The following is a 51,332-nucleotide window of genomic DNA, read 5'->3' as shown; positions in this document are numbered from 1 at the left end:
GAGTACGGCGAGGATTCGTTCACGGCGATGATCGGCGCCGAGGCGATCCGGCGCATCCTGCAGGAGCTCGACCTCGACGGCATCGCCGACTCGCTGCGCGAGGAGATCGCCACCACGACCTCCGAGCTGAAGCCGAAGAAGCTCCTGAAGCGCCTCAAGATCATCGAGGCGTTCCAGATGTCGGGCAACAAGCCCGAGTGGATGATCCTGACCGTCGTCCCCGTGATCCCGCCGGACCTGCGCCCGCTGGTTCCGCTCGACGGCGGCCGCTTCGCCACGTCGGACCTGAACGACCTCTACCGTCGCGTGATCAACCGCAACAACCGCCTCAAGCGTCTCATCGAGCTGCGCGCGCCCGACATCATCATCCGCAACGAGAAGCGGATGCTGCAGGAGGCGGTCGACGCGCTGTTCGACAACGGCCGCCGCGGCCGCGTCATCACCGGCGCCAACAAGCGCCCGCTGAAGTCGCTCGCCGACATGCTCAAGGGCAAGCAGGGCCGTTTCCGCCAGAACCTGCTCGGCAAGCGCGTCGACTATTCGGGCCGCTCGGTCATCGTGGTCGGCCCCGAGCTGAAGCTGCACCAGTGCGGCCTGCCGAAGAAGATGGCGCTCGAGCTGTTCAAGCCGTTCATCTACGCGCGCCTCGACGCCAAGGGCTTCTCGGCCACCGTCAAGCAGGCCAAGAAGCTCGTCGAGAAGGAGAAGCCCGAAGTCTGGGACATCCTCGACGAGGTGATCCGCGAGCACCCGGTGATGCTCAACCGCGCGCCGACGCTCCACCGCCTCGGCATCCAGGCGTTCGAGCCGAAGCTAATCGAGGGCAAGGCGATCCAGCTGCACCCGCTGGTCTGCGCCGCGTTCAACGCCGACTTCGACGGCGACCAGATGGCCGTGCACGTCCCCCTGAGCCTCGAGGCTCAGCTGGAGGCGCGCGTCCTGATGATGTCGACCAACAACATCCTGCACCCGGCCAACGGCCAGCCGATCATCGTGCCCTCGCAGGACATCGTGCTCGGCCTGTACTACCTCTCCATCGTCGGCGAGGGCCTGGTCGGCGCGTTCCAGCCCGACCACAAGACCAACCCGATGCAGGGCGTCTACGGCGACATGGGCGAGCTCGAGCACGCCCTGGCCGCCAAGTCGGTGAAGCTGCACTCGAAGATCAAGTGGCGCTGGAAGGGCATCGGCCCCGACGGCGAGCCGCTGACCAAGACCTACGACACCACGCCCGGCCGGGTGATCCTGTCCGGCGCGCTGCCGCTGCACGCCAAGGTGCCCTTCGACGTCGTCAACAAGCTGATGACCAAGAAGGAGATCTCGTCGATGATCGACACCGTCTACCGCCACTGCGGTCAGAAGGAGTCGGTGATCTTCTGCGACCGCATCATGGCGCTTGGCTTCAACCACGCGTTCAAGGCCGGCATCTCGTTCGGCAAGGACGACATGGTCGTGCCGGAGAACAAGTGGACCATCGTCGACACCACGCGCACGCTGGTGAAGGACTACGAGCAGCAGTACAACGACGGCCTGATCACCCAGGGCGAGAAGTACAACAAGGTCGTCGACGCCTGGGCCAAGTGCTCAGACAAGCTCGCCGCCGAGATGATGCTCCGGATCTCGACCGTCCAGAAGGACGACCAGGGCGCCGACAAGCAGATCAACTCGATCTACATGATGAGCCATTCCGGTGCGCGCGGCTCGCCGGCGCAGATGAAGCAGCTCGCGGCGATGCGCGGCCTGATGGCCAAGCCCTCGGGCGAGATCATCGAGACGCCGATCATCTCGAACTTCAAGGAAGGCCTCGACGTGCTCGAGTACTTCAACTCCACCCACGGCGCCCGCAAGGGCCTCGCGGACACGGCGTTGAAGACCGCCAACTCCGGCTACCTGACCCGCCGCCTCGTCGACGTGGCGCAGGACGCGGTCATCCGCGAGGTCGATTGCGGCACCACCAACGGCATCAAGATGCGCGCCATCATCGATGCCGGCCAGGTCGTCGCGACGCTGGCGATCCGCATCCTCGGCCGCGCCACGGCGGAGGATCTCGTTGCCCAGGACGGCACGGTCATCGTCAAGACGGGCGAGACCATCGAGGAGCGCCACCTGCCCGCCATCCAGGCGGCCGGGATCCAGGAGGTGAAGATCCGCTCGGTGCTGGTCTGCCAGACCCGCCAGGGCGTCTGCGCCACCTGCTACGGGCGCGACCTCGCCCGTGGCACGCCCGTCAACATGGGCGAGGCCGTCGGCGTCATCGCGGCGCAGTCGATCGGCGAGCCGGGCACCCAGCTCACCATGCGCACCTTCCACATCGGCGGCGCGGCGCAGATCGCGGATTCGTCCTTCATCGAGTCGAGCTTCGAGGGCACGATCAAGATCCGCAACCGCGCGATCGCCAAGAACTCGGACGGCGACCTGATCGCCACCGGCCGCAACGTGGCGGTGGTGATCGTCGGCGCCGACGGCACGGAGCGGGCGGTGCACCGCCTCCAATACGGCGCGCGCCTGCGGGTCGACGACGGCGACAAGGTCAAGCGCGGCCAGCGCATCGCCGAGTGGGACCCCTACACCCGCCCGATCATCACCGAGACGGACGGCGTGGTGATGTACGAGGACATGGTCGACGGCCAGTCGATCACCGAGACCACCGACGAGTCGACCGGCATCGCCAAGCGCGTCGTCATCGACTGGCGCGGCTCGGCGCGCACCTCGGACCTCAAGCCGGCGATGGTGGTCGTCGATGCCGAGGGCAAGCCGGTCAAGCTGCCGCGCGGCTCGGACGCCCGCTACTTCCTGCCGGTCGACGCCATCATCGGCTACGACCCGGGCGGCTCGGTGAAGGCCGGCGACATCCTCGCCCGCGTCTCCACCGACTCGGCCAAGACCCGCGACATCACCGGCGGTCTGCCGCGGGTGGCGGAGCTGTTCGAGGCGCGGCGCCCGAAGGACGCCGCGATCATCGCCGAGAAGTCGGGCACCATCGCCTTCGGGCGCGACTACAAGAACAAGCGCCGCCTGTCGCTGACGCCGCACGACGGCTCGGAGACGGTCGAGTACCTGATCCCGAAGGGCAAGCACATCCACCTTCAGGACGGGGACGTGGTCGAGCTCGGCGACTACATCGTCGACGGCAACCCGGCGCCGCACGACATCCTGGCGATCAAGGGCGTGGAGGAGCTGGCCGCCTACCTCGTCAACGAGATCCAGGAGGTCTACCGGCTCCAGGGCGTGTCGATCAACGACAAGCACATCGAGGTCATCGTCCGGCAGATGCTGCAGAAGGTCGAGATCACCGACGGCGGCGACTCGGACATCCTGGCGGGCGACCAGATCGACCGCACGGAGCTGACCGAGGTCAACGAGAAGCTCCTCGCCGAGGGCAAAAAGCCGGTCCAGGGCGTCCCCGTCCTGCTCGGCATCACCAAGGCGTCGCTGCAGACGAAGTCGTTTATCTCGGCGGCCTCGTTCCAGGAGACCACCCGCGTCCTCACGGAAGCCGCGGTCAACGGCAAGATCGACCACCTGGAAGGCCTCAAGGAGAACGTCATCGTCGGCTCCCTCATCCCCGCGGGCACCGGCTCGATGGTGGCCGACATCCGCGCGGTGGCACGCCGCCGCGACAGCATGATCCTCCAGCAGAAGGCGTCCGACAGCGGCGCCCGGCCGCTGGGCGAGCTGCCCTCGGCCGCGGCCGAGTAGGCCGCGAAGCGATCCACGACCTGCGAAAGGGCGGCCCGGCGGGCCGCCCTTTTCGTTTCGGGGGCTGGGCGATGCCGGCCGAAGGCCGGGTCCGCGGCAAGCGGAACCATGACCTTGGCCGTTCGTTCTGAGATCATGGAACACGTCAAGTCCACAATCCTCACGACCGCCGTGCTCGTTACGGGATTGATCACCGCCGCGCATGTTCTGCATCCGCGCGATCCGGCCTTCGAAACGCACCGCGGACACTCCGTCGTCGCGTCCGCCGAAGCCGCGACGGCCTGGAGCGATCCGCCGGCGCGCGCGTCGCAGGCCGAGACGGCGGAAGCGACGCTGGCGCGTCCCGCCTCCTTCACCCTCCTGCCCGTCGCGATGACGGCGAGCCTGTCGGGGCTCGAGGATCAGCCGCAGGCGCGTCCGGTGCGGAAGGCCGATCACGTCCATGCCCGCAGGGTGGCGCAGCCCAATGCGAGCGGCCGGCCGGCCACGGCCCGGATCGAGCAGCAGGCTCCGAGCCCGGTCGCCTCGGCGACGCAGCCGGGCAAGCCGGTGGAGGGCGATCCGATCGGCGACCTGATGAAGGCCCTCGGCCTCAATCGCGACAGCGAGGGCTGACGCACACCCTCACGGCCGGCCCTCGGGCGGCCATGGGGATCTCCGGCGGCTTCGGTCGATCCCGCCCCCCGGTGGATCCATTCGCAACGGCGTCGGCCGGTTTGTCGTGCGGCCACAGGCAGCGCGGACCTGCGACGGGGTCGTCCGATCCGGCTCGCTCAGCGCTTCTTGCCGAGCTCGGCGGCGATGTCCTTGATCATGCGCCCGGCCTTGCGGTGCGCCGTGGTCAGCTGGTCCTGCGTCACGCCCCAGCGCTTCATCCAGTACTCGACCGCCTTCCGTTCGGAGAGATCGAGCCGGTCCTTGTCGATGAATCCGCGCTTGTCCTTGAGGCCTGGCATGGTCGCTTTCGAGAAGAGGGTCGCCGCCGGGATCTTATCCGCCCGGCATAAGCGACGCAGGCCGGCACGGCGCCGGGGCACGATCCGTCGCGGATGGATCGGGACGACCGGTCGGTCGATGGCGATGTTTCGGCGGTGAGGCGGGACCGGTCAAGGGTTTCAGCCTCGACGGGGCATCCCTGACTTCGCCGAAGCCCCGCCCGGGTGCTGGAGCCCGAGGCCTGCGCCTCGCGATGTGCCGAGCGGTGCAAGCGGGCTGCCCGCGCCCCTCGGGCGGCCCTGGCGCCTCTTCGGCTACCAGCCGCCGTAGCCGTGCGGCCGGTCGCAGTGCCAGCGGTCGCCGTATCCGGCGGCACGATAGCCGTAACCTTCCGGATCCGTCGCGTCGGAGCGCACGACCCGCGTCGTCCGGTAAACGACCTCGTCGTCGTACGCGCGGACGACGCGAGCGGGCCGATAGCGCACCACGGGGGGCGCATCTGCGTAGCCGTAGGCGGGCGCCGCGTGCGCCTCCGCGGCGGCGGCACCGAGGAGTGCGCCCGCGGCGAGCCCGCCGATCAGGCCGGCCGCGAGGGCACCGCCGCCCCGAGCCTTGGCTGCGGTGGTTCCGAGCCCGCTCGCCGCGAAGAGCACGGCGGCTGTGACGGCAGCAATCTTCTTCATCGCCCATCTCCTGACACGTCGCGCGGCCGGCATCGTGCCGAAGCCCCGGTCTCGGCTGTCGAGGAGAAGATTGGCAGGGTATCGCTGGACCGACGCTGAAGCCCGTCGGCAGCAAGCGTTCAGCTTCCTCGACCGCGGTGGGCGAACGCCGCCCGGCGGCGCCGAAATGCCGGCGGACAAGACCGCAGGATAGACGACGTCAGCAGGACGCCGCGACGCATCGGCCGCGCACGAGATCTATCGATCATCGGCGTTTCAGGAGCGCTTATCAGTCAGCCGTGATGTCCGTGCGGAGAATCAGGGCCCGGCGTTCGGGCGCTTTCGAATGCGGCTCGTGTGAGCGGCGAAGGGCGCCGTCGTCGAAGAGCGCGGCCGCCCACAACCCGTTTTCATGCACCGACGCTTCGACGTACGACATCGAAACGTTGGTGCGGCCAAGAGGACTCGAACCTCCACCCCTTGCAGGACTAGCACCTCAAGCTATGCGTAACCGCTGAAATTGCGCGATCTTTTTGCCAAAACCGCGATCCGGCTCGGTATATAGATCAATGGGTTACAGGGCGTTTGCCAAAGGCTTTTCGCCGCTGACCGCCCCGTGGCACGATAGGCCGAGCGGCTCTAAAAAAGTCGAGTTGGGCGGATTGAATCGGGCTTCAAGCGCCCCGACACCTCGTTGAGGTGATGACACTCGATCCTGCGCGCAGTGCCATTCGATTTAGCGCGCTACACTACCAAAAGCCCGCCTTCCATTCGAACGGCTCAAATCTGTGGACCTTCGCCTGATGCGCGTACCCTGCCTCCTTGTCGCCGCTACCGCACTGTCACTCGCGACTGTGCCGGCAGGCGCAGACCAGATCCTGGGTCCAGGCAGGATTGATGGAGCCGGGACAGTCCTGCTCCCCGGTGGTCCCGCGCTCGGCCGCTGGCAGGGCGGCAAGTTCTTCTCCCAGCCTGATGCACTGAACCTCCCATCCACCGACCAGGGTTCGACCGGCTCGGTCGATGGGTTTTCCGTTGGAGGCCGGAAGCTTCCGAAAATCCTGAACGATATCCCGGCCACCCTGCAGAGCTTCGGCGCGGTCGGCGACGGGATCGCCGACGATACAGCCGCCGTGCAGGCCGCCCTGAACAGCGGCCGAGCGCTGACGTGCCAGGGCCGGTTCAAGATCACCGGCCTCGTGACCGTGCAGGGTACGAAAGACATTCACTTCAAGGGAACGCGCCGCATGTGCACGTTCCTTTACGCGACCTCCCAATCAATGATTTACATCAATGAGCAGACATCGCGGGGGCCGCTATACAAAATCACAATCCATGATCTGAGTATCATCGTACAAGCCGCAATCATATCGGTGGTGGGGCCCGACAAAACGGCTGCAATCTACATCAAATACGATGGTGGTGGCGTCTATAATGGGCCCGAAGCGTCCGTGGACATGGATCACGTCACGATCTCAACGGATGCCCCGGGTCACTACGTCAACGGGATCTATCTTTATCAGACCAACGTCTCGCACCTGAACCACATCGTCGTTCAAGGCGATCCTACTACGCTTCGGGGGGGCGTAAACGCAATCACCTACGATGGGGCCAACTCTCCCACTACCCTTTATGTTACGAACTCTCAGTTTGGCAACGTCGATAACGGAGTGCTCTTTCCTCCCGTGACCGCTTCCGGCTGGCAGGGCGCCCGCCTTCACAATATCGACTGCACTCCCTGCAACATCATGATCAACGCCATCGGCGGGTCAGATGGATTGGCAGACTACATCGATATTCGGGGACTCGAAGGCACCTTCTACACGGTCGGGGTTCAGGTTTCTAACGTTTCGCACGTATTCATCAATCAGAACTACATTTTTCAGACCCCCGTTCCTGTGGGTCAGGTGGCCATTCCCGCCTTCCCGATGTGCATAAATCTTAGTCAGACCCTGCCTATGAACCGGAACGGGGGATCCGCGTCTGTCACAGATAATGTCTGCGATGGGTTCTTCAACTCGAAGCAGACTCACACGGCCCGCATCGGCATCAACCTCGCAGGGTACTCCCGCCAGAATCTCCAGTGGGTCATTGGCAGCAACCGCCTCGCGAACCTCGACAAGGGGATTAACGTAAACATTGGCGTAGCTGGAGTTCTGTTCTATCCGCAGTCTTTCAAGAATGTGACGACTGGGATAAGCAACGGCGCGACGGCTGGTGACAATGCTACAGTCGCATCTACCGCATTCTAAGATCGCCCCATGGCAGACCCGATGACCGGCGACCTTATTAAGGCCAAGACGATCGCGTCCGACGAGGTGAACACCGCGGTGGACGTGTTCATGCGCGACCCGACGGTGAGCCTGTTCCGGTTCGCGAGCGGCCACACGGTCGATCCATCTGCCGCGGTGAAGGATCACGAGCCGTCGCGGAAGGCGGTGGCCGAGCCCGGCGCATTCGAGACTTTCCGGCGCGGCATGGTGCGGACCGCGATCCTGCTGGCGCGGCCGGCGGCGTCGTGAGCGATCCGGCGAACAGCAACATACCAGCCCAGGCCTTCGACATGCGGCCGAACGGCGAGGCCTGGACGTTCTACGACATCGCGACTGGCGAGCCGGCGCGCGTCAACGGCGTGCCGCAGACCGGCCTGGACATGGAGATCGCCGACGACCTCGTAGACCTGCTGACCCTCCTCGCTCGGCAGAAGAACACGAGCACCGGGCATTGAGCGAGGCGCTCTGGTTCGCCCTACCGCTTCGCATCAAGGCCACGGAGGAATCGGTGCAGGTGGTCGACCGGGCCGGGCAAAGATCTTCTACGTTTACGTGTGCGCTGAGCCCGAGCGCCGGATGAACACCAAGCGCCCGTCGCCTGAGGAAGGCGTTGCGGTCGCTCAGATCGCCGCGCGGGCGCTGACGGACCGGGTCGAGCGTGGCGAATAAGCCAGCCGTCCGCAGGCGTGCTCTTGGAGCTCTGCGCGCCGCCGCGATAACCCCCCTCGGCCTGCGATCCTCAGCCCACTTGAAGTCGATGCGCGCCCTGGTCGAGCTCGGCTACGTCGCTGTCCGGCCGGCGTAGTACCCCGGGCGGAGGCGCTAGCGATCCCATAATTTAGGCGCTTTCGATGCGGATGACGGCGGACGAAAACCAGGAGACGTCATGTCCACGACCGACCGGGGAGTGGTTCCCATATTGCCCGAGAAAAGCCAGATGGAGTCCTACCTCCACGTTCTGCATGCGCTGATACTGCGTGACATGCGCACGCGCTTCGGCGGCTCGCATTGGGGTTACATGATCGTCGTACTCTGGCCGGTGGCGCACGTCTTCATGCTCGTGCTCGTCTATGTCCTGCGCCACGTGCCTGCGCCGATCGGCGACAGTCGAGCCTTGTTCTTTGCGACTGGCGCAGTGCCCGCCCTCATCTTCCAGTACGTCTCGCGCGAGGTCATGAAGGCCGTCAACACGAACAGACCATTGACCTACTATCCTCAGGTCAAGCTGTTCGACGTCATCTTCTCCCGTATCCTCGTTGAGATCGTGACGGGATTCCTCGGTTTGCTCACGGTGTCTGCGATCCTGGTGATAGCTGGCATCAATCCTGTGCCCATCGATCCGTTCACATCGATGTGCGGCTATCTTGCAGCCATCCTGCTCGGCATCGGGTTCGGGACGATCAACGTCAGCATCATGGCTTTTTTCCCGGCCTGGATGATGGGAAGCATCCTGTTCACCGTTGTGATTTACATCACGAGCGGCGTCATGTTCCTGCCGAATTTTCTGCCGGATCAGATTTACAACGTTCTTAAATATAACCCTGTCGTCGGCATTATCGAATGGGTTAGGCTCGGATATTATCCCGATATGCCGGTAACAATCGATTATTCATACATTATGCTGTTTTCACTTGCGCTCCTAATGATCGGACTACTGTTGGAAAAGCACGTCGTTCGAAAGATAATCTAGCTCTGAAGTCAGGTCGTTCACATAAAATGGGCCTATTTATATTGCAACATCTGCATATTTGTAGCCTTTGGCGTACGGGGCGTTATCCGTATCCGCCGGTCGGATACCTCGATGAACCAATTACGTCGCCATGCCTCGGCATGACCGGGCCGCGCTGGGAGAAGATGCGCGAGGCGGCGTCGAGGGCTGGCGCAGTTAAGCCGCAACCTAGTCTGAGAGGCTGAAGTCCTCCGCGCAATCAGCTGGAAGGCTAGTCGTTAGTTGAGCCGCCCTCTCGGTTTCAGCCGAAATGCCAATCGTTAAAGGATGGTCGACCCTCGATGCCCCCGTACTGCAGGTAGTGCAGCATCGGATCCATACCGGCCTTGGCTACATCCGTGTAGTGGCTTTCGTAGGCTTTAGTATCGAAGCTAGCCGAGGGGTCTCGACCTTCACGCCAGCCGTAGAGGTCATAGTGAGTGAGCGGATCAATGTTGGCTGCCTTCACGTCCCCGTACGCCGCTAGGTAACCCTTCACGTCGAACACCGCGTTTGGGTTGCGCCCCTCGTGCCATCCGTAAGTCTCATAATGCTGATAGGCGAAGGCGAAGCTGTCGCCGCCTGCTGCAATCGCTGCCTTCGCCACATCTACGTTCGACAATAGGTAGTACTCTGCGTCAAAGCCGGGATGGGTGCCAAGATCAGAGACTTTTCCGATTGCAGTATAAGCTTGTCGGCCCTCCGCCTGTCCATACTGAAGGTAATGCTGCAGCGGATCCGTCCCAGCCGCCTTCACGTCCGGATTTCGCGCCAGGTACAACTCGTTGTCAAAGTCAGCTGCCGGATCACGCCCTTCTTTCCAGCCGTTGCCGTCGTAATGAGTTAACGGGTTAATTCCAGCAGCACGCACGTCGGCGTTAGCAGCAAGGTAACCAATGGTCGAGAAAAACGGGTTCGGATCTCGGCCTTCATGCCATCCATTGTTGTTGTAATGAACGTTTGCATCAACATGTGCATTCCAAATATCTTTGTTATTAGCAAGATAGAATATGTCGTTTACCAAACTATATACTGTGCTTTTAATTATGCTACCATCCGTAAAATTGATTTGATGAACATTTGATAGGTCATTCACCGTTCCATCGGGTGCTATCATCGAGCTAAGCCCTTGACTGAAGTCAAAACGAGCATTTGAGAAGAAAAAATCAAAATTCATACCCGCGGATTGATTTGTAAAGTATTTAAGATACGCCGCCGCTGTGTTAGGACTGGCGCCGGAATCGAGCTGCCCGGCGAAGCCGGCATCGTTGGAATCCCAGTAATTTCCGTAGACCATGTGGTGGCTGGACATCCAGTCGGCCATCGCCTTGACGAAGGGCGCGGAATCGTCGGTTTGAACGCCCCATTCGGAGATGGCGGTCGGTTTGCCGTGCGCCGCGGCGAAGTCCTGCTGCCATTGAAGGCCGTAGGGTTCCACAACTTTGTCCTGAAAGGCCTTCGCGGGATCCGCCGAATTGTAGGCCTTGTTGTAGTAGGTATCCATGCCGACCACGTCGACATAGTGGTCGCCTGGATAGGCCTTGGCCGGGTCGATCGTGCTCCCACCTTCGTTCACGTCCCAGACGAACTTGAACTTGTCCGAGACGCCGCGGAAGACGTCGACGACGTCCTGGAAGGACTTGATGAACGCGGCCTCGTGGCCCTGTGCCGCCCATGGCATCCAGCCGCCATTGAACTCCCATCCCAGACGGATGTAGATGTTCCCGTCCTTGCTCGGCATCGTCTGGGCGAGCGCCTGCGCGGCTGCGTGGAAGTAATTGTCGTAAGCCCCGGTCGCGACCTGCTCCAGCGATGTGCCCCAAACGGTGAGGGGAACCGACCAGATGCTTGAGATGCCAACGTGCTGCCACCGCTGAACCTGCCACGGCACGGAACTGGCAAACGCCGCCCAGCTGTCGTTGTTGAGGTAGTTTAGTACGTTGTCCGGCTGCTGCCCGGCCCACTGTGTATAGGCTACAACCTTGGTGGGATCTTGACTTTGGTAAATACCGATCTGAGTCATAGGACGCGCTCAAAACTTCTGCATCTTACAGCCATCACTGAATTATTAATTTATACTTTCCGTCCACAGAAACGAGCAGTTGGCTTGTGACACATTGGGCTAAGGCGCGGACCTCATTCGGATGCAGGACCATGCTGGTTCGAGCTTGGTTGAGGCGGCACGGATCGATCTCTGCGGGCGGCTTGATGATCAACGCCCGTCGCGTCGAGGCGATCGGCGACACCTGGATCCGGTACGGAAACCAGACCTATCGGCGGGACTGGCTGGGGCGGCCGGTGGGCGTGCCGGTGTGGGAGGCTGCGCGGTAGGCCGTAGCTGCAGAAAAGGCGCCCCAGCCGAAGCCAGGGCGCCGAGGGTGTTGACAGATGTCAACGTGAGGTCAGGTCGCGACGTGGGCCGCCGCCAGGATCACCTTCACCAGCAGGCCCACGGCGCCGAGCAGCACGGCGGACGTCAGGCCCCATCCGATCTTGCGCAGGCCACCGACCTCCACCTTCACCTCACCGACGGACTGCTCGATTTTTCGCTCGATCTCCTCGCGCGACATGAACGACGCGATGTCCTTCTGGTAGGCCACGCCGTCCAGACGGCGGCTGATCGCCTCGAGCTTCTCGTCCATGCGGCTCACCTGCGCTCGCGTTTCGTCGATCCGGTCGCCGTTGGCCTCGCTCCGGGCGAGGAGCTGTCCAAGCAGGGCTGCGATGTGGCGGTCCTGCATGGAGCCCTCGTGCGCTGCCCGCTCGAGCAGGCCTTCGCCGAGCCCGGACGGCACCGGCGGTTGGATCGCGGCTCCGAGCTCGGAGCCGATGTGCTCCAGCGCCGAACGGCGTAGGGCGGCGGGATCGTGGCGGCGCGAGCGACGTGCCCGCTTCGGTTCGGCGGTGTCGGACATCGTGCAGCCCCGAGGGAGGCGCGCCGGTGTTCCGGTCGCGCAGTGATCCCTCCCCCTCCTGCGGGGGAGGGTGAAGCGCTACCGCTTCGAGAAGATGCAGCCGACCGTGGCCTGGACACCGGCGACGCCGATCACCGACGCGACGATCGTGCTCTCCATCACGTCGTAGGGCGCCGGCAGCTTCGCGACCTGCCAGTTGAACCGGAAGGTCGAGTCGAGGACGATCGCGCCGAAGTGCAGCATGCAGAGCCCGAATGCCGTCGGGATCATCCAGGCGGACCAGGGCGAGAGACGCTGCGCGGCGCGCTCGGCACCGATCACTTTCCGCTCCTCGACGTAGGCGACGAGCTGCGCCTGCGCGACGGTCGTGTCGCCGGTTACATTCTGGCCGTTGGTCAGGACTGTGTTGTCGGACCGCTTGCCGAGATAGTCGAGCAGCTTCCCGGCGATGCCGGGCAGGCCGAGGATGAGCGACGAGAGGATCGTCCACATCAGCGCGGCCCTCCGTCCGGACCGTCACCCGGGCGCGGGCCTGCCGGGCGCGCGGCGTCGCGGATGCTCTTCAACGCGGGGATGAGGATCAGCCGAGCGAGCGCCAGGCAGCCGCCGATCCGGGCACCGTAGCCCTCGTACCCGGCCGGCAGGACCACGGACCAGTCGAACCCGACGAGCGCGTTCAGGATGTCCGGCAGCGAGAACAGGGCGGCGAGCAGGTAGATCCGCACGCCGACCAGCCGCGCGTTGATGCGCTGGAGCATGTTCATGGTCAGGCAGCCTTCGGGCGGGAGAGCAGGGCATGCACCCGCGACCAGAAGCCCGGCGCGGGGGTCGGCGCAGAAGAAAGCCCGCCGGTGAGGGCGGGCTGGGATGGGGCAGAAGCCTTCGATGCTGTAGCGGGCGCCTTGGGTATCGCAGCGAGCGGCGGCGGTTCCTCGACGGTCACCTTGTCACTCCGGCGGGCCCGCGGCAGGCTTTTGTCGTAAGGCGTTGCGGCCTGGTCGCGCTCGGCCTGACGCCGGGAGATGATCGCGGCCGGCTTGTTCCACATTAAGAACGCCTCGATCGCCGCCGGCAGGTTGCCGGCATTGGCGAGCCGCACCACGCTCGAATGCGTGAACGCGACCGGCCCGATGTTGTAGGCGAGTGAACAGCAGGCGTCGAAGAACTCCTGCGGTACCTCGCGCGAGAGGGCGACCCGCACCGGCGCGACGTACTTTTCGACGGCCGTCGCGAACAGCGCGTCGCTTTGCGCCTGCGTAATAGTCAGCCCGGGCGTGACGGTGATCAAACCCGACGCCGTCGTCACGCCGACGCTGATCGTTAGGACGCCTACCGAATCCCGGTAGGCGACGAGGCGGTCGCCCTCACGCATCCGCAGGGCCGCGCGGCCGGTCCGCGAGATATCTTGGTAGGGCTTGAACGAGGCGAGCATCGTCGCCCGCGCAATAGGTGCAGTCATGGTCAGTCCTCGCGATGAGGAAAAGCGGGAAGCGCGGCGCTGCTTTGCCTGCCGGCAAGCCAGGACTTAGCCGCGGCCAAGCGAAGACAGGAGGCGCGACGCCACGGGCAAGCGTCAACGCAAGCACGCCGCCGAGGATTGAGTGCGGCTGAGTACCGCGCTAACAATGCTGCCTAACTGCGGATGATCCGAGGAACCAAATGGACAGCGCCGATAAACGCACGACAGCCCTTAAGGGCCTAGATTTGTCGGGCAAGTGTATTCTAGAATTTGGGCCCCTTAATCGGCCTTTGGTTCCGAAGGCCGCAGGCGTATATTATGCGGATCATTGCTCGACCGAGGACTTGCGGAACAAGTACGCCAACGACCCAAATGTAAACGTAGCTGATATTGCTGAGGTCGATGTTGATCTTACGCAAATGAAATTTCGCGATTTCGCGTCCACGCATGGACCTTTAGATGCGGTCGTCGCATCCCATGTCATTGAGCATATTCCCGACCTCATTTCTTGGTTGAAGGATATTCACGACGCCCTCGTACCCGGTGGGGTTCTCGCGCTCGTCGTGCCGGACAAGCGTTTCACTTTCGATCTGCACAGACGGGAGACGCCGCTGTGGCGCATCGAGGACGACTACGAGCAGAGGCGCACGCGCCCCGGTCTGCCGGTGGTTTTAGATCACTTCTGCAATGTCGCGAACGTGCATCAACACACGCTGTGGCTCGAATACCGGCTCGGCGCCGAAATCTTGCCAGCGCATGGCAATCCGTCCGCGTTTGACCCAAGCCATCTTATCCAGGCTTGGCACGCGGGTCACTATATCGATACGCACTGTTTAGTCGTCACGCCATGGCGATTTGTCGAGATTATTGGCGCACTATCCGCCAAATACGATATGCCCTGGCATCTTAAGTTTATTCAGCCGACGGCACATAACGAATTGGAATTCTACGTTCAACTTCAGAAAGGCGGAGAGCCGACCGATTGGTCGGCTCGCGCTGCTGATGTTCGGCGTTATGCTCTACGCCCCGAACTGGTCTAAGCGACGCTGGATGGGTCGAGCGCGAGATCCGGGCTGCCGGGAAGATGCTCGTCGCTGCGGCCGTCGCCGACCGGTCTCGTGGAACGAGATCGCGAGGATGTAAGCGAGGTGGCGCCGGTCCAGCACCAGGGCGTGCAGCAGGAAGGCGTCGAGCAGGCGGCCGACGCCGTCGACCCCCGCCTGTGTCATCGACCCGAACAGTGGGCGGATCGCGGCGAAGAACAGGCGCGGTCCAGGCGCGCGAACGCCCCCGCGTCGGTGGACGAGGCCATAATGGTCTCCTGCGCGCATGAAGAAGCCTCTCGCACCGTGGAGCGATGCGAGGTGGTCGCCGACTGAGGGGCGAGCGTGACGACCGCCCAACGCAGGGCGGGTCAGACGTTACGGGCCGCTGTCAGGGCGTGCCCGTCTCCTTCGTCAGCGGCAGCGTCGCTCGATACACCCCATCGGCGAACCGGACGCGGATGTAGACGGCGCTGGTGTCGGCCGCGATCGTGTAGGTGCCGACCGCCGCCGGCGTGCGCGGAACGTTCGTGAACTCGGCCGCGCCCTGCACTTGGGTCAGGCCTGCGACCAGGGCGAGATTGCCGGAGCCTGCCGTTGCCGAACCGCCCGAGGCGGCGATCCGGACATCGAACGGGCTGGCCGTGCCGCTGGTCCGGAAGTCGTACTGGACTTGCCCCGCCGTGCTCGCCAGCCCGGCCGAGACCGACCCGTTGGCGGCGATCTTCATGCCGCCCGCCTTGAGGATGGAATCGGAGAATCCGAACGCGGTCAGGTCGATGCCGACTGCGGCGGGGAACAGGGCCCCCTGCGAGGTGTACGAGCCGATGAGCGTGCCGTTGGCGTCGATGGGGGCGATGCCATAGCTGTTCTGATCGCCGAACGTGATGCCGTTCCTGGTCCCGCCTCCGGTGCCGCCGGCCGAGATGCCGATCGCGGTATCGACGGTGCCGCGCACCGCGCCGCGGGAGACGACCTGGATGCCCTGCCGGAGGAACATCGACGAGCCGGGAAGCGTGTTCAGATTGAACTCGTGCGACGTGACGTTGGCGAGGTTCGTGTACCCGTTCTGCGTCTCCACGTAGCTGTTGCCCGCAAAGAGCGAGCCGCGCGGATTGGCGAGAGACTGGCCGCCGAAGCCCCCCTGGGACGTTCCGTAGACTGATCCGGTAAGACCGACGAACTCGGAAAGCGTGTTGGCCGGGCTGTCGGGCGCGTTGTGAATGAGAGAGAACTCACCTGCGATCCGGCCGCCTTTCAGGTTGGGGCCGCCGACGGTGTGCGCGACACGAAAGGCCCGACCGGCGATGCCGCCGAGCCCGGCGGCCGGCATGTCGATGTTGTCGCCCGTGATGATGATGTAGCGCTGGGACATGCCGTCCCCCGCGTATCCGTAGCTCGAGCCTGCCTGCGCCGGTCGCCGGATGCTGCCCACGTCCGCGAGCCACCCGCCCAACGTCTTCGTTTGCGCCGCGTCTCCAGGCTGGGCGGTGACGCTCGTGCCGGAGACGTCGCCCGTGGACCCCGGCCCCTGGATCTGAAGGGCGTCCGGCGTCGCGACGTACGTGCTCCCGACCTTGCGACCGATCCTCAGGTCGTCGGAGAGCCGGATATCGCCATTGTCCCTGATGCGCGGCGCCGAAAGCACGCGGTCGAGGGATAGGGCGGGCGCGACGGAAGAGAGCGTCAGGACGGCGGCGATAAGGATGGAAGGCTGCTTCATCGGGCGATGATCCACACGTTGGCAGCACCTCGGCGAAAGCCAAGGCCCTGGTAGGCATCGGTAAGCTGGATGGCAGGTTGGCCCGCGATGCTATCGCCGGTACCGACACCCGCCGCAATCGTGATGGGTCGATCCACCGAACACTGCCCGCTCTCGTCGGCGATGAACAACACCTGGCCGAGCGGGTAGCTATCCACGTCGGGCAAGGTGACGGTGCGCGGCACCGTCAGGTTCGCGAAACCGATCTGAGTGTCCGTGGTTTGGGCCACGTAATTCTGATCGAATACCGGCGTATGCCCGAGGACGGGGATGCCCTCGAGCGCCAGAGCGACGCCCGCCATGATGCCCCGGGCAGACCCCGTGAAGGTGCGCGCCGAAGCGCCGTCCTGGACGGGAATACCCGGGTCGGCGAACGCGTTGTCGTCCGGGTTCGTGGACCAGTTTCGTGCGCTCATCCCGTCATCCTCACGCTTTGATGGCCCAGACGACGACGGCGCCCGGCGGCATGTTCGGGTGCGCCGCACCGGATCCGGCCGCGGCAATGCTCAGACCGTGCACGTGATCGCCGACGGCATTGATGGTGTGGGCATGCTGGCCGTCCGCGTTGATGCCGTGGGCGTGGTCGCCAACGCCGGCGACGGTGACGCCATGGCTGTGGTCGCCAGCCGCGGCCGTCGCGAAATCATGCGTGTGATCGCCGGCTGCGGAGACCGCGCCGCCTGCGTTGTTCGCACCGTTCGGCTGAAGATCGGTGACGACGCGGTTCGTCGTTCCGGAGCCTGCCGTGCCGATGCTGTAGGTGACGGCGTGGCCATGGTTGCCGGCGGTGTTCGTCGTGCCGCTATGTGCGTGCGAACCCGCAGTCGTCGTCGAGGCGCCGTGCGTGTGATTCCCGGCGGCGGCCGTTGCCCCGCCATGGCTATGCTGACCCGCCGCAACTACGGACCCGCCGTGGTCGTGTCCGCCAGCACTACCCGTCGAGCCGCCGTGCGTATGGAGACCGTTCTGATCGGCCGTCAGCGCAACAGCCTCGACGCCGCCCGTACTGCCCACGGCCCCGCCGAGGCCACCAGCCCCCGTGATGCGGCCGACCCCGGCATCTGCTCCAAAAAGCGCACGTCCACGCAGGTCCGGGATGTTGAAGTTCGTCGAGCCGTCGCCCGTACCCCATGCGGTGCCGATCGCCGTCAGAAGCGCCGCGTAGGCGGTTCGCGAGACCGCACGGCCGTCGCAGGACAGCCAGCCGGCGGGCACTGCCCCGAGGCTGGCGAACGCCTTGATCGTCCCGGGCGCCTCGATGAAGGGCGAAACGACGGTGACTTGCCCCGTGCCGGGGTGCCAGCGAACTCGGTAGACCTGGCCGACCTGGATGTCGCCCGGGGCGAGCTCGGTACCGCCCGCGCGGCGCATAGGCTTGAACCCGGCCCCGTCCGGCTGAAACGTGCTTGGGCCGGGATTGCCCGCGTCGGGCGTGAAGGCCAGATCGAACGCCACGCTGTAGTCGTCCGCTGTGAAGCCCTGCTCGGTCGCCAGCGTGTAGGCGCCGCTCGCACCCCCCGTCGCACCGAGAATGCCGGAGTTGTCATCGCGCCAGCAGGCGAGCGCGGCCATCATCGCTCGAGCGCTGTTGTTGTACGTGTTTGATGCCTGTCCCTCGCCCCAGAAGATCGGTGGGGCGGCGACGTCGTTCGACGGTGCGTCGGTCGAGAAGTCTTTCAGGCCCGTCATGGCGGCTCCTGGCAGCGCGCACGGGTCCGGCTCCGGTGACGCTGGTGCGTCCGGATCGGGGTGGTGCGGCGGTAGGGGTGAATCAGCGCGCGCGGGCGCCGGGGAGCATGGCGAAGAAGCGCGACGCGTCGAACGGTTGGGCCGCCGGGCGGTGCGGCTGCAGCATGGGCGGCGCAGACGGCGCGGCGGCCGATTGCGCGACCGGCGAGGCCGCAGCCTGCCCGCCGCCGTTCAGCGCCTTCAGCAGGCCGGCGACGTCGACGCCGTCGTCCTTAGCGGGCGCCTGCATCGTGACGCCGGCGGCCGGCGTGACGGAATCGGCGGTGCCGGAGGCGACCGGGCCGGCAAGGCCGAAGGCGCCGGTGTTGGGCGTGGTGCCGGCTGATGCGGGCATCGCGGGCATGAAGTCGCCGCCGAGGAATGCCGCTGCCTTGGCCTCGTGCCCGGCCATCTGCCCGTTGACCTTGTCGGCGACGCTCCCGGGTGCGCCACCGTTGCCGGCGTCGCTCGCGTTGTAGAGACCGGGTCGACCGGCGTTGATGGTCGAGTAGAGGTCGAGGCGCCCCATCCCGGGCTTGAAGCCGCGGTCGGTCAGGTACGCTTCGACCGCCGGCAGCTGCTCCTCGAAGCTCTGGTCCTGGCTCGCGCCGTAGGCCTTCTGCTCGGCCGGGCCGAACTGGATCAGGCCGATATGCCGGTTGCCGGCGCCGCCCCGGATGCCCGGGTCGAGCTTGCCGCCGGTCTCGTAGGACATGACGGTCGCGTAATCGAGCGGGTTGGCGCCGATGCGCTGGGCCGACGCGATGAGCGCCGCGGCGCGAGGATCTGCGGCCATGCGGTGCTCCGGAAACGCGAAAGGCCGCCCATCTCGGAGCGGCCCTGTCTGCCGGCGCGCAGGGCACCTGACGGTGGCTTAATCGGGCGGATTGCCCGTCGGGTCAAGGGTGTTGCGCTGGGTCGCTTGTCCGCCGATTTGATAGCGCTATGAAACGAGAATGACGACATTTTCAAACCGACGGCCAAGGGGGCGACCTCGGGTCGATACCGCAGCTGTGAACGTCCGAATGCCCGCGCCGATGATAGACGCACTTGATGCATTCATCCTCACCAAGACGGGTGAACCTCTTGCATCGCGGCCCGAAGCTGTACGTTACGCGCTTCGCGACTGGCTTACGAGCCAGGGCCTTCTCTCACACTCTGAAGATCCCGAGGGGGCAAACTGATGTCCGAAGATGAAATTCCTGATTTTAATGAAGCTCTAGAACAAGAATACCGCGAATTCCTCAAAGACAAAGGCGTTAGAATTAATTGTGAATTATGCGACTCCACAGATTTTAATGTAATAACTGATTACCGGAATGCCCATGCGGCAGTGCCATATTTTCAAAATGCAGAGGGGCTTGTCAATAAAATCAGGATACCGTGCATGGTTATGAGTTGCGTGAACTGTGGAAATATAAGGCTTTTGAGCCAGAGTGCATTCACGAGATGGAAAGAGACGCGACCGGCGGAGGATCCGAGCGATGTCAGGTCGTGAACGAGCTGAGAGGATCAGAAATATTCACGAACTATTTCATGATAACGAAGAGCGACGGCGTGGAAATGGTCCCGGCGGAGGTGGCCCGGTGGACACATTAGAACCGCGCGTAAAAGCGCTTGAGGACGGTATGAAGGAGATTCGCGACTCCTTGAAGGAGATCCGCGACGCGCAGCATAAAGCTGAAGTAGCCGCCGTCACCCAGGCCGGAGACCTCAACACCAAGCTAGCCGACTTCAGCGGCAAGCTGACGAACCTTGACACTCAAGCGACCGGGCTTCGGCGCGACCTAGAGAAACTCCCGACCGAGTTCGGTGTAGCGAAGGTGCTAGTGTTCGTCATTACCGGGCTCGGCGCCGCGGCGGTACTCATCAAAACGGTGTGGCCGATCCTGACCAAGGCCTTTGGCTGACTGCTAACTGCCGGGTAACATGCCGGTGTGCACCTCCTGATTGGTGCTCCTGCGCGGCGCGGAGAGTTGCACATGACCAGCACGAGTGAGCGTATCAAGGCGGGTCTCTGGGCGAACCATGCGTTGGGCGTTAAGGGTGATTCCGCTGATGGTGGGGTGATTGCCCGCGAAACACTGCACGATGAGCTTGGGTATAACGGCCCGCCAGAAACGCAGTACGACCTCGACCAGGGTACGCGTGACATTCTCCTCGCTCACGCCAGACAGGACGCAGCTCATGCGCTCTGCAACTCAATCGCGTTGCTGAAACGCGTGAAGGAGTTAACGCGAGCCGTCTACCTGCTCGGATCCATCACCATCGTGCTGGTGCTGATCCTGCTCTCGAAGCAAACGTGACCCACCTCAGTGGTGCGTGGTAGGAAAAGGCATGCCCCGCTGGCTCGCCGTCCCCGTCACGCTCATCCTGTTCGCAGCCGTCATGCTCGCGGTCGGATGGGTGCTGAAGCTCGTCGTGCCGGGGATCCTGCACTGGTCCGACGATGCGATCGGCAGCGCTGGCACTTGGATAGTCCTACTGGCGATCGTTGGTGTTGCCGCCCTGGTTGGTTTCTGGCCCCGCGACGAAGCCGGCCGGATGCGCCCCCTCCTACCGCGCCGCCGCTAACTGGTTCACCACCGGCCGCTGGCCATCGTTCGCTAGGCGCAGCAGTCGCGCCGTGAACAGCTCGGCGTTCTTCGAGCCGGGCGGCGACTTGGACAGGGCGCGCAGGTCCGGCAGTGCCTTCGGATCGTAGATCAGCCGCGCGATCGCCTCCCCGTTCCCCATCATCCGAGCGTGGGTCATCGCATCGCTGATGCCGTGCTTCAGGCCGACTACACCGCCGCCGAGCGCCCCGCTGAAGCCGCCGACGGAAGCGCCCGCGGCCGCACCGGATGCAGCGCTGGCGATCGCCTGCCCGACCGGGGTGTTGCCGCTGGCGAGTTGCTTCTGGATCGCCTGGTTGAACGCGGTGTCCGAGCCCTTCTGCGGCCGGTAGCCGGTCGCCTCGAGGGTCGTCAGCAGTCGGTCGACTGCGGCCGCGCGCATCTCCCCGTCGGGCAGGACGCGCAGGACCGCTTCGAGGTTGTGGCGCTGCTGGGGGTTGCCGTGCACCGCCGACGCGAAGCCTGCGCCGCCGTACTGTACCGCGATGCCCTTCACCTGCTGGGTCGATTCATTGAACAGCGTCTCGAGGTAGATCCGCGTCAGGTCGCGGGCGGCCGCCGGATTGTTGCGTGCCACCGCCGTCATCGCCGCGGCGATCTCGTGGTGGTTCGCGCCCTGCGGCACCTGCGGGAACAGCACGTTGACGGCGCGGCGGACGTCGTCGGTCTGAGCGAGCTGCCCGAGCGGGCTTTTCTCGACGCGGGCGAGCCCGTCGCGGGCGCGCACCACGTCGTCGAGGCGACCTGGCCGCCGTTGGAGCCGGCCGCGATCGCCTCGGCGTCGGACAGGTTCGGGAAGGCGCGCTTGATGATCGCCGCGTTGCCGCCGAGCGCGGCCGTCTCCTGCGCGATCTTGCGCTGCTTGAGGGACAGGTCGGCCTTCGCGAGATCCGTGACGGCCCGGTCCTTCGAGGCCTTCTGCATGTTGTCGAAGCCGGCTGCCGCGCCGGCACCGAATCCCCGCTTGCTCATCAGGCCGGACCCGAAGGCCATCATCTGGTCGCCGATCCCGGCGTCGCCGAGGCGGCCGAGGATCGTGCCGATGCCGGGACCGTCCTTCTCCGGCACCGTCGGCGCGCCGGTGGGCGCCTGCCCCTGCGCGGGGACGGCGCCGACGGCGGGCATGTCCGCCTGCGACGGCGCGCCGAAGCCGAGCGGGCGCTGCGGCGGCAGCGGCACCGTCATGGGTGCCAGTGCGTCGTCCGCTTCGGGAGCGGGCGCGCGGGCGGCGACGCGCGGGGCCGGCGCGGGTGCGGAGCGCGGCGCAACCGGATCCGGGAAGCTGAACGACGGCGGCAGGCCGGTGACGCTCTGCGGAGCCGGGGCGAGCCGGGGCGGCGCGCCTTCCAGCGTCGGAACCGGCGCCATAGCCGCGGCCGGAGCCTGCTCGTCGGGGCGCAGCGCGGACGGATCGCCCGCCGGTGCCGTCGCGCGGACGGCCGGCGGGATCACGAACCCGTCGGGGCCGTGCTGCGTCAGGAACGAGACCGGGGCCGCATCGCGCCGACCTGCGCCATCGTCTGCCCGGGCGCGGTGAGAGCGGCCTGGTTCGCGCCCTCGGCGCCGATCGCGGCGAGGCCCGCGGCGCGGTCGCCCTGCGCGGCCGAGAGGAGCGCGCCCTGCTGGCCGAGCGTGCGGTCGGCATTCGAGCCCTGGAGCGAGGCGAGCGTCGAGGCGCCGGTGAGCCCGGCCTGATCGGCGGAGAGCGAGAGGCCGGCGCCGGTGGCGGCGAGCCCTGCGTTGCCTTGGTTGATGCCTGCGAGGCCCTGGTAGACGCCCGTCGCGGTGCTGGCGCGCGCGTTCTCCGCGCTGTCGATCGCGCCGGCGGCCGTCGCCTGCCGGTCGCGCTCGGTCGAGTAATCCTGGTAGCGCAGGCCGAGGTCGGCGTTCTGGGCCGCCTCCGCCGTGGCGCCGGCGAACCGGCCGGAGCCGTACCGACCCGAGGCGGCGAACTTCTGCCCGACGGTCGAGGCGGCGCTGGTGGTCGCCTTGTCGATCATCGCCTGCAGGTACGGGTTGCCGCCCGACAGGTATTTCCCGTCGGCGACGTCCTGCAGGCTGCGCTCGGTCTGCGTCCCGCCGGTAGCGAGGTTGCTCGCGAGGCCGGAGAGCGGCGACGCGTCGGTCGCGTAGTCGCCGCCGGCCAGCGCGGCACCCGTGGTCCGGGCGATGCTGTTCGGGTCGGCGAGGCGCGCAGCGGCGGACGACACGCCCGAGGTGTCGACGTTGGTGTTGACGCCTCCGAGCCCAGCGACCGCCGCCTGCGTCGCCGGGGTCGAGCCGCCCGAGCCGAGAAGGCTCCCGAGGTAGCTGTTGCCGGCCGCGGCGGTGCCGGTACCGGCAGCCGCACCCGTCTTCATCGCGTCGAGGCCGTCGACCGTGTCGGTACCGAGCCCGGCCACGCGCTGACCGGTGTAGACCTGCGAACCGACCCCCGAGTTCAGCGCCGTGGTCGCGCCGCCGAGGATCTGCTGGAGCGCAGGCTGTGCCGGCGCCCACGGATCGGACTGCGTGTTCTGCGTGGTCGTCGCCGTCTTCGTACCGCCGCCCATGTCAGTGCCTCAGCGTCTTCGAGAAGTGGGTGCCGGCAGAGCAGCGGGTGGCGACGTAGCTCGGGTGCAGCCGGCCCCAGGCCCGGCGACCTATGAATTCGACCTGACGGCAGCCAACCCGGGCTGCGCCCGCTTCGATCTCCCGCAGGGTCGAGGCCCACGCGCGGGCGCCCTCGCCACCAAGGGCCAGGATCCAGCAGGAGCGCTCGCCGGACGCAGAATCGCGCACCTGCGTCACGCCAGCGGCGATCGGCCGCTCGCCGTCGACGATCAGGATCAGGGCGGCCTCGTCGCGCTCAAGCGCGGCGTGCAGGTCGGAGACGGATAGGTCGCAGCCGGGTCGCGCGCAGGCCTGCGCCAGCCACGGCTCCGCCACCGCCCAGGCTCGCGCGAGGTCGGTGCGGGCGATCGGCTGCAGGTGCATCAGGGCCGCCGGATCTCGTAGCGGAAGGTGCGGTCGGCCGCGGCCGCGGCGTCGTGCCCCCAGGTGAACGAACCGCGCGCGGTCGCCTTCAGCCAGATCGTGGCCGCCGCCGCGGTGGCCGACGTCGGGATCGGCGCGACCAGCGCGCCCTCGGTGCAGCGGGAATCGGTGACGACCGTCTCGACGGCCCCGGGCGCCAGAGTGACGACCGTAGCCCGTAGACGTCGGCGCCCGGGATCGTCTGGAAGGTCAGGATCCGCTCGTTGAACGCGAACCGCTCAGGCTGGAAGTGCCGGACGGCGGCCGCGATTCCGCGCCGGATCTGCGGCTCGAGGTCGGGCCTGTCGAGATCGTCCATGGCCTCGCCCTGCTCGGCGCACCAGCCGAGGAAGTCGCGCCAGTCGGCTTCGTAGGCGCGGCGGGTGGCGGCCGATTTCGAGGCGGCGGCGAACCCGGCCGCGGCTTGGTCGAGCGCATCAGGAAGGGTCGCCGCATCCGTCGCCGGACGCACGATAACTGCGCCTCCGGCCATGCCGAAAAACCCCGTTTGGATGCACGAGAAGGGCAATTATCGTGCGTCTGCGCAGAGCGCAGGGAACGACGCGGATCAGGCCCGAGCGGCGAGCCGGGCGCGGGGCCGGCTCCGATGCTGGACGACGGCGCGGGTGCCGGCGATCGCGCCGGCCGGAAACGCGGCGACGGACGGGCGCTTCGCGGTGAAGGTGCGGGCCGGATCGGCGCCGGTCAGGTCGCGATGGAGCCGCGAAAGGCCGATGCGGAGTTCGCCGAGCTCGCCCAGGAACGCCTCGACGGTATGGCGGTGGCCCGGGACCCGGAGCCGATCCGCTATGCGGAACAGGTCATCGACCCGCTCGGCTGTCTCGCGATCCGTCATCGTGGAACCGATCATGGGACGGAACTGCGCTCACGTCTCCGAGGAGAACGCCTAAGCTGTTGAGCGGGTTCGCGGGAAGGTCGGCCCGGACATGCAAACGCCCGGCGGCTTGTGAGCCCCGGGCGCATGTCTTCCGACGGTGGTGATTTGGCAGGGTTGGCCCGCGGGGTCAAGCGTGACAGTTGGCGAGATCGATTGAAGGCTCTAACGTCCCTTTGAATAGGGAGAATCAAATGGCCAAAGCACCCGATAAAAATGAAAAGCCGCTGTGCTTTGTAGTAGGACCAATTGATACCGCAGGATCCGAGGTTCGAAAACGATCCGATATGATATTGCACGGTATTATCAAAGCTGTGCTCGAAGAGGCGGATTTCAGTTATGAAGTGCGCCGCGCCGATGACGATGCGCGACCTGGAATGATCAATGATAGAATCATTCATGATATAATAAATGCTAGTTTAGTGATAGTTGACTTGACGGGCCAAAATCCCAATGTGTTTTACGAACTAGGCATCCGTCACGCTACAGAAAAGCCAACCATCCACATGGCCGTTGCAGGGACGAAACTTCCATTCGACAATGCCGGTCACGATACCATATTCGTAGATATCACAGACTGGCATAGCATTACTGCAACAAGGGAGAGATTGTCATTAGCGTTGCGCGAGATAAGGAAAGATGGATACCGCGTAAGTAATCCAATCACCCAGGCTAATGCATCCTTCGAATTGAGGAAAAGCACCGATACAAAAGATCAGATCATTGTCGAATTGACTGACAGAATTGGCCGGTTAGAAAAATTGAACTCAAGAGACAGCGATAATACTTCCAATAGGTTTTCGACGAACAAGCTGTTGTCCCTCGCCGGTGGATTTGACAATGAAGATATGCGCTTGATAAATATGCTGCGCGCAAACGCTGCTTTAATTGATGACCCTGCGCATTTCACAAATTTTATAGCTACATTTGATACTAATGCTCTAGCAAATTTCACGCTTGTACGTGTTACGCCCGAGACAATCCAGTTTAAACTCAAGGGTTCTCCGGTGTACATATCAAAGAACGGTGATTGGGGCTTAGGATACGCGCCGTAAGGTTTTGGGTTCGACCAAGCTGTAGTTTCAAATCACGTAACACACGCCTTGAAACGTCTGTGTGATCAGAAGGAGCTATACAAGTTCCCGAGCCCGTGCGGCGTACTGATCGTCCGGCACCGGCCGCCCCGCCCCGGTCGCGGTGTGCTGGCTCTCCACCAGGCCTTCGAGCAGGAGCCGGAAGTGCCCCGCGATCTGGGCTGCGCCGCGCTCGCCGGCCTTGCCGCGGGCTGCGGCGTAGGTCGTGAACGTCTGCCCCTCGGAGAGGATGGCCCGGAGGAACCGCACCCCCACCGCGCCGATCGCGCGCTCGAGGTGCCCGACGAATTTCTTGACCTTCTCGGCGTCCTCGATGGCGAAGATGATCTGCAGCTCGTGGGCGATGGTCTGATCGCGCGACCCGCCCGGGTTCCATCCGCCCGATCCGAGTTTCGCGCCCGACCCGCGCTCGAACACCGCCTGGATCATGCGGCCGACGAGGAACTGCGATTCCGTGATCCGGCCGGCGCCGTGCTCGGTGGCCAGGACGTCGACGCGGCGGTTGACCTGTCCGGTGCGGAAGGAGCCCGGGGCGTAAGGATCGGCGATCGACGCCTCGCCGACCTCGACATCCACGTGGCGGGCGGTGAGCGGGCCGAGGCGGCCGTTCTTCGCTCGACGGCGTTCGGCCGGGGTGGTGGCGATCCGGATGTTGCGGGTGGTGCTAGACGACTGGCTGGCCGACGCGGTCACGGTGCGTTCCCCTATGGCGCGGCGTCGTTGCCGGGCCCGTATTTCGGGGGTCGGACCAAATTGGCACAGCGGTCAAGCCGGATTGTATTCACCTTTTGCCACACCCGATCGGCACATGGCTATGGAGTGGATACCGTGAACAGAGTTAGATAAAGCCCCAGCCTACAGGTACCTGCTCGCTATGTCGGATAAGATGCATGTCTCCTCGATGTATCCCCCGTTCTGGCGGGTTGCCATTGGCTTCGTTGTTGCTCCAGTCTTAGCCGCAACAGTAATGCATGTATGCATTCGCTGGAATGGAGGCATGCATGCTATAACCAATAGGATTTTTGACGAAGTCCTCTTTATATCACTTATCGGAGCGTATCCTGCGGCGCTGTTTCTGGGCGTCCCTACATATTTGGTTCTCCGACAAATAATCAAACCAAGACTTATCAATTTCATTATATTTGGAGGCCTCGTGGCTGCAGCGCCATGGCTGATTTTGGTCACTCTCGGACCGCGCCCAGACAGCGCAAGCATCGGCGGCATACGAACAGAGATTGACGGTGCGCGAACATTGTACGGGTGGTTCAATGCAGCAATGCTTGTCCTACAAGCTGCAGCCCTCGGTGCCGTCGGGGGCGGAACGTTCTGGTTGTTGAGCATCGCCGGTTGGAGTAGGGCGAAGGAGCCCGCAAATCGACTTGCCCCTTAACCGTCAATCGCGCTCATCACGAGGAAGATCTGTGCGAGCGCGAGGTCGACGTGGCGCTGGGCCGAGGTGCGATTCCAGCCCCGCAGCCGGCAGGCCTCGCGGAACGCGCCGTCATCGGCCTGCGCGCGGGACCAGGCCTTCAGCTGCTCGCGGTGCTCACGATCCGGCACGTGGCGCTCGACGAGGCGCCGCATCCGCACGTCGGCCGGCGCCTCGCCCAGGCCCGGCATCGGCGGCTTGTCCGTGAGGCCTGAGATCACCCACGCCGCGACCTGGCGATGGCTGTACCGCGGCGGGTAGGCCAGGGCGCGCGGCCCCGGCGTCGCTGTGTTCATCACGCATGCCGGCCTCTCCCGGCGGTTCGATCAGGGCGGGGCTACTCGGCAGCCTGCAGGACCGGCGCACGCTGCGCATCCGCGATCATCCGCGAGATCTCGGAGCGTCGCGCAGAGTAGGCGGCCGAGGTCATCGGGTAGTCGAGCGGCAGGCCGTGCTTCCGACGGTAATCCGCAGGCGACAGGCCCCGCAGCGTCAGGTGCCGGCGCAGCGCCTTGTAGGGCCGGCCGTCCTCGAAGCTCACCAGGGCGTCCGGACGGATGGAGGCGCGGATCTTGCGCCTCGGTCGGCTTGGCGGGCCCCGGAGCCGCCGCGGGCTGCCCCAGGCCGGCGAGCGCGCCGTGGATCGTCCGGAGCGCCCCGGGCAGGTCGGAGGCGGGCAGGCGGTTGCCGGAGACGTAGGCCGCCGCGATCCGGGCGGTGTGGGTCGTGAGGTCGTTCGGCTGGGCTTGGCTCGACATGGTGCGGTCCTCTCCGGGCAGGAGAGAACGACCTGTCCTGATCAGTCCTGCCCGGACCTGTTCAGGAAGGTATTGGGGGTTTCTGGGGGTTTCTGGGGTTATTTTAGTACACCTACGCATCCTCGGCTGCGTGCGCGCGTATAGGGGCCGGAAAAAACCCCAGAAACCCCACAAAACCCCACCGGTGCGGACGCGCGTCATTCCTCACCCGTCCCGTCCCAGACGCGGATTTTCGACAGCGCGAAGCGATTGCCGCGCTTCTCGTCGGCTCGAAGGTCGAGGCGCATCTGGCCGACCACGCGCCCGTGCATCTTCACGAGGCGCCGCCCTAGGCGCTTGCTCGACACGACAGGCCCGTCGCCGGCGATGCGCAGCAGGAGGTCGCGGAACTCGGGCCTTAAGAAGCCACCCCCGGTGTCCTTCTCGCAGGCCGTGTCGATGACCTGGCTCGCCGTGTAGAAGGACGCCTCCGCGAGGTTGTCGCGCCAGTGCGCGAGCAGGCTCCGGATCTCAAGCAGCTCCGGATCCTCGTCGCGCATGGTCTCCATGCTGGCCGCCGGATCGGCCTCGCCGAGCCACATCAGGGCCGAGCGCACAGTGTCGGACCACGCCCCGTAGCTCCCGAGCGGCACGCATCGCTTCGGGAAGCCGCTGACCCGATAGGCGCGCGCGATGGTGAGGGCCGCGGCAACGTACTTCCCGCGGTCCTCGATTACGCGCTGGATCGGATCGAAGTCGAACTCGCGCGTCTCTGGCCGCTCCACGCCGGCGTCGAGCGTGCAGAGCACCGTCCGGCGCGTCATGTCGCCGACCAGAACCAGGTTGTTGCCGGTGGCGAACACCATCGACCGGCACTCGATCTCCGGCGCCTCGCTCGTCCCGAGCTTGCGGACGCGGACCAGGGGCCGCTCCGTCATCTGGCAGAGCAGGTCGCCGCCGAGCTCGCCGTTGACGTTGTCGATGGAGATCACCGAGACGGCGTTCAGGAGCAGGGCGCCCAGGCGCTTCTCGGTCTCCTCCTCCGTCTTGCCGACGGCGATCACGGGGCAGGGCCGGCCGAGCGCGATCGCCGAGAACAGGTCGACCATGAGGCTCTTGCCGGTACCGGCGGTGTGCGCCCGGATGCCGTGCGCGGGCGCCGTCGGCAGGCCGGGCCGCAGCACCGAGGTGATGATCCCGGACAGCGCAACGGCGCGATCGACGGGCCCGACGAAGGGGAAGCCGGACAGCAGGTCGAGCAGCAGCTTCAGCGCGGCTTCCGCATCGGCGCGGGTCGGGCGCTCCGGCAGCGGCCCGAGCGTGAAGCCCTCGTCGAGCATGACGAACAGGCGCGTCTCCGAATCGTACCCCGGCTCCGACAGCAGCGTGCCGTCGGCGCGCAGCGTCGGCGTGGTGATGATCCCGGCGAGCGGCGGGAGGCGCCACTGGCCCTGCCGGGCCAGCATCGTCTCGGCCACCACGGGCGGCACGTCCATGTTCACGAAAGACTGCCGGCGCTCGTCCCAGCGCTGGAATCGCATCGTCTGCCCGAGGATGTCCGCGAGCGACGCTTTGCAGAGCGGGCGCAGGTGCGCGACCCGCGTCAGCTGCCCGCTCGTCGACGGCAGCAGCTCCGACACCGGCCGAACAAGCGCACCGGCGCGGGTGAAGACAGGCGCGCCGGCCTCGATCAGCGTTTCCTCCGCCTCGTCGACGACGCGCGGCATCTCTGCGGCCATCACCTGGACGACGGGCAGGTCCCGGCCCCAGCGCGAGCGGGCGAGGTCTGCCGCCTCGCGGTTGAGCTTCTTCGTTTCGCGTTGGCCGTGGTGAAGCGTGACGACCTCGTTCATGCGGCCACCGACCGGATCGAGGACGTCGGCACGGTGATCCGCGGCAGACGCACGCGCTCGAGCATCGCCTTGAGCTTCGCCCCGTGCGCGATGTCCGCCGCCTGAATCGATCCGGCCTCGAGCAGCTCCGGCCGCGCGAGGCGCTCGTCAACCACGACGACACCGCGGCGGGACCCAGCGAGCCAAGTCAGCGGATCGGGGAACACGATCAGCGGATCGTCCGCCGTCGCCGGGCAGGGGTGATCCAGCCCGAGGAGACCGGTGCGCCCGAGCCAAGTCGCGACCCGGCCGGTCCGCGGGTGCCACGCGACGACGTCGAGCGGCGCGCCGCCGGCGTCGCGGGCGAGCAGCGTGTAGGCGACGACGCGCTCGACGTCCTCGCCCTGCAGGTACCGCAAGAACTCGAACCGGCGGCCGCGCGTGAAGGCGATCCGGTCGCGCAGCAGCACGTCGAAACGATGGGCCGGGCCCCAGGCCGTCAGGCAGCCGGTCAGCCCCTGGCCGCGCAGCCAGTCGAGGTCGACGGCGCGCAGCGGCGAGCCGCGCACCTGCTCGCGTTCGGGATCGGCAGAGCGCCGGGCCGTCATGCGCGCTCCTCCCGAAACCGGGACTTCCGCGACAGCGCGGGCTCCTCGATGAGGTGGACGCGGTCGAGGTTCGCGAGGTGGTGAGCGGCGATCGCGATGAGGCGGCGCCAGTCCTCGGCCTCTCTTCGCCGAGGCTCACCGCAGCCGCCCGGCAGCCGATCGAGCGTAGCGGCCACTTCATCCGCCCGCCGAGCGTACTCGTCCGCACGCTGCAGGACGGCGTCGAGTGCGTCGTAGTTGTAGACCATGTCGCGCTCGGCGCGCGCTTGGTCGGCGATCCAGTCGGGAGAGGCTTCGCCCATGGCGCTACGCCGCCTTGCGGTGGTCGGTGGTGAACAGGTCGGCCGGCGCGCCCGTCTGGGCGCCGGCGGCGATGGCGGCCCGCGCGGTGCGGTCCTGAATCGGGGTCGGTGCCGGCCCGCGGCCGCGCGGCATGTCGGCGGGCTTCTCCAGCCGCCAGCGACCGGCCTCGCAGACGAGGCGGCAGCCGAGCGCGGACCAAACGAGCAGGCGCTGGACGGCGGGCGGATGGTGGGCGATGGCGCGAGCGTCGAGCATCAGAAGTCCTCGACCTCCCAGCCGCCGCCGTTCCGCTTCGCGACGACCCGGACCGCTAGGAAGCGCAACGGGTACATCTCGGCCGCGACCTTGATCTTGACCCGCGCGTCGTCGCTCCAGTGTCCCTTAACCTCGTGCGCTTCGAGCGCGCCATCGCCGCGCAGAACCGCGAAGTCGGGCGTGTAGAAGCACCCGTCGGCAAGCCGGAACTTGAGGCCCTCGAACCGGTACCAGGCGACCTCACCGGCAGCCTTCAGCCCCTCGAGGTGCCGCGCGTACGCGGCCTCGGTCTTGTTCATCTCGCCGGTCTTGAGGCGTCCGAGCGCGAGAACGGACGCCCCCAGGCCGGCCTTCCGGGGCAGCACGGGGGCGTTCATGGTCAGGCGGCTTCCGTCTCGCGGATCTGACGGCGCGCGCGACGCGTGGTCTTGGGGGCGGCCTCCGACGCGGGCTCCTGCGTCTCGGCGCTGTCGGCCGGGGCTCCGGCCTCGCCGTCCGCCTCGCCCTGCGGCGCGACGTAGACCTTGCCCTTCTTCTCCACGATCTTCGTCGCGAGGTCGGACCGTTCCTTCTCGGTGTAGGCGGTCAGGTCGAAGGTCAGCCCAATCAGCTCGGGGGCCGCTTCGATCATGCGGAGCGTCGAGGCGTACGACACGCCCTCTGCCTCAAGCGCCGTCTCGTCCGCGCCGTCGTCCTCGCCGAGCGGCATCGCCCGCTGGTCCGGCTCGGCCCGGGCCGCGCGGCGCTGCCCGAAGAACTCGCCGACCTCGGTCAGCACCAGGATCGCGGAGCCGCCCTTGTGCTCGGCCAGCCGCATCATGTTGTCGACCGTGAACGGGGCGTTCGCCGTCAGCTCGATACCGCCGTCCCCGAACTTGCCCTTGGTGGCGATCCGCACGTCGAGGTGCGTGAAGCCCTGATGCGCGACGACAGCCATCGTCCGGCGAACGACCGTCTCGGCCAGCTTCTGGATGGCCTCGATCCGCCACTGCTGATCCTTCTCGGACAGCTGCGACCAAGGGGTTTGCATGCCCCTCACCTGTGTGAGCAGCACGTCGCGGACGTCGCCGGACAAGGTTTCGGCCGCGAGCTGCGCGACGGCGGCGGCTTGCAGTGAGGTGTGTGCCGTGTTTTCCATGGTACTCTCCATGCGGGCCCAGCGCCCGCGTTCAGGGGTCCGCCCGGCGCCATGCTCCCCAGCAGGCCGGGCGGTTTTCGTTCTGGGGAAGGTCAGGGGTGGTGGCGGCCGTGCGGCAGGCCGCCGTCGCGCCGGGGCACGCGCGGTTCCTCGACGACGGGCGAGCGCACCGGCGTGCGGGCGGGCTCGACGAGGTTCGCGTCGAGCGGCACCGCGTCCCGGAAGAAGACGTCGGCCGGGCAGTGCGAGAGGTAGCCGTCGACGTACCGGACGAGCATGTCGCCGACCGCGGGCGGGCGGGCCGAGAACGCCTCCGTCACCGGCACCGAGCGTTGCCCGCCGTTCGGCAGATCGACCGTGACCCACGTCGGGCCGACGGCGGCGATCGGGTACGCTTCGACGCGCTTCACGGTCTCGTAGTTCGGGGCGAAGGGGGCCATCGGTCAGGCCGCCCGGTCCGAGGCCGCCGACAGCTGCTCGCGCAGCAGGTAGGCCTCGAAGGCCCAGATCTGCCGGAAGGCGTCGTCGTAGGAGTAGCGCTCGCCGGCGGCCTGGTCGTAGTTCTCCGGCGAGACGCAGGCCGACTTGCCGACGAAGGTGAAGCCGCTCACCATCTCGATGATGCAGATCGTCAGCACGCCCGAGCGGAAGAAGTCCGCGCTGGCGATCTTGGCCTTGATCGCGTCCGCGGTGACACGCGGAGCGGTGGAGGCCTCGACGATGGCGTCCGCCTCGCCGCGGGTGATGGCCGGCGTGCCGCTACCGTCGGGAGCAGCAGAGGCGACGGCGTAGGTCGCCTGGAACACCGAGTCCCGGCACGGGTAGATCTCGCCCTCGACGCCGCGGATGATCCAGTCGCCGACCTCAGCTCGCATCGTGCCTTCGAGCGTGGCGACGAAGATACTGGTGCCGTCATGGGTGACGACGGCCTTGTCCTTCGGCTCGTTCGCCCAATCGCACAGCAGGGTCATGTGCGAGCCGTCGTCGTTGTTCGTCTCGAACCGCCGGGCTTCGATCAAGACCGGCTTCTTCGTGTAGTGGCCCATGCTCGTGCTCCTGGAGGGTGAGCCGAGCGACGCCGCGCGCCGCCCGGTGATGGCGGGGTCAGGCGGCGGGGACGACCATCCAGTCGTCGGCGAGCATGTCCGTCTGGGAGGCGAGCCAGGGGACGAAGTCAGCCTGGACGGTGCGCATGCAGATGAAGGGCAGCAAGGCATACTGCTCGGGAGCCGGGCCGACGTTTCCGCTCCAGGTCGTGACCAACGAGAGCCACATGCCCTTGCCGTTCCAGCCAGAGCGGGCAACGCGAAGGCCGGCCTTCAGGGCCTGGATCGCGTCGCCGAACGGCGCCACGCCTTGCTTCAGCGCTTCGTTTGCTGCGAACCCGCGCAGCTGCTCGCCACCATCCACCACCGTCACTCTCCCTCGTTCAGCGCCCGCCACAGCGGCAGGTCGTTCAGGCTCGGATCCGCCGCTGCCGGCACACGCGCCGCAGCATCCGGACGGACCAGTGCGGATGCGGGCGACCGTCCTGGACGGCGCGCAGCTGCGCCCGCAGCCGGCGCCCGTCCCGACGCTCCACGAGCAGCCGGGCGATGGCTCGAAACAGCCGCATGCAGTTCCTCCTGGAGCAGGGCGTTGCTGGCGGCGGCGTCGTCCGCGGCGGCCTCGATGCTGGTGCAGAGCCGCCGGTAGGCGGCCGTGACGCTGAGCGCGTCGCGCAGGCGGATCGCGACGTCGGGAGAGCGCCCCACGACCTTGCGGACCCAGGTGTCGGACTTGCCGACCATGCCGCCGAGCGCCTCGTAGGCCCCCATGGTGGACAGGCCGTCGGCGCGCAGCTTCGCGACGAGCGCGACGACCTGCGGCCTGATCAGGCCGGCTTCGGCTTCGGCGGTCATCATCGGCCGACGCCCCTTGTTCTTTGACCACATTCGATCAGCCCCGCGTGCTTTAAGAGGATCGAAGCAACGGAGGCCGCGGCGTGCAGCAGAGGAAAGAAAAACGCGGTAGCGACACGTGCGAGATCGACGGCCTGGAAGCTCAGACGATCACGCGAGACGAGAACACGACCCGACGGGGCCGGCAGGCGTTGGCGCGCCTGATCCGGATGCACGGCGGGAAGGTCCAGAAAGGGAGTACGCCCGCCGGCATCGGAACGACAGGTCAGGGTCGGACCAGCGGGCGCGATCGGCCGGCGGAGCCCGGCGCGATGGGGGAAGGTCACCATGGCAGCACCCCGCCGGCGAAGAAGCCGAGGGCGAGCAGGGCGTCGGCAAGGCCGAAGACGAGCGCGCGCAACGAACCGGACAGGCCGGCTTGTGCGAGGCCCAGCGCCGAGAGCGTGGCGAAGAGGAGAGCGAGCCAGGGCGCCATCTCAGGCCACTCGCTCGATGGGAGCGAAGGCAACGACGTCGCCCCCACCCACGAATTCAGTAACGGTCCCGCACGAATTCGCGGTGACCACGATGCGAACCGAGTCGCCACGCTCCAAATGTTGGAGCACGGTCAGCAAGTCCGGGTAGAGCGCCAGACGTTCGGCAAGCTCGCCCAGGACCGCCACGTTGGAGATCGCGACATGGAAGGCCTTGGCCTGGCGCGCGGTGATGACCGCGCTCGGACCCACCATCACGACGAGAGCCTGATGGGCCTCGTCCTGCTCCCGCAGGGCCGGCATCACGGTTTCCACGGCGTAGGCGCACTGCGTCAGGTCGAACGGCTGCATCGCGAGCCCCAGGTCGGAGGGGGCCGCCACCGGATGGGCCGGCTGACCCTCCTGACGCTGGTCGGAGGCCGGGATACGCGGTGAAAGGGTTGGGACGCCTGCTGTGACGATGGGGTCGGCAGCGCAGGCGTCCCGCCGCACCCGGCCGGCCAGGCCGTTGGTGGTGCGGATCTCGGAATGGGGGAGGCGCGCGCGCATCAGTGCATGCGCTCCGCGGCCGGCTCACCCGTGTTGACGACCGCTATCGAGGCGGAGACGCCGTTCTGCTGCAGGGTTCCGACGACCGCGCGCTGCAGGAGGGTGAAGAGCGCCATCTTCTCGGTGTCGGCCGGCGCGGACGCGATCACCTGCGCGGCAAGCTCGCCGATCGCGCGGATCACATCGTCGGCGACGATCGCGGGACCGTCCGGCTTCGGATCAGCGGCATCCACTGCGACGGCGTGCGCTTGCACGGCATCGAGGAGGGCGCAGTGAAGACAGGGCTTGCTCATGAACGCGGGCTCCACGGCATCAGCGGCAGGTCCGCGACCCACAGCGCCAGCGATCCGCCGGCGACGACGATCAGCCCGATCGCGAGCCACACGAACGGCGCGATCAGCAGCGCCACGATCAGGCCGCGCATCAGGGAGGAGGAGACGCGGACCGGCATCACAGGCCGTCCCGCGAGACGACGGTGCCGGATCGGCCGCGCGCATCGACCTCGTCGCAGAGGGCGAGCAGGCGGGCGGCGAAGTGCCGGCCCTCGGTGGTGGTGACCGGGCGCGGCAGGCCGTGGGAATCGATGTGCAGGATGCCGGCGCGGATCTGCGCCGTTGCCCAGGGGAAGCCGGCTTCAGTCGCCACGCCGCGCGCGGTGAGCGTGCGGGGGCAGGTCATGCGCTGAGCTCGGTGAGCCCAGCGGGGAAGGAGCTCGTCCCGAAGAACTCGGGGCAGAGAAGCCGTCGGCTAATGCCGCACGCGCCTTCGATCTTGACCGCGAGGCGGGGTGAGCAGCGGCCCACCTTCTTCGCCTTGTTGATGGCGGCCTGTGAGACCTTGCAGGCCATGGCCAGCTTCGCTTCCGAGCCCTTGTCTCGGATTGCGGCTTCGATGAGGGGGCGTACGTCCGACATGGCGGGGAATATGAGTGCTTCGGTTGTTGGTTGTCAACAACCAGAATTCCCGAGCAGTTCCACAACCAAGGTTGTAGGATTGTCGGCGATGGCATGGCAGGACGAAATTCGAGAGGCTCGGCAGGCTAAGGGCTTGAGCCAAAAGGCGTTGGCGAACCTCGTCGGCGTGTCTCAGGCTGCCATCGCCAAGATCGAGACGAAGGACACTCAGACGACCGATCTGCTCGACAAGCTGTGCGAGTCGCTCGGCATCGACCCAGCGACGATGCCCGAAGAGGCGTTCGGGCGCGGTCGCGTAACCAGGCCGTCGATTGTACAGCCTCAGCGCATCAGCGTTCCTGAGTACGCGAAGGACCCAGCGTACTGGGCTGCGGCGGCCGGCTTAATCGGAGACGTACCGCTTTACGCGTCGGCCGAGGGCGGCGAGGGCGCGCTGATCATCGAGCGCGATCCCATCGGCAGCGCGAAGCGTCCGCCACTCCTACAGGGGGTAAAGGACGGCTACGCGATCTATCACGTTGGCGAATCAATGGTACCGGAGTTCGAGCCGGGCGATACGCTATTTGTGAACCCGCGTCTCCCAGTCCTCGTGAATACCTCGTGCGTCTTCTACAATACCAAGGCCGACGAGCCGCGTGCGATGGTGAAACGTTTCCTCGGATCAACTGATGAGGAATGGCGCGTAAGGCAGTATAACCCCATGCGTGACTTCACGCTCGATCGCGCCGAATGGGGCCTCCGCCACCGGGTCGTGTCCAAGAATTTTCGATAGCAATCAGAACGGCAGGCTGTCTGGTCCCTCGCCGTCGACACTCCCGTAGCTGACCAACACGCGCGGCTCGTCGAACTCTCCGCTGGTGACATCGCCGGTTCGCTCGAAGGCGATGACGGACGACTTCCGGGCCGACAATCGCTCCGCGATGCGCCGTGCCGCTGCTTCGGTCCGAGCCTCGACGGGCGCATCCATGCGAACGCCCTCGCGTCCGCTGGTGAAGCTCTGGACGATGTAGAACGACTTCCGCGCAGGTTCCCGAGATCCCATAGACGCCTCCAACCCTGAACACCCGGGTATTATGTTCCTGCTTCGTTCTACTCCTAGTCAACTGCGGTGGTTGCCCTGCACCTGTGGATAACCGCTGACAACCAAAGGTGCTACTCGGGTAGTTGACAACCAACAACCTCGGTTATAACCTTCCTCCATCGCCGCTCACCGAGCCCGATGGAGCAAGACGATGCCCCTCTCCGAAATCCTGATCGTTCTCGCGTTCCCCGGTGCGGGCTGCATCGGCTGGCTCGTCGGCTACCACCTCCTGGGTGGCGCTCCGGCCTTCGGCGAGGGCCGCTGACATGCGCCCTGCCTACCGCATCGCCCGCACAGGCCGCTTCTGGGCCGTCCACCACGAGCACTTCGGCCTGCTGGCCAATGACCGCGAGTGCGAGGCCGCCGCCGAGGCTCTGGCCGACGAGCACGCTGCCGCGCTCGACGCGGAAGCCGCCGAGATCGCCGAGGCGATCGCCGCCCACGATGAACCCCTCCTGCAGAGAGCCGCGTGATGAACCAGCATCGCCCGATCCTCGCCCTCATCCGCGCGTGCAACCCGACCCTCGACGCGCTCCACCCGCTGCCCGCCGGCGGCATCAGCATCCGTCACGCGCATCTCAGCGAAGCCTGGGCAGTCGTGAACGTCCTGGGCGCGCCGGACAGCGCTTGCACGACCGACGACGAGCGGGCCTACAACCGCGGCATCGGTGACGCCCTGGCCGCGATTGAAGCGCTGGGCGGGTGCGACCCGGCCGACCTGCTGCGCCGCTTCGTTGATGCGCGGAGGGCGTCATGAGCGCGCCCGTCTCGATCACCCGGGCGAGCCGCAAGCCGTTCACGGTGAAGCCGCTTCCCGCTGATCGTGGCCCGGCGCCGGAGAAGGGCACCGGCGCGCCCGCGCAGCAGTCCGACCAGCCGCGCCAGCCCAGCGGGCGTGACCGGCTCTACGCCGCCGCTCGTACCGCAGCCGCCCAGGGCGGCACAGCCCTTTCCCGGTTCCGAGAGGGTCTCACCGACCAGCAGGACGGCGCGCTCACCCCGATCCTTCCCGAGCTCGATGCAGCCGCGGCTGATGCCGATGCGCGCGACGAGGACACGTTCGCCGGCGACCTCCCAGATAGCGAGGCGGCGTGATGGCATCCGACGCCCCCACACTCGGCAGTAAGCGCAGCACCGCGGCGTTCCGGAAGTGGCTCGCCAAGGGCGGCGCGACGCTCGCTGATCCGACCTCGCCCTATGAGCTGATCCGCTTCCGCTGCCCGGCAGGTCTCGGCCTGATCTACCTCAACGGCCGCGGCGCTGTGACCAGCATGACGGACGTCGCACGCGAGGCGTGGGACGCCTTCGCGACCGGCGAGCCATTCCCCTTCCCGGAGGTCGAGGCTCAGGCCGTCCTGCGAATCCATGAGGTATCGAGCGACCCGGCCGCGCTCGGTGCGATGATGAGCCTGAGCGCCGGCGTCACCATCGCCGACGTGATGCAGGCCGTCCCGTGCACGATGAGCGCCGCGCTGAAGATGCTCGGCATCGCGCAGGCGGCCGGCATGCTCTGCCGCGGTGGCGGCCAAGACCGTCCGCCGCTCCGGTGGTCGCCTCCCCAGTCGACGAACAGCGAGGCCGCGTAGCCATGGCCGAACCCATCACCCTCGACACCGTCTACGCCGGCAATCTCCGCGACGACGGCCACCTCAACTACGGCAAGCGCGGCGGCGGCACGATCTGGCAGCACACCACGATCCCACGGCTGTCCGTCATCGACCGGCCGACGCTCAACGATGAGGAGACGCGCCGCGTCGGCGCCGGACGGCTCCGCGAATGGGTCGTCGACGGCGGTCGCGCCGGCAGCCTCGAGGGCGCGACCGCCGCGCTCAACGTGCCGCCGGTCTTGACCGACGAGGAGGCCGAAGTCCTGCGGCACGTCCCGGCCGAGTGGGTCGAGCTCCACGGCTTCCGGACCGCGCTCGCGGAGCAGCTGGGACGCGAGGTCGGGATCACCGTGATGCAGCTCCGGCACAAGGGCGCCATCGAGAACGAGTTGCGCCCTGGCGAGCCGCGAGCGCGACCCTGGATCCGGCGCACGCCCGAGGAGGCGACCCATGGCTGAGACCACCGGCATCTCCTGGTGCGACCGGACCTGGTCGCCGTGGATTGGCTGCACGAAGATCAGCCCGGCGTGCGACGGCTGCTACGCCGCGCACCTGATGGACACCCGGCTCGGCCGCGTCGAGTGGGGCCCGCACGGCGAGCGCGCGCGGACCAGCGAGTCCTACTGGCGCAACCTCGCGAAATGGGACTGCGAGGCGAAGGCCGCCGGCAAGATCATCAGCGTGTTCCCGTCGCTCTGCGACCCGTGGGACAACGCGGCCGATCCCGGCATCCGGCGCGAGTGGTTCGCGGTGATGCGCGAGACGCCGAACCTGATGCACCTGCTGCTGTCGAAGCGGCCGCAGAACGCGGTGGCGATGGCAGAGGCCGCCGGCGGGCTGCCGGACAACGCAGCGCTCGGCGCGACGTGCGAGAACCAGGAGGTCGCGAACCGGAACGTGCGGCACCTGCTCGACGCCGCGCGCGACCTCTATCCGGCCTTCACCTTCGTCTCGGCCGAACCGCTGCTCGGGCCGATCGACTTCACCTGGATCGACTACGGGATCGTCAGCGGCCACCGGGTCATCCGTAACGCGCTGAAGGACTGCGCCATCGAGCGCATCGATTGGGTGATCACCGGCGGCGAGACCGACCAGGGCGCGCACAAGGCGCGGCCGTCGCACCCGGACTGGTTCCGATCGATCCGCGACCAGTGCGCCAAGGCCGGCGTGCCGTACCACCACAAGCAAAACGGCGAGTGGCAGGACGGCAGCGCCTTCGGGCCCGCCTTCGGGCGCACCGAGCACCGGATCATCTACCGCGACGACGCGAGCGGCCCGCACACGCGCGACTTCTGCCTGCAGCGCGATCGGGAAGGCCTCCACGCGGGGCAACACCCGACCGTCGTCTCACGCGTCGGCAAGAAGGCCGCCGGCCGCCTCCTCGACGGCGTCGAGCACAACGGGATGCCGGAGGTGCACCATGGGTGAGCACACCAACCGGGGCCGATGTGTGGCTTCAGCTTCAGCCGAGCGTCTCGCCTTCTGCAGTCGTCTGAAGCTGCATGGTCCGGTCGCCCTCTATCCATGCGACCTTCATGGCAAGCTCTTCGACGAGGGCGGCGAGTTCCTTCGCCGTGTCGCCGTCGGCGGATTTAAGGGCTGCGGCTTTTTCAGCGATTTCGCGCGCGGTCATCGACGAGTCTCCAGAAAATTTCGACGTCCGCGCTCCGGCGGACCATCGCATATGCCGGTGCGAGAGCTCCTGTTCCACGCCAAATCATCGCGTACAGCCACCGGCGAGCGGCGAGGAGATGTTGGAGTGATCGATCTTATCACCCTCGACACCGTCTTCGCCGGCCATCTCCAAGATGGCCTCGAGCACAATGGGATGTGAGAGGTGCGGCGATGACCCTAAAAACAGATGGCACGACCCGTCTCGTTCTTATCTTCGGCGGCTACGCCTTGAAGATTGCACGCCATCATCGGAGCCGGCGCTGCAATCGCTTCGAGGCACGCATCTGGTCGGAAGCGACATCCGACCGGAGGAAGATGCTCTGCCCCGTGCTGGCATGTCGCGAGGATGGTCAGTTCCTGCTCATGCTGGCCGCTTCCGCCCTCAGCCAGGAAGAGGCCGCCCGGCGTCGACGCGACTTCGAATTTCCCGATTGGGATTACATCCCCGGAGGGGAGAGCGAGCCATTCGAATACAAGGCGTCGGAATGGGGAAAGGTGAATGGCCGGCTTGTAGCCGTCGATTACTCCGCGCCAGCTCTACTTGTGCGAGGGGAGGATTATTAGGTGGTCGCCTACAGCTTCAAAAAGCGGTTCGGGCCGCCGATCCTCGCCGGAACGAAGGCGCAGACGATCCGCGCCGACCGCAAGCGCCACGCCCGCCCGGGCGAGCAGCTGCAGCTCTTCACCGGTATGCGGACGAAGCACTGCCGGCGGTTGGGCGAACCGGTGTGCCTCTCGGTGCATCCGGTGCGTCTCGTGTTCGCCGAGCGCGGGATCCCGGAGGCCTTCCAGGTCGACCATGCGCCGATCGGCCTGATGGCGATGGTGGCGTTCGCCCAGGCTGACGGGTTCGTCGACCTCGACGACATGCGCCGCTTCTGGTGGGCCGAGCATCCGCCTGAGGAAGGCGACACCCTCGTCTTCGAGGGCTTCCTGATCCGCTGGCAGCCGCTCGTGCCGGCCGACGCGCTCGACATCGCAGCGAGGGCGGCATGACCGCGACCACCTCCACCCATCTCCGCGAAGACGGAAGGGACAGACTACGTTCGGAACTTCGCTCCGATGCTTTCGTCGTTCCGCCAAGCGACCTCGCACACGAAGGTCTTGTCGAGAAACGGTGCCGAGAGGACAAATACCGCCGGCACGATGGCGGCATCCGGCAGGGTGACCCGGATTCCCTGCTCCGAGACATCGTAAACGATACACCCAACCGATTTGTGCTCGTCGATGCTGATCGACCCGGTTCCGTCGGTGCGTTCGCGGTGAGCAGCTCTGCGTTCCATGGGTCGTTCAAGTCCGATGCAACCGATGGCAGATCCTCGCACGCGCGGATGAAACCGGCGCTTGAGTTTTACCTAAAATCTGAGCGATCCGGCCTCCACATCCTTTCCTGCGGCCGGCCGCTGAGGAGCCGGTCAGCCCTCAGCTTTGTCAGCCTGACCGGTCTTCGCTCCACCGTTCGGGTCGGTTTCGTCTTCGCCGGCGTCGTCGGACGCATCACGCCCTTGCGGCGTCAGCCTTGGCGCAGCGATATCATCTTCCGTCGCCTGCGAAGCGGGCGCGCCGGGCTTCTTCGTATTTTCGGACATGCGGCTGTTCCTCGCTCGATGTCAGGCGATCACGTTCAACGCTTGCTCGACGTCCAGAGTCATGACGCCGAGCCCGAGCGCGTAAGCCACTTCGCGAAACATGATCGATCTCCGGGTGGTGGTTTGGGGCATCACGCCCTCGTTTGCCGGACCTACCGCGCTGGCCGGCGAGTGTTCCGGAGCCGGCACGTCGTGGTGACAATTCGGAGGGTCGTATGAGCCGCCGCTTCGCAGCGGACACGTCCGTCTCGATGGACCGGAGCATCGCCGAGATCCGCACCACAGTCCGGCGCTACGGCGCCGCCGAGTTCGCGCACATGGAGAGCGACGACCACGCGGCGATCGCCTTCACGATGAAGGGGCGACGGATCCAGTTCACCCTGGCGATGCCGAACCCGAAGGACCGCGCCTTCACTAAGACGGACACCGGCCGAGATGGGACGCCGGCCGCAGCGGAAGCGGCATGGGAGCAAGCCTGCCGCTCGCGGTGGCGCGCGCTCGCCCTGGTCATCAAGGCGAAGCTGGAAGCCGTCGAGGTCGGCATCGTCGCGTTCGAGGACGAGTTCCTGGCCAATACGGTCATGCCTGGCACGGGCGTCACGTTCGGCGCAGCCGTGCGCGAGGCGATGGCGATCGCGCACCAGGAGGGCTCACACACGCCGCTGCTGCCGTACCTTGGAGATGGGGGAGGGCGATGACGACGCTTCCTCTCGGCATGCTGCCGCGCGGCCTCACCCGTGAGCAGGCCGCCGAGTACTGCGGGTGCGATTCCCTCGCTGCGTTCGACGATTGGGTGCGCCGGAGCATCGTGCCGAAGGCGATCCCGGGCACCGCTCGCTGGGACCGCAAGGCGATCGACCGCGCCCTTGATCGACGGTCCGGACTTCTCGAAGCTGCCGACTCATCCTTCGAAGAGTGGGCGGCGAGCCATGCGGGTTAAGCTGAAGGGCATCAACACCGTCCGCTACCCGGCGGCCGATGGGTCGACGGTGACCTACTACTACCACCGCGCGACCGGCCGACGCCTGCAAGGCGAGCCCGGCACCGCGGAGTTCCAGGCCTCGTTCGAGGAGGCGGGGAGGGCGTCGTCCCAGGAGCGCGGCGCCGGCACCGTGTCGTGGCTGATCCGGCAGTACTGCGACTCGCTCCAGTGGAAGAAGCTTGCGGAATCCACCCGCGCGATCGGCACGCTCAACCTGAAGGCCGCCGAGGCCAAGTGGGGCACGACCCCGCTGAAGCACGTCGAGAACCCGCGGAGCCGGCCGCTCTTCCTGCGCTGGCACGACAGCCTCGCGGAGACGCAGCCGCGGGCGGCCGACAACAAGCTCGCGGCGCTCGCCCGCGTCTTCTCGTGGGGCTACGACCGCGGGCACGTCACTCACAATCCGATCGCCACCTTCGAGCGGGCCTACGGCAACAGCCGCGCTGAACTCATCTGGCTGCCCGAGCACGTCACAGCATTCGAGGCCGCCGCCGGGCCAGAGATCGAGCTGGCCCTGCTGCTCGCACTCCACACCGGCCAGCGGCAAGGCGACCTGCTGCGTCTCCCGTGGTCAGCCTACGACGGGCACGCGATCACGATGCGCCAAGGGAAGGGCGGTCGGAAGGTCTGGATCCCGGCGACGATCGCCCTCCGGGACGCCCTCGGAACCGCGCCGCGTCGAGCAACGACGATGCTGACGAAAGCCGACGGCGTCGCTTGGTCGAAGAGCGCCTTCCATCACGCGTGGAAAGCCACGTTCGCGAAGGCCGGCATTAGCGACGACCTCCACTTCCACGACCTGCGCGGAACGGCCGTGACGATGTTGTCGGAAGCCGGCTGCACGCCGCAGGAGATCGCCACCATCACGGGCCACACGCTGGCCTCGGTGAACAAGATCCTGGAGGTCTACCTGGCGCGGACGAAGGCGCTGGCGCAGAGCGCGATCGTCAAGCTCGATGCTCACTGCAGGAACGCGCGCTGATGGCCGAGGTGGCGCTACGCTGGAAGGCTGAGAAGAACCGGGGGCTGTTCGCGATCGTCGATGACGCCGACTTGCCGCTGGTGGTCGCGAGAAGCTGGTACGCGCACCGGGCAAAAGGGTCACACACGGTCTACGCTAAGACGTCGACACCCAGCGGATGGGTGTTCATGCACCACGTCATCGTCGGAAAACGGAGAGGGAAAGAGGTCGATCATCGAGACGGCAATGGGCTGAACAACAGGCGTTCCAACCTCCGCCATGTCACCCATTCGGTGAACCTGCAGGCGGCCTTCGACAAGCGCCGAGAGCGCCAGTTCGACGCCTGGTTCGAGGAACAGATGCGGCACCTAAGTGCGTGAGCTTGTCCAAATATTTTGCAAAAGACCGGGCGGCTCGCTGCCAGCATCCGGGACGCTTTGGGGAAAACACCAACAATAACAAGTTGGTGCGGCCAAGAGGACTCGAACCTCCACCCCTTGCAGGACTAGCACCTCAAGCTAGCGCGTCTACCAATTCCGCCATGGCCGCATCGGCACCCGTCGGGTCCCGTTCGCTTCTCCGAGATCCGGGTCCGCTGCGGCGGCCGGCGTCTCGGGTGAGCGGCGCAGCGGATACCAGATCGATCCCGATCCGACAAGCGCCGCAGCGCGGCAATTCGGTGCCGCGGCCGAAGTTATGATGCCGGCTCCAGGCGGCTTTCCAGGAACGGCACGGCGCCGTCGCCGATGGTGACGCCCGGCGTGCGCACCGAATCCGCCTTGCGGATCAGCTCCGTCACCTCGATCGAGATGCGGTTGCCGGTCACCACGATCTGGCCGCGGGCCACGGGATGGTCGTTGGCGAGGATCTCGACCAGGTCGGTCTCGGTCGCCTCCAGCTCGATCACCGCGCCGCGTCCCATGCGCAGCAGCATGTGCAGCGGCATGCGGGAGCGCCCGAGCACCACCGTGAGATCGACCTTGAGGTCTTCCAGAACCGCCACGCGTCCACCGCCCCCATGCGCCTTGCCACCGGCACGGACCGGTGGAAGGAGAGCATTCCCGACGAAGGGTGAAGCCTTGGTAAACGCCGCGCACCGTCTCGCGATCGCGCCCGACACCTTCCTGCCGCGGGCGGGCTCTCCGCCGGTGGGCTGGCGGATCAGCGACGCGCCGGTCGCGTACGAGGAAGCCGTCGCGTGGATGGAGGCCCGCGCCGAGGCGATCGCGCGCGGGCTGGCGCCGGAATGCGTCTGGCTGCTGGAGCACCCGGCGCTCTACACCGCCGGCACCTCGGCCCGCGAGGCCGACCTCGTCGCGCCGGCGCGGCTGCCGGTGTACCGGACCGGGCGGGGCGGGCAGTACACCTATCACGGCCCCGGCCAGCGGGTCGCCTACGTGATGCTCGACCTCAACCGCCGCCGCACGGACCTGCGCGCCTACGTCGCCTGCCTGGAAGCCTGGATCATCGCGACGCTCGAGGCCTTCAACGTCCGGGCCGAACGCCGCGAGGACCGCGTCGGCGTGTGGGTGCGGCGGCCGGAGAAGGGCCAGGAGAACGGAGACGCCGTCGAGGACAAGATCGCGGCGATCGGCATCCGCGTGCGGCGCTGGGTCAGCTTCCACGGGATCAGCCTCAACGTCGAGCCCGACCTCGCGGACTTTTCCGGCATCGTCCCCTGCGGCATCCGCGGCCACGGCGTGACCAGCCTGGCCGACCTCGGCCGCATCGTCGCGATGCCGGAGGTCGACATGCAGCTGCGGGCCGGGTTCGAGGCGGTGTTCGGGGCGACCGTGGACGAGGCGGAATAGCGATCAGAAATCCGCGTGCAGCCGGGTGGCGAAGAAGTCCGCCGGGCCCCGGTCGCGGTTGTAGGCGGGGTTGATCACCCGCTGGTAGTCGAAGGTCAGGGTCACGGTCTTTGTCAGGCCGATGGCGTAGTAGGCCTCGAGCGCCCGCTCGGGGGCGTAGTTCAGGCGCCCGTCGCCGATCAGCAGGCCGAGGCCGCCGGTGGCGAAGTAGGCCTGGTGCGCCTCGGTGAGGCCGTTCACCGTGGCGCCGAGGCCGACCGTGTCGCCTGCCCGGCCCCAGGCGGTCCCCTTGAGCGAGACGCCGCCCGACGCGCTCCGGTCGACGTCGGTGAAGGACAGGCTCTCGTTGCGCCCATCCGACAGGCTGACGCGGGCGAAGACGCCGAGATCGGCCGTGACCGCCTGCTCGAGGTTGACGTAGCCGCCGGTCTTGCGCCGCGGGCGGCGGGTGGCGGCAACCGCGTCGTTGACGTCGTCGAAGACGCCCGACTGCGTCAGCGCGACGACCTGCCGATAGCGCGCGGTGTTGCCCTGGTTCGAGAAGAACCCGATCCGTACCCGGCCCGGCTGCTCCAGCGCGGGCAGGACGTAGCGCCCCTCGAACTCGATGTTGGCGCCCTGGCGGTCGAACACCCGCGGGTCGAGCACGTCGCTCGACGGTTCCTTGGGCACCTGCGTGTAGGCGGCGCGCACCGCGAACTCGGCGCGGTTGTACTCGACGTAGACGCCTTGCGTGAAGCCGGGGAGGTTGGCCGGGAAGTCCCAGGCCGAGGCCGCCCAGAGCGACCAGTTCATGAAGTCGACGCGCGGATCGTGGGCGTAGACGTTGCCGTCGAAGAAGTCGCCGAGCGCGAACTTGCCGGCGACCACCGTGATCCGCTCGACGTCGCGGCGCGTGGCGACCTGGTTCGGGCCGTCGGGCACGTCCTCGGTCTCGCCCCCGAGGCCGAAGGTCTGGCGCACGAAGTAGCGGTTCGAGCGCAGCTTCGGGAACGGAGCGCCGGCCTTCTGCGCCTCGCCGTTGACGAAGCCGGCGACGCCCAGGGTCCGCGACAGGCCGAAGCCCTGGCTGAATTCCGGGTTGTAGTAGAGCTCGGTGCCCTCCCACAGCTTGAAGCCAACGAAGGCGGTCGCCGTCGTGGTCGCCTGGGCCTGGTGCGGCACCAGGCTGTTCGGGCCGAGATAGGGCGAGCGGAACCCGGTCACGCCCTGGTTGATGAAGGTGGTCTGGCCGTGGAGCGAGAACCGGCCGGTGTCGCCGTTGTCGGGGTCGTGCGGGGCCGCCTCGTCGGGCTCGGGCGGCAGCCGCAGCCCCGCCGGATACCAGGACAGCCGCGCCAGCATCTGGTTGGAGGTGACGTGCGCCTGCGTCGACACCGGGCCGAGGCCGGGCACCGCGCCGAGGTCGAACCGCCCGGTGCTGCCGAGATCGATGTAGCGGTAGTCGAGGCCGAGGGCGAGGTGCTCGGTGATCGCGTACTGGACGCCGGCCCCGAGGGTGAACCCGAGGGTTCCCCGGTCGGTCCTGGCCGTCGCGGCAGGGCCGCCGGCGCGGTCCGGATAGGTGGCGAGGAACCGCGTCTCGGCGCCGGCGAGGCCGAAGGTCGCGTAGATCAGCGCGCGCTCGAAGGCGAAGCCGAGGCGGGCGCGCAGGGCGCCGTAGAGGTCGGTCTTGGCGCGGATGACGTCGAAGACCGGGTCGAACCCCTCGTAGCCGAAGCCGGCGGCGGTCGAGGCGACCGGGCGCTTGAGGTTGGCGCCGGCGATGTCCGCCTCCAGGCCGTAGAGCCACGGGCCGGCCTGCCAGTTCCAGCCGCCGAACACGCCGCCGACGGCGGTGGTCGCCTCGCGGCTGCGGTCGGCGCGGCCGGTGGCATCCCCGGTCTTGAACGGCGGCACGGGGCGTCCGCCGATCGTGGTCGGTTCGAAGCCGAGGGCGCCGAAGGAGCCGCCGGCACTGCCCTCGATCCCGAGATAGCCCCCCGACCAGTCGACGAAGGCGGGCGCCGGCGCGCGCGCGACCGCGAGATCGGCGCCGAAGGCCTGCGCCGGAAGGAGGCAGGCACCGATCAGCCAGGCCGCGCGGCGACCGGCGACGCCCATCGATCCGGCGCTGTCCGCCTCGCCCCGATGCCGCATCGCCCTGATCCCCCGCACGTTCCGATGCGAGGTATAGCATTGGCTATAACTGCGGCAATCCCGGCCCTGCCGGCCTGCGCATTCCCGATCGCGACGTTGCAAAAATGCCCCGCGCTCGATGACGCGCGGATGACGCCGTTACGGCTGCCCCTCAGGCCGGCCCCGTGGCGACCGGGCGGCTCGGATCGCCCCCCCACTCGGACCACGACCCGTCGTAGAGCGCGCGGGCCGGGCGGCCGAGGCGGTCCAGCGCCAAGGCGACGATCGCCGCGGTGACGCCTGAGCCGCAGGTGGTGACGATCGGCCGGTCGGGGTCGACGCCGTTCTCGGCGAAGACCGCGCGGAGCGCGTCCGGCGCCTTGAGGTGCCCGTCGGTCAGCAGCGCGGCGTAGTGCAGGTTCCGGGCGCCGGGCATGTGGCCGGGGCGGACGCCGGGGCGGGGCTCCGGCTCCTCGCCGCGGAAGCGCGGCGCGGAGCGGGCATCGACCACCTGGGCGGTGCCGCCGGCCAGCGCGCGGGCGACGTCGGCCGCGTCGGCGACGGCGCCGTGGTCGAGCCGGGCGGTGAAATGGCGCCGGTCGCGGACCCGCGGCTCGCCGTCCTCGGTCGGGTAGCCGGCCGCGACCCAGGCCGGCAGGCCGCCGTCGAGCACGCAGACGTCGCGGACGCCGAAGGTGCGCAGCATCCACCACACGCGCGGCGCCGAGAACAGGCCGTGCCCGTCGTAGACGACGATGTGCAGCCCGTCGCCGATGCCGAGCGCCCGCATCCGCGAGGCGAACACCTCCGGGCGCGGCATCATGTGCGGCAAGCCGGATTCGGTGTCGCTCATCGCGTCGATGTCGAAGCGGACCGCGCCCGGGATGTGGGCGGCGCGATACTCCGCCTCCGGGTCGCGCCCGGCGGCGGGCAGGTACCAGGAGGCGTCGAGCACCACGATGTCGGGCGCATCCAGGCGCTGGTGCAGCCATTCGGTCGAGACGAGCGCGGTGTCGGCCATGATGCGTCCGGGAAGTCGTTGCGGGCGATGTCGGCGCCACTCAATCACAGGGTGGAGACGGATGCACGCCCCGCCGAACGGTGCGCGGTCGCGAGGGCGGGCTTCGTCGGGAAGCCCGCCCGGGCGTCGCCGATCCGCCGCAACCGTCGCGGATCCCGTGCCGATGCTCCATGCTGCAGGGCAAGACATCGTGTCGCGCCGGTGCCGCCGGCTTACGTCCGCGTCAGACCCTGAAGGCTGTGCGCGGTTGCAAGATGCGCGGGGCGGTCTTGTTTCCGCGGAGAACAAGACCAGTTATAACAACACCATGACACTGTCGCGCCGGCATTTTCGCCGGACCCGTATGGACCGAACGTCTCGACGGCACGGAGCATCGTGCGTTGCGGGATCGCTCGATACGGTGCGGCGTTCTCTCACCATCCCCCTGCCGGGCGGCCGTCGGCGCCAGCATGAGATTCCGCGAGCTTTAGTGCGATGAACCAACTCGTCCGCATGTCCCAGATCGGCGAAGCAGAGACCATCACCGAGCCGTCCGCCGAGTTGCGCGTGCCGTTCGCGCAGTCGGGCGCCTTCGTGTGCAAGTTCATCATCGGCGAGCCGAACGATCGCGCGATGTGCTGCGGCGCTCCGGTCGCCGAGGGGAAGAGCTGGTGCGCCTTCCACCGCCGCATCGTGTTCGAGCCGACCCGCCCCGGCCGCATCCGCTGAGCGCAGCGGCCGGCTTCGAGGACTGCGCGAGCACGGCGCGGTCGTACGCGGATCGTCAGCGCCCTCGTGATCGAACGAGGGCGCCCGCACGCTAGTCCAGCCCGTCATCGTCGTCGTAGGGCCGGTAGCTGCGCACCATCCGCCCATCCGGATACTGCACCGAGCGGGAACGCACGACGAGGTAGCCGGCGGCCTGCGCCGCCGCGATGCGGCGCATCCGGTCGTCGCCCTCGGCGAAGATCGGGTTGCGCTCGCCATCGCCCGGGCCCACCACCCGCCCGACCGGCAGCGGAGCGTACGGGTAGGGCGGCGCTGAAAACGTCCGGGGCGTGTAGGCCCGCGCGGCGACCCGGCGCATCACCGGCCGCGCGGCCTCACGACGCTCGACGACGCGCGGGGTCGCGATCCGGGCACGCGGTGTCGCGGCGATCACCTGCGGATGCGTGCGCCGGACCTCGCGCACCCGCTTGCGCACCGGCACTGCTGCCTGGTGGGCCGGCCAGGACGCCGGTGCCGTGGCCTTGCTCGCGGTCTCCGACCGGCTCGACGCGGCTCGTTCGTCCGCCGATCGGCCCGCGCTCGCTGTCGGCTCCGTCACCGGAGCGGCGGGGATTGCCGCGGCCGGCGGCGCGGCGGGCGTGGTGCTGCGCGCCGGCGGATCGGTCCAGGCGCCGTTGGGGGCGGTCTGCGCGGAGGCGGCCGTCGTGCCGAGCGCTAGGCTCAGCATCAGGGTCGCCCTGAGGATTCCACCGGCTCCGATCGACATCGCGCACTCCCTGGCGGATGGCGGCGGCAGCGCGGACGACGCTGCCTGCCTCGGCACAATTCTTACCGAGATCTTACGACAGCGTCCACGAGGATTGTCCTCGCCCGGTGCCGCGCGGCACGCGATCAACAACGTACCCGCGGCGACCAGTGCACGGCGATCGGGCCTGCGTCCGAATGCCGTCCGGCGCTACTCCGCCGGCACGCCGTGCCCGCCCGGCGCCCGCACCGCCGGGGTCGCGGCATCGGCCTTCTCGCCGGCGAGCACGTCCTTGCGGCGGAAGAGCCGCATCACGACCACGAAGAACACCGGTACGAAGAACACCGCCAGGATGGTCGCCGAGATCATGCCGCCCATCACGCCGGTGCCGATCGCCTGCTGGCTCTTCGAGGCGGCGCCGGTGGCGATGGCGAGCGGCACCACGCCGAAGATGAAGGCGAGCGAGGTCATCACGATCGGGCGGAACCGCAGCGTCGCCGCCTCGATCGTCGCGTCGACGATCGAGGTGCCCGGCTTCCACAAGTCCTTGGCGAACTCCACGATCAGGATCGCGTTCTTGGCCGACAGGCCGATGATCGTGATCAGCCCGATCTTGAAGTAGACGTCGTTGGGCAGGCCGCGCAGGTAGACCGCCGCCACCGAGCCGATGACGCCGAGCGGGATCACCAGCAGCACCGAGACCGGGATCGCCCAGCTCTCGTAGAGCGCGGCCAGGCACAGGAACACGATCAGCACCGAGAGCGCGAGCAGCAGCGAGGCCTGGGACCCGGCCTGCTTCTCCTGCAGCGACTGGCCGGTCCAGGTGTAGCCGAAGCCCTTGGGCAGCTGGCCCATCAGCCGCTCCATCTCGGCGATCGCGTCGCCCGACGTGTAGCCGGCGTTGGGCTCGCCGGTGATGCGGACCGACTGGTAGCCGTTGAAGCCGACGATCTGCTGCGGCCCGACGCTCCATTTTAGGTCGGCGAAGGAGGACATCGGCACCATCGTGCCGGAGGCGTTCTTCACCCCGTAGTTCAGGATGTCGGTCGCCTGCATCCGCTGGAGATCCTCCGACTGGACGATCACGCGCTG

74 protein-coding genes and 1 tRNA gene (2 of these 75 only partly in view) are annotated in these 51,332 nt (G+C 67.0%); 29 read left to right on the top strand and 46 right to left on the bottom strand.

Annotation, left to right across the window (positions count from 1 at the left end; all coding sequences use genetic code 11):
- Positions 1 to 3,699, top strand: partial view of a DNA-directed RNA polymerase subunit beta' gene (rpoC, locus tag MKK64_RS17560; protein ID WP_147727147.1) — the 3' portion only. It extends 513 nt beyond the left edge of the window; only the last 3,699 of its 4,212 coding nucleotides appear in the window; its start codon lies off the left edge, out of view; its stop codon occupies positions 3,697 to 3,699.
- A 114-nt stretch (positions 3,700 to 3,813) separates the two neighbouring features.
- Complete coding sequence (locus tag MKK64_RS17555; protein ID WP_243936176.1) at positions 3,814 to 4,314, top strand: hypothetical protein; 501 nt, start codon at positions 3,814 to 3,816, stop codon at positions 4,312 to 4,314.
- A 158-nt stretch (positions 4,315 to 4,472) separates the two neighbouring features.
- On the opposite strand, the gene MKK64_RS17550 is transcribed toward MKK64_RS17555, so the two are convergent.
- Entirely contained in the window at positions 4,473 to 4,655 is a 183-nt protein-coding gene (locus MKK64_RS17550) for a DUF3606 domain-containing protein (RefSeq protein ID WP_243936175.1), read from the bottom strand.
- Positions 4,656 to 4,949: 294 nt separating this feature from the next.
- Positions 4,950 to 5,318: a hypothetical protein gene (locus MKK64_RS17545; protein WP_243936174.1), complete on the bottom strand. Its 369-nt coding sequence runs from the start codon at positions 5,316 to 5,318 to the stop codon at positions 4,950 to 4,952.
- A gap of 782 nt (positions 5,319 to 6,100) precedes the next feature.
- Between MKK64_RS17545 and MKK64_RS17540 the strand changes: the two genes are divergently transcribed.
- The 4 genes from MKK64_RS17540 (at position 6,101) to MKK64_RS17525 (ending at position 9,260) form a co-directional block, all read left to right on the top strand.
- Positions 6,101 to 7,549 carry a glycoside hydrolase family 55 protein gene (locus MKK64_RS17540; protein ID WP_243936172.1) on the top strand — a complete coding sequence of 483 codons (1,449 nt, stop codon included), beginning with the start codon at positions 6,101 to 6,103 and terminating at the stop codon, positions 7,547 to 7,549.
- Positions 7,550 to 7,558: 9 nt separating this feature from the next.
- Complete coding sequence (locus MKK64_RS17535) at positions 7,559 to 7,819, top strand: hypothetical protein (protein ID WP_243936170.1); 261 nt, start codon at positions 7,559 to 7,561, stop codon at positions 7,817 to 7,819.
- A complete protein-coding gene (locus MKK64_RS17530) occupies positions 7,816 to 8,025 on the top strand; it encodes a hypothetical protein (RefSeq protein ID WP_243936169.1) in 210 nt (69 codons plus the stop codon). Before MKK64_RS17535 ends, MKK64_RS17530 begins: the two co-directional genes overlap by 4 nt.
- 431 nt (positions 8,026 to 8,456) lie before the next feature.
- On the top strand, positions 8,457 to 9,260 hold the full coding sequence (locus MKK64_RS17525; protein WP_243936168.1) for an ABC transporter permease: 804 nt from the start codon (positions 8,457 to 8,459) through the stop codon (positions 9,258 to 9,260).
- A gap of 280 nt (positions 9,261 to 9,540) precedes the next feature.
- On the opposite strand, the gene MKK64_RS17520 is transcribed toward MKK64_RS17525, so the two are convergent.
- The gene (locus MKK64_RS17520; protein WP_243936167.1) at positions 9,541 to 11,301 is read right to left on the bottom strand and encodes a glycoside hydrolase family 26 protein; all 1,761 of its coding nucleotides are present in this window, start codon (positions 11,299 to 11,301) and stop codon (positions 9,541 to 9,543) included.
- Positions 11,302 to 11,432: 131 nt separating this feature from the next.
- Here MKK64_RS17520 and MKK64_RS17515 point away from each other — a divergent pair, with 131 nt between their 5' ends.
- Positions 11,433 to 11,609 carry a hypothetical protein gene (locus MKK64_RS17515; protein ID WP_243936166.1) on the top strand — a complete coding sequence of 59 codons (177 nt, stop codon included), beginning with the start codon at positions 11,433 to 11,435 and terminating at the stop codon, positions 11,607 to 11,609.
- Between the two features lie 71 nt (positions 11,610 to 11,680).
- Here the strand turns inward: MKK64_RS17515 and MKK64_RS17510 are convergent, their stop codons facing one another.
- From MKK64_RS17510 to MKK64_RS17495, 4 genes are all read right to left on the bottom strand, one after another.
- Positions 11,681 to 12,193 (bottom strand): hypothetical protein, encoded by a 513-nt coding sequence (locus tag MKK64_RS17510; protein ID WP_243936165.1) that lies wholly within the window; start codon positions 12,191 to 12,193, stop codon positions 11,681 to 11,683.
- A 78-nt stretch (positions 12,194 to 12,271) separates the two neighbouring features.
- Complete coding sequence (locus MKK64_RS17505; protein WP_243936164.1) at positions 12,272 to 12,685, bottom strand: hypothetical protein; 414 nt, start codon at positions 12,683 to 12,685, stop codon at positions 12,272 to 12,274.
- Positions 12,685 to 12,957 carry a hypothetical protein gene (locus MKK64_RS17500; protein ID WP_243936163.1) on the bottom strand — a complete coding sequence of 91 codons (273 nt, stop codon included), beginning with the start codon at positions 12,955 to 12,957 and terminating at the stop codon, positions 12,685 to 12,687. Before MKK64_RS17500 ends, MKK64_RS17505 begins: the two co-directional genes overlap by 1 nt.
- A gap of 2 nt (positions 12,958 to 12,959) precedes the next feature.
- Positions 12,960 to 13,625, bottom strand: a complete 666-nt coding sequence (locus MKK64_RS17495; RefSeq protein WP_243936162.1) for a lysozyme — start codon at positions 13,623 to 13,625, stop codon at positions 12,960 to 12,962.
- 227 nt (positions 13,626 to 13,852) lie between these two features.
- On the opposite strand from MKK64_RS17495, the gene MKK64_RS17490 reads away from it, so the two are divergent.
- Entirely contained in the window at positions 13,853 to 14,692 is an 840-nt protein-coding gene (locus tag MKK64_RS17490; protein WP_243936159.1) for a methyltransferase domain-containing protein, read from the top strand.
- 108 nt (positions 14,693 to 14,800) lie between these two features.
- Positions 14,801 to 15,031 carry a hypothetical protein gene (locus tag MKK64_RS17485; protein WP_243936157.1) on the top strand — a complete coding sequence of 77 codons (231 nt, stop codon included), beginning with the start codon at positions 14,801 to 14,803 and terminating at the stop codon, positions 15,029 to 15,031.
- A 55-nt stretch (positions 15,032 to 15,086) separates the two neighbouring features.
- Here the strand turns inward: MKK64_RS17485 and MKK64_RS17480 are convergent, their stop codons facing one another.
- The 4 genes from MKK64_RS17480 to MKK64_RS17465 form a co-directional block, all read right to left on the bottom strand.
- Positions 15,087 to 16,418 (bottom strand): hypothetical protein, encoded by a 1,332-nt coding sequence (locus MKK64_RS17480; protein ID WP_243936156.1) that lies wholly within the window; start codon positions 16,416 to 16,418, stop codon positions 15,087 to 15,089.
- Complete coding sequence (locus MKK64_RS17475; protein ID WP_243936154.1) at positions 16,415 to 16,873, bottom strand: hypothetical protein; 459 nt, start codon at positions 16,871 to 16,873, stop codon at positions 16,415 to 16,417. The genes MKK64_RS17480 and MKK64_RS17475 overlap by 4 nt, the downstream gene beginning before the upstream one ends.
- Before the next feature lie 10 nt (positions 16,874 to 16,883).
- Positions 16,884 to 18,146, bottom strand: a complete 1,263-nt coding sequence (locus MKK64_RS17470) for a phage tail protein (RefSeq protein ID WP_243936153.1) — start codon at positions 18,144 to 18,146, stop codon at positions 16,884 to 16,886.
- Positions 18,147 to 18,228: 82 nt separating this feature from the next.
- Entirely contained in the window at positions 18,229 to 18,981 is a 753-nt protein-coding gene (locus MKK64_RS17465) for a hypothetical protein (RefSeq protein WP_243936151.1), read from the bottom strand.
- 387 nt (positions 18,982 to 19,368) lie between these two features.
- On the opposite strand from MKK64_RS17465, the gene MKK64_RS17460 reads away from it, so the two are divergent.
- The 4 genes from MKK64_RS17460 to MKK64_RS17445 all read left to right on the top strand — a co-directional run bounded on the left by MKK64_RS17460 (position 19,369) and on the right by MKK64_RS17445 (position 20,759).
- Positions 19,369 to 19,683, top strand: a complete 315-nt coding sequence (locus tag MKK64_RS17460) for a hypothetical protein (RefSeq protein ID WP_243936150.1) — start codon at positions 19,369 to 19,371, stop codon at positions 19,681 to 19,683.
- Positions 19,684 to 19,771: 88 nt separating this feature from the next.
- Positions 19,772 to 20,095, top strand: coding sequence for a hypothetical protein (locus MKK64_RS17455; protein WP_243936149.1), 324 nt, complete (start codon positions 19,772 to 19,774; stop codon positions 20,093 to 20,095).
- A gap of 72 nt (positions 20,096 to 20,167) precedes the next feature.
- The gene (locus MKK64_RS17450) at positions 20,168 to 20,491 is read left to right on the top strand and encodes a hypothetical protein (RefSeq protein ID WP_243936148.1); all 324 of its coding nucleotides are present in this window, start codon (positions 20,168 to 20,170) and stop codon (positions 20,489 to 20,491) included.
- Between the two features lie 31 nt (positions 20,492 to 20,522).
- On the top strand, positions 20,523 to 20,759 hold the full coding sequence (locus MKK64_RS17445) for a hypothetical protein (RefSeq protein ID WP_243936147.1): 237 nt from the start codon (positions 20,523 to 20,525) through the stop codon (positions 20,757 to 20,759).
- Here the strand turns inward: MKK64_RS17445 and MKK64_RS17440 are convergent.
- The 6 genes from MKK64_RS17440 to MKK64_RS17415 all read right to left on the bottom strand — a co-directional run bounded on the left by MKK64_RS17440 (position 20,742) and on the right by MKK64_RS17415 (position 24,671).
- Positions 20,742 to 21,440: a hypothetical protein gene (locus tag MKK64_RS17440; protein WP_243936146.1), complete on the bottom strand. Its 699-nt coding sequence runs from the start codon at positions 21,438 to 21,440 to the stop codon at positions 20,742 to 20,744. The genes MKK64_RS17445 and MKK64_RS17440 overlap by 18 nt on opposite strands.
- On the bottom strand, positions 21,383 to 22,252 hold the full coding sequence (locus tag MKK64_RS17435; RefSeq protein WP_243936145.1) for a hypothetical protein: 870 nt from the start codon (positions 22,250 to 22,252) through the stop codon (positions 21,383 to 21,385). The genes MKK64_RS17440 and MKK64_RS17435 overlap by 58 nt, the downstream gene beginning before the upstream one ends.
- A gap of 23 nt (positions 22,253 to 22,275) precedes the next feature.
- On the bottom strand, positions 22,276 to 23,352 hold the full coding sequence (locus tag MKK64_RS17430) for a hypothetical protein (protein WP_243936144.1): 1,077 nt from the start codon (positions 23,350 to 23,352) through the stop codon (positions 22,276 to 22,278).
- A gap of 1 nt (position 23,353) precedes the next feature.
- On the bottom strand, positions 23,354 to 23,776 hold the full coding sequence (locus MKK64_RS17425) for a hypothetical protein (RefSeq protein WP_243936143.1): 423 nt from the start codon (positions 23,774 to 23,776) through the stop codon (positions 23,354 to 23,356).
- Positions 23,777 to 23,864: 88 nt separating this feature from the next.
- Entirely contained in the window at positions 23,865 to 24,287 is a 423-nt protein-coding gene (locus MKK64_RS17420) for a hypothetical protein (RefSeq protein ID WP_243936142.1), read from the bottom strand.
- A gap of 96 nt (positions 24,288 to 24,383) precedes the next feature.
- Entirely contained in the window at positions 24,384 to 24,671 is a 288-nt protein-coding gene (locus tag MKK64_RS17415; RefSeq protein ID WP_243936141.1) for a hypothetical protein, read from the bottom strand.
- 233 nt (positions 24,672 to 24,904) lie between these two features.
- On the opposite strand from MKK64_RS17415, the gene MKK64_RS17410 reads away from it, so the two are divergent.
- Entirely contained in the window at positions 24,905 to 25,765 is an 861-nt protein-coding gene (locus MKK64_RS17410; RefSeq protein ID WP_243936140.1) for a hypothetical protein, read from the top strand.
- A gap of 75 nt (positions 25,766 to 25,840) precedes the next feature.
- Here MKK64_RS17410 and MKK64_RS17405 read toward each other — a convergent pair whose 3' ends face one another.
- The 19 genes from MKK64_RS17405 to MKK64_RS17315 form a co-directional block, all read right to left on the bottom strand.
- Complete coding sequence (locus MKK64_RS17405; protein ID WP_243936139.1) at positions 25,841 to 26,497, bottom strand: hypothetical protein; 657 nt, start codon at positions 26,495 to 26,497, stop codon at positions 25,841 to 25,843.
- Positions 26,498 to 27,190: 693 nt separating this feature from the next.
- Positions 27,191 to 27,529: a hypothetical protein gene (locus tag MKK64_RS17400; RefSeq protein ID WP_243936138.1), complete on the bottom strand. Its 339-nt coding sequence runs from the start codon at positions 27,527 to 27,529 to the stop codon at positions 27,191 to 27,193.
- A gap of 41 nt (positions 27,530 to 27,570) precedes the next feature.
- Positions 27,571 to 27,774, bottom strand: coding sequence for a MucR family transcriptional regulator (locus MKK64_RS28280; RefSeq protein WP_313898918.1), 204 nt, complete (start codon positions 27,772 to 27,774; stop codon positions 27,571 to 27,573).
- A 414-nt stretch (positions 27,775 to 28,188) separates the two neighbouring features.
- Positions 28,189 to 29,823, bottom strand: a complete 1,635-nt coding sequence (locus tag MKK64_RS17390; protein ID WP_243936137.1) for a hypothetical protein — start codon at positions 29,821 to 29,823, stop codon at positions 28,189 to 28,191.
- Entirely contained in the window at positions 29,820 to 30,410 is a 591-nt protein-coding gene (locus MKK64_RS17385) for a hypothetical protein (protein WP_243936136.1), read from the bottom strand. Before MKK64_RS17385 ends, MKK64_RS17390 begins: the two co-directional genes overlap by 4 nt.
- Positions 30,407 to 30,712 carry a hypothetical protein gene (locus tag MKK64_RS17380; protein ID WP_243936135.1) on the bottom strand — a complete coding sequence of 102 codons (306 nt, stop codon included), beginning with the start codon at positions 30,710 to 30,712 and terminating at the stop codon, positions 30,407 to 30,409. The genes MKK64_RS17385 and MKK64_RS17380 overlap by 4 nt, the downstream gene beginning before the upstream one ends.
- 4 nt (positions 30,713 to 30,716) lie before the next feature.
- Entirely contained in the window at positions 30,717 to 30,968 is a 252-nt protein-coding gene (locus tag MKK64_RS17375) for a hypothetical protein (protein WP_243936134.1), read from the bottom strand.
- Positions 30,968 to 31,345: a DUF1064 domain-containing protein gene (locus MKK64_RS17370; RefSeq protein WP_243936133.1), complete on the bottom strand. Its 378-nt coding sequence runs from the start codon at positions 31,343 to 31,345 to the stop codon at positions 30,968 to 30,970. Before MKK64_RS17370 ends, MKK64_RS17375 begins: the two co-directional genes overlap by 1 nt.
- A gap of 2 nt (positions 31,346 to 31,347) precedes the next feature.
- Positions 31,348 to 32,106 (bottom strand): hypothetical protein, encoded by a 759-nt coding sequence (locus MKK64_RS17365; RefSeq protein WP_243936132.1) that lies wholly within the window; start codon positions 32,104 to 32,106, stop codon positions 31,348 to 31,350.
- A 92-nt stretch (positions 32,107 to 32,198) separates the two neighbouring features.
- A complete protein-coding gene (locus tag MKK64_RS17360) occupies positions 32,199 to 32,546 on the bottom strand; it encodes a hypothetical protein (RefSeq protein ID WP_243936131.1) in 348 nt (115 codons plus the stop codon).
- Between the two features lie 3 nt (positions 32,547 to 32,549).
- Positions 32,550 to 33,152, bottom strand: coding sequence for a Gp49 family protein (locus tag MKK64_RS17355; RefSeq protein ID WP_243936130.1), 603 nt, complete (start codon positions 33,150 to 33,152; stop codon positions 32,550 to 32,552).
- Between the two features lie 58 nt (positions 33,153 to 33,210).
- Positions 33,211 to 33,525 (bottom strand): DUF2829 domain-containing protein, encoded by a 315-nt coding sequence (locus tag MKK64_RS17350; RefSeq protein ID WP_243936129.1) that lies wholly within the window; start codon positions 33,523 to 33,525, stop codon positions 33,211 to 33,213.
- Positions 33,522 to 34,010, bottom strand: a complete 489-nt coding sequence (locus MKK64_RS17345) for a hypothetical protein (protein WP_243936128.1) — start codon at positions 34,008 to 34,010, stop codon at positions 33,522 to 33,524. Before MKK64_RS17345 ends, MKK64_RS17350 begins: the two co-directional genes overlap by 4 nt.
- A 319-nt stretch (positions 34,011 to 34,329) precedes the next feature.
- A complete protein-coding gene (locus tag MKK64_RS17340) occupies positions 34,330 to 34,482 on the bottom strand; it encodes a hypothetical protein (protein WP_243936127.1) in 153 nt (50 codons plus the stop codon).
- 1 nt (position 34,483) lies between these two features.
- Positions 34,484 to 35,029, bottom strand: coding sequence for a hypothetical protein (locus MKK64_RS17335; RefSeq protein ID WP_243936126.1), 546 nt, complete (start codon positions 35,027 to 35,029; stop codon positions 34,484 to 34,486).
- Complete coding sequence (locus MKK64_RS17330) at positions 35,029 to 35,322, bottom strand: hypothetical protein (RefSeq protein ID WP_243936125.1); 294 nt, start codon at positions 35,320 to 35,322, stop codon at positions 35,029 to 35,031. Before MKK64_RS17330 ends, MKK64_RS17335 begins: the two co-directional genes overlap by 1 nt.
- Positions 35,319 to 35,480, bottom strand: coding sequence for a hypothetical protein (locus MKK64_RS17325; protein ID WP_243936124.1), 162 nt, complete (start codon positions 35,478 to 35,480; stop codon positions 35,319 to 35,321). The genes MKK64_RS17330 and MKK64_RS17325 overlap by 4 nt, the downstream gene beginning before the upstream one ends.
- On the bottom strand, positions 35,480 to 35,707 hold the full coding sequence (locus MKK64_RS17320; RefSeq protein ID WP_243936123.1) for a hypothetical protein: 228 nt from the start codon (positions 35,705 to 35,707) through the stop codon (positions 35,480 to 35,482). Before MKK64_RS17320 ends, MKK64_RS17325 begins: the two co-directional genes overlap by 1 nt.
- Positions 35,704 to 35,943: a helix-turn-helix domain-containing protein gene (locus MKK64_RS17315; RefSeq protein ID WP_243936122.1), complete on the bottom strand. Its 240-nt coding sequence runs from the start codon at positions 35,941 to 35,943 to the stop codon at positions 35,704 to 35,706. Before MKK64_RS17315 ends, MKK64_RS17320 begins: the two co-directional genes overlap by 4 nt.
- 88 nt (positions 35,944 to 36,031) lie before the next feature.
- Here MKK64_RS17315 and MKK64_RS17310 point away from each other — a divergent pair, with 88 nt between their 5' ends.
- Entirely contained in the window at positions 36,032 to 36,715 is a 684-nt protein-coding gene (locus MKK64_RS17310; RefSeq protein ID WP_243936121.1) for an XRE family transcriptional regulator, read from the top strand.
- A gap of 3 nt (positions 36,716 to 36,718) precedes the next feature.
- Here MKK64_RS17310 and MKK64_RS17305 read toward each other — a convergent pair whose 3' ends face one another.
- Positions 36,719 to 36,910: a hypothetical protein gene (locus MKK64_RS17305; protein ID WP_243936120.1), complete on the bottom strand. Its 192-nt coding sequence runs from the start codon at positions 36,908 to 36,910 to the stop codon at positions 36,719 to 36,721.
- 380 nt (positions 36,911 to 37,290) lie between these two features.
- Between MKK64_RS17305 and MKK64_RS17300 the strand changes: the two genes are divergently transcribed.
- Genes MKK64_RS17300 through MKK64_RS17275 form a run of 6 tightly spaced genes read left to right on the top strand, consistent with a single transcriptional unit; the run spans position 37,291 to position 40,059 of the window.
- Complete coding sequence (locus MKK64_RS17300; protein ID WP_243936119.1) at positions 37,291 to 37,497, top strand: hypothetical protein; 207 nt, start codon at positions 37,291 to 37,293, stop codon at positions 37,495 to 37,497.
- Entirely contained in the window at positions 37,497 to 37,781 is a 285-nt protein-coding gene (locus MKK64_RS17295; RefSeq protein WP_243936118.1) for a hypothetical protein, read from the top strand. Before MKK64_RS17300 ends, MKK64_RS17295 begins: the two co-directional genes overlap by 1 nt.
- Positions 37,778 to 38,119: a hypothetical protein gene (locus tag MKK64_RS17290; RefSeq protein ID WP_243936117.1), complete on the top strand. Its 342-nt coding sequence runs from the start codon at positions 37,778 to 37,780 to the stop codon at positions 38,117 to 38,119. Before MKK64_RS17295 ends, MKK64_RS17290 begins: the two co-directional genes overlap by 4 nt.
- Complete coding sequence (locus tag MKK64_RS17285; RefSeq protein ID WP_243936116.1) at positions 38,119 to 38,610, top strand: hypothetical protein; 492 nt, start codon at positions 38,119 to 38,121, stop codon at positions 38,608 to 38,610. The genes MKK64_RS17290 and MKK64_RS17285 overlap by 1 nt, the downstream gene beginning before the upstream one ends.
- Positions 38,611 to 38,612: 2 nt before the next feature.
- Entirely contained in the window at positions 38,613 to 39,089 is a 477-nt protein-coding gene (locus MKK64_RS17280; RefSeq protein WP_243936115.1) for a hypothetical protein, read from the top strand.
- Entirely contained in the window at positions 39,082 to 40,059 is a 978-nt protein-coding gene (locus MKK64_RS17275; protein WP_243936114.1) for a DUF5131 family protein, read from the top strand. The genes MKK64_RS17280 and MKK64_RS17275 overlap by 8 nt, the downstream gene beginning before the upstream one ends.
- 34 nt (positions 40,060 to 40,093) lie before the next feature.
- On the opposite strand, the gene MKK64_RS17270 is transcribed toward MKK64_RS17275, so the two are convergent.
- Positions 40,094 to 40,264 (bottom strand): hypothetical protein, encoded by a 171-nt coding sequence (locus MKK64_RS17270; RefSeq protein WP_243936113.1) that lies wholly within the window; start codon positions 40,262 to 40,264, stop codon positions 40,094 to 40,096.
- Positions 40,265 to 40,476: 212 nt separating this feature from the next.
- Here MKK64_RS17270 and MKK64_RS17265 point away from each other — a divergent pair, with 212 nt between their 5' ends.
- Both MKK64_RS17265 and MKK64_RS17260 read left to right on the top strand, forming a co-directional pair.
- Positions 40,477 to 40,869: a hypothetical protein gene (locus MKK64_RS17265; RefSeq protein ID WP_243936111.1), complete on the top strand. Its 393-nt coding sequence runs from the start codon at positions 40,477 to 40,479 to the stop codon at positions 40,867 to 40,869.
- Positions 40,870 to 41,301, top strand: coding sequence for a hypothetical protein (locus tag MKK64_RS17260; protein ID WP_243936109.1), 432 nt, complete (start codon positions 40,870 to 40,872; stop codon positions 41,299 to 41,301).
- Between the two features lie 44 nt (positions 41,302 to 41,345).
- On the opposite strand, the gene MKK64_RS17255 is transcribed toward MKK64_RS17260, so the two are convergent.
- A complete protein-coding gene (locus MKK64_RS17255; RefSeq protein ID WP_243936107.1) occupies positions 41,346 to 41,588 on the bottom strand; it encodes a PilZ domain-containing protein in 243 nt (80 codons plus the stop codon).
- 132 nt (positions 41,589 to 41,720) lie between these two features.
- Positions 41,721 to 41,894: a hypothetical protein gene (locus MKK64_RS17250; RefSeq protein WP_243936106.1), complete on the bottom strand. Its 174-nt coding sequence runs from the start codon at positions 41,892 to 41,894 to the stop codon at positions 41,721 to 41,723.
- A 215-nt stretch (positions 41,895 to 42,109) separates the two neighbouring features.
- On the opposite strand from MKK64_RS17250, the gene MKK64_RS17245 reads away from it, so the two are divergent.
- Genes MKK64_RS17245 through MKK64_RS17230 form a run of 4 tightly spaced genes read left to right on the top strand, consistent with a single transcriptional unit; the run spans position 42,110 to position 44,217 of the window.
- The gene (locus MKK64_RS17245; protein WP_243936105.1) at positions 42,110 to 42,592 is read left to right on the top strand and encodes a hypothetical protein; all 483 of its coding nucleotides are present in this window, start codon (positions 42,110 to 42,112) and stop codon (positions 42,590 to 42,592) included.
- Positions 42,589 to 42,834 carry a hypothetical protein gene (locus tag MKK64_RS17240; protein ID WP_243935112.1) on the top strand — a complete coding sequence of 82 codons (246 nt, stop codon included), beginning with the start codon at positions 42,589 to 42,591 and terminating at the stop codon, positions 42,832 to 42,834. Before MKK64_RS17245 ends, MKK64_RS17240 begins: the two co-directional genes overlap by 4 nt.
- Positions 42,824 to 43,858, top strand: a complete 1,035-nt coding sequence (locus MKK64_RS17235) for a tyrosine-type recombinase/integrase (RefSeq protein ID WP_243936104.1) — start codon at positions 42,824 to 42,826, stop codon at positions 43,856 to 43,858. Before MKK64_RS17240 ends, MKK64_RS17235 begins: the two co-directional genes overlap by 11 nt.
- Entirely contained in the window at positions 43,858 to 44,217 is a 360-nt protein-coding gene (locus MKK64_RS17230) for an HNH endonuclease (protein WP_243936103.1), read from the top strand. Before MKK64_RS17235 ends, MKK64_RS17230 begins: the two co-directional genes overlap by 1 nt.
- A gap of 84 nt (positions 44,218 to 44,301) precedes the next feature.
- Here MKK64_RS17230 and MKK64_RS17225 read toward each other — a convergent pair.
- Positions 44,302 to 44,386, bottom strand: a tRNA-Leu gene (locus MKK64_RS17225).
- Positions 44,387 to 44,531: 145 nt separating this feature from the next.
- Complete coding sequence (locus tag MKK64_RS17220; RefSeq protein ID WP_147728794.1) at positions 44,532 to 44,840, bottom strand: FliM/FliN family flagellar motor switch protein; 309 nt, start codon at positions 44,838 to 44,840, stop codon at positions 44,532 to 44,534.
- A gap of 76 nt (positions 44,841 to 44,916) precedes the next feature.
- Here MKK64_RS17220 and lipB point away from each other — a divergent pair, with 76 nt between their 5' ends.
- Positions 44,917 to 45,648, top strand: coding sequence for a lipoyl(octanoyl) transferase LipB (gene lipB / locus MKK64_RS17215; RefSeq protein WP_147842152.1), 732 nt, complete (start codon positions 44,917 to 44,919; stop codon positions 45,646 to 45,648).
- 3 nt (positions 45,649 to 45,651) lie between these two features.
- On the opposite strand, the gene MKK64_RS17210 is transcribed toward lipB, so the two are convergent.
- On the bottom strand, positions 45,652 to 47,751 hold the full coding sequence (locus tag MKK64_RS17210; RefSeq protein WP_147842163.1) for a carbohydrate porin: 2,100 nt from the start codon (positions 47,749 to 47,751) through the stop codon (positions 45,652 to 45,654).
- 187 nt (positions 47,752 to 47,938) lie between these two features.
- Positions 47,939 to 48,787, bottom strand: a complete 849-nt coding sequence (sseA, locus tag MKK64_RS17205) for a 3-mercaptopyruvate sulfurtransferase (RefSeq protein WP_243936102.1) — start codon at positions 48,785 to 48,787, stop codon at positions 47,939 to 47,941.
- A gap of 474 nt (positions 48,788 to 49,261) precedes the next feature.
- Between sseA and MKK64_RS17200 the strand changes: the two genes are divergently transcribed.
- Complete coding sequence (locus tag MKK64_RS17200) at positions 49,262 to 49,495, top strand: hypothetical protein (RefSeq protein WP_147729797.1); 234 nt, start codon at positions 49,262 to 49,264, stop codon at positions 49,493 to 49,495.
- A gap of 91 nt (positions 49,496 to 49,586) precedes the next feature.
- On the opposite strand, the gene MKK64_RS17195 is transcribed toward MKK64_RS17200, so the two are convergent.
- Positions 49,587 to 50,261, bottom strand: coding sequence for a hypothetical protein (locus MKK64_RS17195; RefSeq protein ID WP_243936101.1), 675 nt, complete (start codon positions 50,259 to 50,261; stop codon positions 49,587 to 49,589).
- A gap of 189 nt (positions 50,262 to 50,450) precedes the next feature.
- Positions 50,451 to 51,332: the final stretch of a multidrug efflux RND transporter permease subunit gene (locus tag MKK64_RS17190; protein WP_147728075.1), read on the bottom strand. The gene runs 2,289 nt beyond the window's last position; only the last 882 of its 3,171 coding nucleotides appear in the window; its start codon lies off the right edge, out of view; its stop codon occupies positions 50,451 to 50,453.

The sequence above is a fragment of the Methylobacterium sp. E-025 genome (assembly GCF_022829705.1).
Lineage (GTDB): Bacteria > Pseudomonadota > Alphaproteobacteria > Rhizobiales > Beijerinckiaceae > Methylobacterium.
The sequence above is the reverse complement of the archived record's forward strand: the minus strand, read 5'-3'. Positions and strand labels throughout refer to the sequence as shown.

Coding starts and splice junctions, on each gene's coding strand:
- MKK64_RS17500 (WP_243936163.1), bottom strand. CDS start 12,957: ATGAACATGCTCCAGCGCATCAACGCGCGGCTGGTCGGCGTGCGGATC.
- MKK64_RS17410 (WP_243936140.1), top strand. CDS start 24,905: ATGGCCAAAGCACCCGATAAAAATGAAAAGCCGCTGTGCTTTGTAGTA.
- MKK64_RS17240 (WP_243935112.1), top strand. CDS start 42,589: ATGACGACGCTTCCTCTCGGCATGCTGCCGCGCGGCCTCACCCGTGAG.
- MKK64_RS17385 (WP_243936136.1), bottom strand. CDS start 30,410: ATGACGGCCCGGCGCTCTGCCGATCCCGAACGCGAGCAGGTGCGCGGC.
- MKK64_RS17520 (WP_243936167.1), bottom strand. CDS start 11,301: ATGACTCAGATCGGTATTTACCAAAGTCAAGATCCCACCAAGGTTGTA.
- MKK64_RS17360 (WP_243936131.1), bottom strand. CDS start 32,546: ATGGCCCCCTTCGCCCCGAACTACGAGACCGTGAAGCGCGTCGAAGCG.
- MKK64_RS17390 (WP_243936137.1), bottom strand. CDS start 29,823: ATGAACGAGGTCGTCACGCTTCACCACGGCCAACGCGAAACGAAGAAG.
- MKK64_RS17300 (WP_243936119.1), top strand. CDS start 37,291: ATGCGCCCTGCCTACCGCATCGCCCGCACAGGCCGCTTCTGGGCCGTC.
- MKK64_RS17535 (WP_243936170.1), top strand. CDS start 7,559: ATGGCAGACCCGATGACCGGCGACCTTATTAAGGCCAAGACGATCGCG.
- MKK64_RS17330 (WP_243936125.1), bottom strand. CDS start 35,322: ATGAGCAAGCCCTGTCTTCACTGCGCCCTCCTCGATGCCGTGCAAGCG.
- MKK64_RS17355 (WP_243936130.1), bottom strand. CDS start 33,152: ATGGGCCACTACACGAAGAAGCCGGTCTTGATCGAAGCCCGGCGGTTC.
- MKK64_RS17540 (WP_243936172.1), top strand. CDS start 6,101: ATGCGCGTACCCTGCCTCCTTGTCGCCGCTACCGCACTGTCACTCGCG.
- MKK64_RS17250 (WP_243936106.1), bottom strand. CDS start 41,894: ATGTCCGAAAATACGAAGAAGCCCGGCGCGCCCGCTTCGCAGGCGACG.
- MKK64_RS17340 (WP_243936127.1), bottom strand. CDS start 34,482: ATGGCGCCCTGGCTCGCTCTCCTCTTCGCCACGCTCTCGGCGCTGGGC.
- MKK64_RS17445 (WP_243936147.1), top strand. CDS start 20,523: ATGCCCCGCTGGCTCGCCGTCCCCGTCACGCTCATCCTGTTCGCAGCC.
- MKK64_RS17365 (WP_243936132.1), bottom strand. CDS start 32,106: ATGGAAAACACGGCACACACCTCACTGCAAGCCGCCGCCGTCGCGCAG.
- MKK64_RS17285 (WP_243936116.1), top strand. CDS start 38,119: ATGGCATCCGACGCCCCCACACTCGGCAGTAAGCGCAGCACCGCGGCG.
- MKK64_RS17295 (WP_243936118.1), top strand. CDS start 37,497: ATGAACCAGCATCGCCCGATCCTCGCCCTCATCCGCGCGTGCAACCCG.
- MKK64_RS17210 (WP_147842163.1), bottom strand. CDS start 47,751: ATGGGCGTCGCCGGTCGCCGCGCGGCCTGGCTGATCGGTGCCTGCCTC.
- MKK64_RS17400 (WP_243936138.1), bottom strand. CDS start 27,529: ATGAACACAGCGACGCCGGGGCCGCGCGCCCTGGCCTACCCGCCGCGG.
- sseA (WP_243936102.1), bottom strand. CDS start 48,787: ATGGCCGACACCGCGCTCGTCTCGACCGAATGGCTGCACCAGCGCCTG.
- MKK64_RS17415 (WP_243936141.1), bottom strand. CDS start 24,671: ATGACGGATCGCGAGACAGCCGAGCGGGTCGATGACCTGTTCCGCATA.
- MKK64_RS17465 (WP_243936151.1), bottom strand. CDS start 18,981: ATGGCCGCAGATCCTCGCGCCGCGGCGCTCATCGCGTCGGCCCAGCGC.
- MKK64_RS17255 (WP_243936107.1), bottom strand. CDS start 41,588: ATGGAACGCAGAGCTGCTCACCGCGAACGCACCGACGGAACCGGGTCG.
- MKK64_RS17550 (WP_243936175.1), bottom strand. CDS start 4,655: ATGCCAGGCCTCAAGGACAAGCGCGGATTCATCGACAAGGACCGGCTC.
- MKK64_RS17195 (WP_243936101.1), bottom strand. CDS start 50,261: ATGTCGATCGGAGCCGGTGGAATCCTCAGGGCGACCCTGATGCTGAGC.
- MKK64_RS17325 (WP_243936124.1), bottom strand. CDS start 35,480: ATGCCGGTCCGCGTCTCCTCCTCCCTGATGCGCGGCCTGATCGTGGCG.
- MKK64_RS17235 (WP_243936104.1), top strand. CDS start 42,824: ATGCGGGTTAAGCTGAAGGGCATCAACACCGTCCGCTACCCGGCGGCC.
- MKK64_RS17430 (WP_243936144.1), bottom strand. CDS start 23,352: ATGGGCGGCGGTACGAAGACGGCGACGACCACGCAGAACACGCAGTCC.
- MKK64_RS17450 (WP_243936148.1), top strand. CDS start 20,168: ATGACCAGCACGAGTGAGCGTATCAAGGCGGGTCTCTGGGCGAACCAT.
- MKK64_RS17370 (WP_243936133.1), bottom strand. CDS start 31,345: ATGAACGCCCCCGTGCTGCCCCGGAAGGCCGGCCTGGGGGCGTCCGTT.
- MKK64_RS17290 (WP_243936117.1), top strand. CDS start 37,778: ATGAGCGCGCCCGTCTCGATCACCCGGGCGAGCCGCAAGCCGTTCACG.
- MKK64_RS17475 (WP_243936154.1), bottom strand. CDS start 16,873: ATGAGCGCACGAAACTGGTCCACGAACCCGGACGACAACGCGTTCGCC.
- MKK64_RS17380 (WP_243936135.1), bottom strand. CDS start 30,712: ATGGGCGAAGCCTCTCCCGACTGGATCGCCGACCAAGCGCGCGCCGAG.
- MKK64_RS17335 (WP_243936126.1), bottom strand. CDS start 35,029: ATGCGCGCGCGCCTCCCCCATTCCGAGATCCGCACCACCAACGGCCTG.
- MKK64_RS17460 (WP_243936150.1), top strand. CDS start 19,369: ATGTCCGAAGATGAAATTCCTGATTTTAATGAAGCTCTAGAACAAGAA.
- MKK64_RS17505 (WP_243936164.1), bottom strand. CDS start 12,685: ATGTGGACGATCCTCTCGTCGCTCATCCTCGGCCTGCCCGGCATCGCC.
- MKK64_RS17310 (WP_243936121.1), top strand. CDS start 36,032: ATGGCATGGCAGGACGAAATTCGAGAGGCTCGGCAGGCTAAGGGCTTG.
- MKK64_RS17425 (WP_243936143.1), bottom strand. CDS start 23,776: ATGCACCTGCAGCCGATCGCCCGCACCGACCTCGCGCGAGCCTGGGCG.
- MKK64_RS17245 (WP_243936105.1), top strand. CDS start 42,110: ATGAGCCGCCGCTTCGCAGCGGACACGTCCGTCTCGATGGACCGGAGC.
- MKK64_RS17275 (WP_243936114.1), top strand. CDS start 39,082: ATGGCTGAGACCACCGGCATCTCCTGGTGCGACCGGACCTGGTCGCCG.
- MKK64_RS17495 (WP_243936162.1), bottom strand. CDS start 13,625: ATGCTCGCCTCGTTCAAGCCCTACCAAGATATCTCGCGGACCGGCCGC.
- MKK64_RS17200 (WP_147729797.1), top strand. CDS start 49,262: ATGAACCAACTCGTCCGCATGTCCCAGATCGGCGAAGCAGAGACCATC.
- MKK64_RS17280 (WP_243936115.1), top strand. CDS start 38,613: ATGGCCGAACCCATCACCCTCGACACCGTCTACGCCGGCAATCTCCGC.
- MKK64_RS17545 (WP_243936174.1), bottom strand. CDS start 5,318: ATGAAGAAGATTGCTGCCGTCACAGCCGCCGTGCTCTTCGCGGCGAGC.
- MKK64_RS17320 (WP_243936123.1), bottom strand. CDS start 35,707: ATGACCTGCCCCCGCACGCTCACCGCGCGCGGCGTGGCGACTGAAGCC.
- MKK64_RS17315 (WP_243936122.1), bottom strand. CDS start 35,943: ATGTCGGACGTACGCCCCCTCATCGAAGCCGCAATCCGAGACAAGGGC.
- MKK64_RS17515 (WP_243936166.1), top strand. CDS start 11,433: ATGCTGGTTCGAGCTTGGTTGAGGCGGCACGGATCGATCTCTGCGGGC.
- MKK64_RS17230 (WP_243936103.1), top strand. CDS start 43,858: ATGGCCGAGGTGGCGCTACGCTGGAAGGCTGAGAAGAACCGGGGGCTG.
- MKK64_RS17480 (WP_243936156.1), bottom strand. CDS start 16,418: ATGAAGCAGCCTTCCATCCTTATCGCCGCCGTCCTGACGCTCTCTTCC.
- MKK64_RS17375 (WP_243936134.1), bottom strand. CDS start 30,968: ATGCTCGACGCTCGCGCCATCGCCCACCATCCGCCCGCCGTCCAGCGC.
- MKK64_RS17510 (WP_243936165.1), bottom strand. CDS start 12,193: ATGTCCGACACCGCCGAACCGAAGCGGGCACGTCGCTCGCGCCGCCAC.
- MKK64_RS17490 (WP_243936159.1), top strand. CDS start 13,853: ATGGACAGCGCCGATAAACGCACGACAGCCCTTAAGGGCCTAGATTTG.
- MKK64_RS17345 (WP_243936128.1), bottom strand. CDS start 34,010: ATGATGACCGCCGAAGCCGAAGCCGGCCTGATCAGGCCGCAGGTCGTC.
- MKK64_RS17470 (WP_243936153.1), bottom strand. CDS start 18,146: ATGACGGGCCTGAAAGACTTCTCGACCGACGCACCGTCGAACGACGTC.
- MKK64_RS17265 (WP_243936111.1), top strand. CDS start 40,477: ATGACCCTAAAAACAGATGGCACGACCCGTCTCGTTCTTATCTTCGGC.
- MKK64_RS17525 (WP_243936168.1), top strand. CDS start 8,457: ATGTCCACGACCGACCGGGGAGTGGTTCCCATATTGCCCGAGAAAAGC.
- MKK64_RS17270 (WP_243936113.1), bottom strand. CDS start 40,264: ATGACCGCGCGCGAAATCGCTGAAAAAGCCGCAGCCCTTAAATCCGCC.
- MKK64_RS17305 (WP_243936120.1), bottom strand. CDS start 36,910: ATGGATGCGCCCGTCGAGGCTCGGACCGAAGCAGCGGCACGGCGCATC.